Here is a 57,671-nt window from a genome sequence, read left to right on the forward strand (position 1 = left end):
CCTTTTTTCTTGCCTCACTCCTCTTCAGTACTGCCCTTCCGGACTCCCCTGAAGCGAGCGCGCATTCTACATCCTCATCCTAAACCGTCAACTCCTTTTTTATCCTTTTTGACTGTTTGATGGTTTTTTGGCCTAAACACCTTGAAAACTTAATTAAGATGTATATTTTTTGTAACAAATGAACTAAGTTGGTGTGTTATTGTCTCTATATATAGTTCAACAATTATTATTATAAGTAACGAGGTTATAGATGAAAAAGGTGCTTGGATCTATTTTGCTGTTATATACAGTACAAAGTTTTGCGGCAGAAGGAACCAGCCCCCCCGAAGATAATCAGTTGACAGCCGATTTTATTGAACAACAAGTTCAGCAAAATATGTCATTAGGCAGAGCGATCAAAAGTATTATGAGCCACTACCCGCAGGAAGTTGATGTTGTGGTGGGAACTGCTCTTGATTTATATCCGGCTAAATATAAAGAGATTATTCACGCCGCCATTGCGGCTCAGCCTGCATTAACTGAAGATGTGGTTCGAATCGCTCTATCCAAAGGAATTGCTAGTTGTGGCAATATTGTTTTAACCGCCATTAAAGCTGAACCAAGCTATGTTGATTTTGTAGCTAGCGCAGCCGCCCAATCCACGCCAGAAGAATTAAATGAAATTGTCCGAATTGCCGTGGTGACTGAGCCTGATTCAGCCGATGCTATTGTTAGCACCGTGGCCAGAGCACATCCCAATAAGTTAGTTGACATTATTACTTCTGCAATAGATGCCGTCCCCTTTGTCGGTGAATATATTGTTGATGCATTATTAGTCGCATTTCCAAATGATGCCGAAGATGTTGTTACTACCGCGGTAAGAGAATCCTCAGCACAGCGCAGTCAGGTAATAAAAATTATTGAAACAGCTAGAAATGCTGGTGTAAGTGATCAAGAGTTAACCCAATATGCAACTCAAGGCGGTGCATCCGTTGAAGAAATAGCTCAAGCCATTCACGACTGATTAATCGTTAATAAAATTCAGGCATAAAAAAACCGGGTATATACCCGGTTTTTTATATTTTGAATTGATTACTCAGCAGCAACTTCTTCAACAGTTTCAACTGCTTCAGTTACTGGGCGATCAACTAGTTCAACATAAGCCATTGGCGCTTTATCACCTGTACGGAAGCCACATTTCAATATACGAATGTAACCACCTGGGCGTTCCACATAACGTGGTCCAAGATCGTTGAACAATTTACCAACTACTTCTTTATCACGAGTACGAGCAAAGGCCAGACGGCGATTAGCCACACTGTCTTGCTTAGCAAGAGTGATAAGAGGTTCAATCACGCGACGAAGTTCTTTCGCTTTTGGCAAAGTAGTTTTAATTACTTCATGCTTTACCAAAGAGCTCGCCATATTGCGAAACATCGCTTGGCGATGGCTGCTATTGCGATTTAACTGTCGACCACTATGACGATGGCGCATAGTACTTTCCTTCTTATTAAATCAGTTTAACGTGAAACCTGATTAGTCTTTCTCAGCAATACTTTCAGGAGGCCAATTTTCTAGGCGCATACCCAATGAAAGTCCACGAGAAGCCAGTACATCTTTAATCTCAGTAAGAGATTTTTTACCCAAGTTAGGCGTTTTTAATAGCTCAACTTCGGTGCGTTGTACCAGGTCACCAATATACTGGATAGCTTCGGCTTTCAGACAGTTAGCAGAGCGTACTGTAAGTTCGAGATCATCAACTGGGCGAAGTAAAATCGGATCGAATTCCGGTTTTTCTTCTTTTTCCACAGGCTCAGATATATCACGAAGTTCTACAAATGCATCTAGCTGCTCTGCCAGAATGGTAGCCGCACGACGAATAGCTTCTTCTGGATCGATTGTGCCGTTAGTTTCCATATCAATGATTAATTTATCTAAATCTGTACGTTGTTCAACACGTGCAGATTCTACATTGTATGCAATACGGTCAACCGGACTAAAGGAAGCGTCAACAAGTAAACGACCAATTGGACGATCATCTTCTTCAGAGGAACGACGAATTGATGCTGGAACATAGCCACGACCCATTTCTACTTTAATGCGCATACTGATTTCAGCATCGCCTGTTAAAGTACAAATGACATGGTCAGGGTTAACGATCTCGACATCACCATCATGCTGGATATCTCCAGCCACAACCGCGCCTGAACCGGATTTAACCAAAGTCAGTGTCGCTTCGTTTTTACCTTCCAGGCGAACAGCTAAACCTTTTAGATTTAGCAGAATTTCAATAACGTCTTCCTGAACACCTTCTTTAGTACTGTACTCGTGTAAAACACCGTCGATTTCTACTTCAGTCACTGCACAACCTGGCATAGATGACAAAAGTATACGACGTAACGCATTACCAAGAGTGTGTCCAAAACCACGTTCTAAAGGTTCTAAAGTTACCTTTGCACGTGATTGAGATACGTTTTCTATTTCAACTAACCTTGGTTTTAGGAATTCAGTTACAGAACCTGACATTGTTTCCTCTCTTCTTTAAGCTTTACTTAGAGTAAAGTTCGACGATCAACTGTTCGTTAATTTCAGCAGATAAATCTTCACGTTCTGGTAAACGCTTGAAAACGCCTGCCATTTTTGTGCTATCTACTTCAATCCAAGTTGGTTTCTCACGTTGCTCTGCCAATTCTAAAGCAGCCACAATACGTGCCTGTTTTTTAGATTTTTCGCGTACAGACACAACGTCTTCCGCAGAAACGCTGTAAGAAGGTACGTTAACAACGCCGTCATTTACTACAATGGCTTTGTGGCTTACCAACTGACGAGCTTCAGCACGAGTGCTGGCAAAACCCATACGATAAACAACATTATCCAGACGCTGTTCAAGAAGTTGTAACAGATTTTCACCTGTATTACCTTTCAAACGAGCAGCTTCTTTGTAGTAGTTACGGAACTGCTTTTCCAATACGCCATACATACGACGTACTTTTTGCTTTTCGCGCAATTGCACACCGTAATCAGATAAGCGGCCACGACGGGCGCCATGCTGACCAGGTGCGGTATCAATTTTACATTTCGAGTCAATTGCCCGAACGCCACTTTTAAGGAACAAATCTGTTCCTTCGCGGCGGCTAAGTTTGAGTTTTGGACCCAAATATCTTGCCATGATCTTTCTCCAACTGTCCGGCGATTAAACTCGACGTTTTTTCGGTGGACGACAACCGTTGTGCGGTATAGGCGTCACATCGGTAATATTTGTGATTTTATAACCTGTAGCATTCAAAGCTCGGATCGCAGACTCACGGCCTGGACCTGGACCTTTAACGAATACTTCAAGGTTTTTCAAACCATACTCTTGAGCAGCAACGCCTGCGCGCTCTGCAGCAACCTGTGCAGCAAATGGGGTAGATTTACGTGAACCACGGAAACCAGAGCCACCAGATGTTGCCCAAGAAAGAGCATTACCCTGACGATCAGTAATTGTCACAATCGTGTTGTTGAAAGAAGCATGGATATGAGCCATACCATCAGCAACTTGACGTTTAGCGCGTTTACGCTTAATAGGTGTTTTAGCCATTATAACCCCCGCTTACTTTTTAATTGGCTTGCGAGGACCTTTACGGGTACGCGCATTAGTTTTAGTGCGCTGACCACGAAGAGGCAAGCTGCGACGGTGGCGAATACCACGGAAACAACCTAGGTCCATCAAACGTTTGATGTTCATGGAAACTTCACGACGCAGGTCACCTTCAACGGTGAACTTGGCTACTGCATCACGTAGTTTGTCTAATTGTGCTTCGTCAAGATCTTTAATCTTGGCGTTCTCTGCAACACCAGCTTCGACACAAATGCTTTTAGCACGCGTTTGGCCGATACCGTATATAGAAGTAATTGCTACTACGGTGTGCTTATGTTCCGGAATGTTAATGCCAGCAATACGGGCCACTAACAGTACTCCTCTATGTTCTTGTCGCCAGCCTAAAAAGCCCGATAGGATACTTACCTGACGACTAAATTGCAATATTTAGCTTAATAAATAAGCTGCCTGATTAGCCTTGCCTTTGCTTATGCTTAGGGTCTGAACTGCAAATTACTCGCACAACACCGTTGCGCTTGATGACTTTACAGTTACGGCAAATCTTTTTAACTGATGCACGAACTTTCATTACATCACTCCGTTAATGACCAAATCTTATCGGCCGTAGCTTTTAAGATTGGCTTTTTTAAGAACAGAATCATATTGATGTGACATCAAATGAGTCTGCACCTGAGCCATGAAATCCATGATAACTACGACGATAATCAATAATGATGTACCACCGAAATAGAATTGAACATTCCACGCTATCATCATGAATTCAGGAACCAAACAAATAAAGGTTATATAAAGCGCACCTGCCAATGTCAGGCGAGTCATTACTTTATCGATATACCTGGATGTCTGTTCGCCGGGACGAATACCGGGTACAAAAGCACCGGACTTCTTCAAGTTATCTGCTGTTTCACGTGGGTTAAACACCAACGCAGTATAGAAGAAACAGAAAAAGATAATCGCCGTCGCATACAACATCACATACAGAGGTTGCCCAGGAGACAACATTAAGGATACGTCCTGTAACCAGGACATAGACTCATTCTGACCAAACCAGCTGGCAATAGTACCAGGAAACAGAATAATACTGGATGCGAAAATCGGTGGAATAACCCCAGCCATATTTACTTTAAGCGGTAAATGGGTACTTTGCGCGGCAAAGACTTTACGCCCTTGTTGACGCTTGGCATAGTTAACCACTATGCGGCGCTGTCCGCGTTCCATAAACACTACAAAGTAAGTTACAGCTATAATAATTACACCAATAAGCAACAAGAACAGTAAGTTCAAATCACCTTGTCTTGCTTGTTCAACCGTTTTGCCTAAAGCTGCAGGCAAACCAGCAACAATACCGGTAAAGATCAGAATCGAGATACCGTTACCGATACCCCGCTCTGTAATTTGCTCACCTAACCACATCAAAAACATGGTACCGGTGACCAGGCTCACAACAGCCGTAAAGTAGAATCCAAAACCGGGATTTATTACCAAACCTGACACCATATTGGGTAAGGTCTTAGCAATGGCAATGGCCTGAAAGATCGATAATACCAAGGTAAAATACCGAGTGTATTGACTGATCTTGCGACGTCCCGCCTCACCTTCTTTTTTCAACTCAGCCATGCGTGGATGAACCACAGTCAACAGCTGCATAATGATTGATGCTGAAATATAAGGCATGATCCCCAATGCAAGAACTGATGCGCGCGAAAGTGCACCACCGGAGAACATGTTAAACATTTCTACGATAGTACCCTTTTGTTGCTCAAATAATTGAGCTAATACAGCAGCATCAATACCAGGAAGCGGTACGAATGAGCCGAGTCTCAATACGATGATCGCACCAAGTACGAACAACAACCGTGTTTTAAGTTCGGTCAATCCACCCTTTGCACCGGACGAATCCAATCCTGGTTTAGCCATTTAGCTTATTCCTCTACTTTACCGCCGGCAGCTTCGATTGCTTCACGAGCGCCTTTAGATACCTTTAAACCACTTACAGTAACCGCGCGAGAGATTTCACCGCTCAACATTACTTTAACGAACAAACGGTCTTTTTTGACCAAGCCTGCAGCTTTTAATGTTGCTAATGAAACCACTTCGCCTTCTACTTTGGCAATTTCAGTCAATGTAACTTGGTCAGAAACCAAAGATTTACGTGACGTAAAACCAAATTTAGGAAGACGACGCTGGATAGGCATTTGTCCACCTTCAAAACCTGGACGAACACTGCTGCCAGAACGAGATTTCTGACCTTTGTGACCACGTCCACCGGTTTTTCCGAGACCTGAACCTATACCGCGACCAACGCGTTTAGCTGATTTTTTTGCTCCTGGTGCAGGAGAAAGAGTATTTAAATACATCGATTATTCCTCCACTACCTGAACCATGTAATTAACACGGTTAATCATGCCACGAACAGCTGGTGTATCTTCCAGCTCGCGGACATGACCGATTTTACGTAAACCCAAACCTACCAACGTAGCTTTATGTTTAGGTAAACGACCAATAGAGCTTTTGATTTGCTTTACTTTAATCGTTTTAGCCATGTCTACTTACCCCAAAATCTTATCAACGGACAAACCGCGTTTTGCAGCGATTTGTTCTGGTGACTTCATTTCAACCAGTGCATTGATCGTTGCGCGAACAACGTTAATGGGGTTGGTTGAGCCGTAACATTTTGAAAGGACGTTCTGCACACCAGCGACTTCCAATACTGCACGCATCGCACCACCAGCAATAATACCGGTACCTTCAGATGCAGGCTGCATATAAACTTTGGAGCCTGAGTGGCGACCTTTGATCGGGTGCTGTAAGGTGTGTCCGTTAAGATCAACAGTAACCAGATTGCGACGTGCTTTTTCCATTGCTTTTTGAATAGCAGCAGGAACTTCACGCGCTTTACCGTAACCAAAACCCACACGGCCATTACCATCACCTACCACGGTCAAAGCAGTAAAACTAAAGATGCGACCACCTTTAACTACTTTAGACACACGATTGACGGCAATAAGCTTTTCTAACAGGTCACCCTGTTGTTGAACTTCTACTTTAGCCATGATAACTCCTAGAACTTGAGGCCAGCTTCACGAGCGGCATCAGCTAACGCTTTAACCCGACCGTGATACTTGAATCCGCTGCGATCGAAAGCCACATCTTTGATGCCTTTCTCGATAGCACGTTCTGCAATCGCTTTACCAACCGCTGCTGCTGCATCTGCATTTCCGGTCCCTTTCAGGCCTTTTTTAAGATCTGCTTCAACAGTAGATGCTGCTGCCAATACTTGTGAACCGCAAGGTGCGATTAACTGAGCATACATATGGCGCGGTGTGCGACAAACAGTCAAGCGATGCATTGCCAGTTCACTAATTTTTTTGCGTGCGCGAGTTGCGCGACGCAAGCGAGCCGATTTCTTATCCATCTCACCCACCTACTTTTTCTTAGCTTCTTTACGACGCACAGCTTCATCAGCATAACGCACACCTTTACCTTTATAAGGCTCTGGTGGACGATACCCACGAATATTAGCTGCTACCTGACCTACCAACTGCTTGTCAGCGCCTTTAACGACGACTTCAGTTTGACTAGGAGTTTCGACGCTAATGCCGTTTGGCACTTCAAACACGACAGGGTGTGAGAAACCTAAAGTCAGATTAAGTTTGGCACCTTGTGCTTGCGCACGATAACCAACACCTAATAACTGCAATTTTTTCTCAAACCCTTCGGCTACACCGGTAACCATGCTGTTTAACAATGAACGAGCGGTACCTGCTTGTGCCCAACCATCGGCTGCGCCTTCGCGAGGTTTAGCAACTAATGAACCTTCTTCATTAACTACTTCAACTGCATCATTGAATACACGGTTCAGTGAACCATTTTTACCTTTAACTGTAACTTCCTGACCAGCGATTGAAATTTCAACGCCTGCTGGAATAGTTACGGGTGCTTTTGCTACACGTGACATTGACTATCCCTCCGTTACGCTACATAGCCGATGATTTCACCGCCCATACCCGCTTTACGCGCAGCACGGTCAGTCATAACACCTTTAGATGTAGACACAATGGCGATACCCAAACCACCCATGACTTTTGGCAGCTCATCTTTTTTCTTATAGATGCGCAGGCCTGGACGACTTACACGTTCAATGTTTTCAATAACTTTTTTGCCATTGAAGTACTTTAAAGTTACTTCTAATTCAGGCTTAACGTCACCTTTAACATTGAAATCTGTCACATAACCTTCTTCTTTTAATACTTTGGCTAACGCCACACGTAATTTAGAAGACGGCATAACAACAGAAACTTTGTTAGCTAATTGTCCGTTACGAATGCGGGTAAACATATCCGCGATAGGATCTTGCATGCTCATATCTGCTACTCCTTACCAGCTGGCTTTTTTCAAGCCAGGGACTTCACCACGCATAGCTGCTTCACGTAGCTTAATGCGGCTCAGGCCAAACTTGCGTAGATAACCATGTGGACGACCAGTTATACGACAACGATTACGCTGACGGATAGGACTGGAATCACGTGGAAGTTGTTGCAGCTTAAGAACAGCATCCCAACGCTCTTCTTCAGAGGCGTTAACATCGCTGATAATTACTTTAAGCGCAGCGCGTTTTTCAGCATACTTTGCAATCAGCTTAGTACGCTTTACTTCGCGTGCTTTCATTGATTCTTTTGCCATAACCCTACAACCTTATTTCTTGAATGGGAAGTTAAAAGCGGCAAGAAGAGCACGACCTTCTTCATCAGTAGTAGCGCTGGTAGTGATAGTGATATCCATACCGCGTACTTTATCAACTTTATCAAAGTCGATTTCTGGGAAGATGATTTGCTCCCGAACGCCCATACTGTAATTTCCACGGCCATCGAATGATTTCGCATTCAAGCCACGGAAGTCACGGATACGTGGAATAGCAATGGAGATTAAACGCTCCAAAAACTCCCACATACGTTCGCCACGCAGGGTTACTTTACAGCCAATCGGATAACCTTCACGGATTTTAAAGCCCGCTACTGATTTACGTGCAACGGTTACAACAGGCTTTTGACCCGCAATCGCTTGCATGTCACCTGTGGCATTTTCCAATACCTTTTTGTCCGCTACAGCTTCACCTAAACCCATGTTTAAGGTGATTTTTTCAATCCGAGGGACTTGCATGACGCTTTTGTATCCGAACTGCTTCGCAAGTTCAGCTACAACGTTTTCTTTATAGAAATCATGCAGTTTCGCCATCGTTCACTCCAATTAAATTAAATCAGTTCACCGTTTGATTTGAAGAAACGTACTTTTTTACCATCTTCAAAACGGAAACCTACTCGATCTGCTTTACCTTCACGGTTAGCAATCGCGACATTTGATACATGAATAGAAGCTTCTTTTTCCACAATCCCACCAGCAACGTTTAATTGCGGGTTAGGCTTCTGGTGTTTTTTCACCACATTCACACCTTCTACGATCAGACGGTCAGACGCTGTCAGGACTTTCAGGACTTTACCTGTCTTTCCTTTGTCTTTGCCGGCCAATACGACGATTTCATCATCACGACGAATCTTTCTAGCCATAATCGTGACTCCTTATAGTACCTCTGGGGCCAATGAGACGATCTTCATGTATTTATCACCACGAAGCTCACGGGTTACCGGGCCAAAGATACGCGTACCAATTGGTTGCTTGTTTGCATTAAGCAACACTGCTGCGTTGTTATCAAAACGAATCGCTGATCCGTCTGGACGACGCACGCCCTTTCTAGTACGCACCACCACTGCAGTCAGTACGTCACCTTTTTTTACTTTACCGCGCGGAATTGCTTCCTTGACAGTAACTTTGATGATGTCACCGATACCTGCATAACGGCGATGCGAGCCACCAAGAACCTTAATACACTGAACCCTGCGAGCTCCCGAGTTATCGGCAACATCCAGGTTAGTTTGCATTTGGATCATGTTAGTGCTCCGCTTGTTAAGATCTTCATTTTTGCTCCCGCAAAATCTTGAAAATCAGTTTTCGCTGTTAAAAACGCCTGCTAACTTACGTTATTGGACGTTATTTATCTTATACCCCGATAAAATGGGCGCGAAATGATAACAGAAAAGAATCAGATAGGGTAGTTGATTTTAGAAAAAGATTTGAGGCTTAATTATGCTGCCTTAACCAAGGGTAAACAAAACATATTAAGTGGTTAAGTACGAAAGATAAAAGTAGGGAGAACCCTACTTTTATCAATCCATTGAGGCTACTTTAACAGATTAACGGTATAACCAGTAGGTGAATTTGTATCCGGCTCAAGTGTCACTATAAAGTTCGCTTCATCGCTAATATCTAATAATGTTGAACGATATAATAACGTGGCATCATCACTACTTTTTTCATACACCGCGACTATCTCATAAAAGCCATTAGGCAAACTGATTGTATCGTTTTCAGCAAACTGAAGGTTTTTAACTTTATACACTGCGGTTTCAACTGTTTCATCCTGGCGGACAAAATAGATATCCACGTCGCTAAAATCGCTCACTAAATTAGATACATTTAAATTGTGATCATAAATCTGTGGTAACGTACTTTCATCGAAGGCGATAGAAGTCATATTACCTTCACCATTGTGGAATAAAATCACGGTCTTGCTGTCACCCTGATTAAGAGTGATTAATTTATTAGATAATAAAGTCCCGGTGTCATCAGTTGCCGATAGTCGATAATCACCATAATCCACTATTTGAAAATCGGACAAACTATCCTTAGCGATCATTAAGGGATATTCCTGTGCATTTCCGGCCAACACGACAGATAGCGCATCGCTATCATTAAGGCTGTTATACACTCTAAACTGTGACGATGCCTGAATATCCGTATAGCTATTCACCGTGGTTGAATTATTCAGCAAATCTAGTACTAAATTGCTGCCCGTCGGTCCTGAACCTTCACGTATTACTGCCACGTATTCTGTTGAATAAGCCATATTAATTGGTGAACTTTGAAACAATACTTCATCCGAGCCAGCGGTCGTAATGTAAAACACATATTCATCCTCATCCCAATAATCACTGTCTTCATCAGGAGCCCAGTAAGTCGCGTGGGTTAATGATTGATACTGAGTGCTCGCAACCAAATGAGCACTAGAGAAGGGGGTGCCGGATTCAGCCATGTACAAATCATATCCCTGCCCACCGTTTACCATTGATGTCGCATAAAGATCGAATTGATCTTCATATTCCTGACGTTCTATATCAAAAGTCACTGTATTTACTTCTTGATAATCGCCGGTCAGCATAACCAGTTTTTTAATTCCCTTTTTTAGAGAAATGGTGTTACTAGTTAAATCGATACTTTGCCCATCAGAATCAACTCGCGACAAATCCATGTCAACATCTCCCGCGTCATAGGTATACACCGTAGTCGCATCACCGTAACTGCTACCACTGAGCGTTGAATCATTAATCGACAAATAGGTATAAGCGCTATTGGGTGAACCGTTATAAAACTGAATATAGGAATCAGAATAACTGCTTTGCTCATCATCCGAACCACCGCAAGCAGCAAGCATTAAGGCCATCGATACGCTGGCAATACTATAAAAAACCTTGGAACACTTCATTTGATATACAAACCCTTGTTAGATACGAAGGGTTATTAGAATCTACATTAAAAGAAATGTTTGCGGCTTTACCCAACATTTACATAGCTGACTCAATGCTGACGAAAGAATAACTTTGAGTTGCAAAACAATACATTTAATTACGTTATTTTTTTACATTCAGACGGTTTTGAACAATAACTATACAAAGGTAATTAATGTGTCACGGATATGGCCACCTCAAAAACGGAAAATGTTCCAGAACGGCAACGTGCTCCTCAATTTTTAAGAACCTGGCTGATAATATTAGCCAGTCTGCTTCTGGCAGCTGCCTATGCCTACTATCACTATCGGCTAAATCAGGAAAATTTCCTTAACACTAATTATTTTCGAGTGCTGTCTGAATCGGCATCACGCTCAAACGAAAATATTTTGCAATTGAAAGACCTACATAAATTTAATGAAAGCGAATCGATGATCCGTTCAATCTTTCCCAGCTATAGCAGAAGTGTTGGCTCGGCGGGGAACGACGCAACTACCGCGAGTGAACCTGACTCAATTAACCAGTATGACTATGAGTTTGATGGACAACTGTTCTGGATAAACGTGATTGGCAAAACTGACAAATTCGCCAGTGTAGCCGCAGAGGATATTCTGACCCATCCAACTAATGGCTTTATGCAGTATTTGTACGTCGACAAGAAAAACCGGGTCATTACCAGTACCGGTGACCAGTCGGTTTTATCGGTTGTAGACGTCAGTCATATCAGCCGGGCCATCGCCGAAAATCAGAATATTGACTGGATGGATTTAGCCTCCAGTAAAACGTCCTCAAACAGCAACGATAATCAAAGCTTGCCCGGTTACAGCCATTATATTGACCTAAAACTAACCTCAACTGACTATCGGTTATTTATTTATCCATTAAGGCTGGATAGTAAAATAAAACTACTCCATTCGGATGACAAAACAGATCATCTTTATTTAATCGGAGTATTGCCCAAGTCATTACTAAAGGCTCAGGACAATCAGCGCTGGAATTTGAGTCTTCTGTCAGTCGTACTAATTCTATTGTTGTTTATCTGGATGATGCTCAGGATGTTTATGCTTTCCAGCAACCAGCCTGTCGGAAATATCTTTTATCGGGCAACAATGTTTTGCAGCTATATGCTATTTGTGATGGTGATAGCCATATTGATTGCTTTTGGCGAAAAACATCTGGAGCAACAATATAAAGCAGACAAAGCAGAACAATGGATAGACAAACTGAATCAAAAAGTAACTAACGAACTTCAACAAATTTTTGCTGAGCTGGATCAGTATAGAGCCTATTATCGACAGTTATTAACCAGCAAAGTACGTGCTATGCAAGCGCCTGAGGATCAGAATATACGGCAATTGGAACAAGCCATTTTCCGCTTCCCATTGTCATCTGCCACTTCAGTAGAACAAAGCCGCATTCGCGCGTACAGCAATGAGCAAGGCAGTTTTATCTGGCCCGACGAACCGCAAGAGTTAGGTATTTCTTCGTTGCTGAAAAGCAAAAGCGGCTTAAGTCAAATTAATTTATTTGATCAGGGTGTGCAGCTTTCAGGTCAATCCAAATACGCAATGTGGTTTGATCCGGCGCAAATGCGTAGTCGTCCCGCCCATATCCTTAATGCCCTACTACTGGACAATCAGGGTAATCAGATACTGCCGATGTTTTATTCCATTGAAAGTAATAAAAAACCGGTAACCTACCACCTGTCCCACAGGGAATATTTCAAAAAAGTGCGTGACCAACAAGGGTGGCAAGCCAGCTTTGCGGATCAACAAATCCATAAAAACTTCTATCTACAGCGTCTGCGTAATATTGGTAGTGGTACACGCGGTACTACGCTGGCTTTGCCTCTAGGTAATGCTGATCAGGTCGATCAGCAGCAAAATTATATTCTGGCCGCAGATATTGCGCTGGCATCACTGACGATGTCGGAAATCGATGATAAGAATGACTTACTTGATATTACCTTTATGGTGGTTGACCGCGATTCTGGCGAAGTGCTGTTTCACCAGGATGATGATCGCACCTTAATTGAAAATTTATTTGAATTCGGACAGGGAACTGATGACATCAGTCATCGTATCCGAGCCGGGCTGGATGGTTCCAGAAAAGCGTCTCTGGAATGGGTAGACGGCTTTTATCACGGCATCGCAGGTAAGTTCAGCTTTAAAGCGACTCCCATACCCCAGTGGGCGCTAGTGGCGTTTATGCCAGATGAAAGTCTGGACACCTACATGACCAATCTGTTTTTGCTTAATACGATTAGCATGGCATCAATACTTATCTTTATTGCGCTGGCAATTATCCTGTTTCGCAAACTGGAGTGGACTTATAAAATCAAACACTTGCTAGGGATACCGCAAGTCATCGAGCGTCGTAAAATCATGGTCTTTAGCTCTATCTTTGTTAGCACTATCCACTTGGGCTTTTGGCTTGGTGCCGCCATAGATCGCAACCAACAATCAGTAGACGCGGAAACCTCTTCAGTTTATCTCATGGCGACCTACTGGCTCCCACTTGGTTTGGCGTTGGTATGTTTATTATGGGGTTATAAAGAATATCGGCACTTTTATCAGTTATCCCGCCAAGCTCAACGTTCCCCAATCAATCTTGCCCAGGGTGCCCAAACAATGTGCCTGTTGTTTTTGTTGTTAGGCTGTCTGATATATGGCTATTTGTCGCGTGTCGGAATGGCCTCCTCCAGCTCACTGCGTTGGTATTATACCCAAAATGTCTACCCGGCAAGACTGAATAAAGAACTCGATGAAATAACCAAAATTGCCCTGAGTCGCTATCCTAATTCGATCAGTCAATTTAAGGTTAACCCTCTTGAGTTGATGCCAATCAACCAGCAATGGCGAGACACCCTTAAAGAGGTGAAAACAACCAAAGCCTTTATTTCGCCAAATGATGTTGAACATATTAGCCAACTAATTAATACCACAGATGCCAGCAATTGGGTCAAACGCTATTTGCTGGTAGAGAAACCCCCAGTAACGGATTTTCAGCGACCCGGTTTGACCTTCAAATATCCTCTTTATTTAGGTGGCATGTTTTTGTTAATTTGCCTGATCTGGCTGAAGTTTAATCGGCGAATACTGGCGATCAGACTTTATGGATCTCCACAATTCCTGCGGCATATCTATCAAATAGCCAAACAACCTGAACGTCCACAAACATTTAAGCCGTCAGAAAATTTAATCATTAACTTGATTGAAGCTCCTCAGGAGGGCCATAGCCTGGCGATGTTATTGCAAATATGGCTCACACAACCAGACAAGCTACCCGAAGCGTTCCGGCAGCTATTCGAATGCTGTCCATTATTTACCGAAATTGCACAATCGGTTGACCAAGAAAAAGGAGACCGATTGCCTAATATGAAAGTACGCATTGATGACAGTATTGAACAATTGCATTTACAGATATGGGATATTGAAATTAGTCTCGAACATCCGGTCCATCGTGCCACACTGTTGAGGCTGGTTAACCATTGCAAATCCCTGCAAATAGGCGGGCACCTCGACAAAGTCACACTATATGGTGGCTTCCACAGTTTGCAGCGTCTGTGCCTGAAAGACAGTATGCTGAGCAATGAATGGCTCAACCGGCATCAGCTTGATCGTAGCGAATATTTTGCCTGGGCCGAATGCCTGATGGATTTTTCTGTCATCGTACCGGATGATCTTAAAACGCATCTTGATGCTGAATTTATCCGCAATGAAATAAATGCATTTCCAATGCTGGCCTTTATGCTAGATGACCTGCCAGTACAGACTCCCCCGTCGCGTGCGATTGCTTTTGACTTTATGCGCTGGATCACGTTACAAGACTGGCAGAAAACCCATAATGAATGGGCTTCTATCAATTTTATTCTGTTAAAAGCCGAAGCACTTTACCGTTTTAAATGGGAATCCTGTTCGGCAGCAGAAAAACTGGCATTGTATTATCTGGTTCAAAATAAAAGAATTAATCCGGCTAATGTCCAAATGCTGGAACATCTGGCATTAAACGGGCTCATTGTGGTGAAACGGGGCCGATTACGTATCGTTAATCAAAGTTTCGCCTACTTTGTCAAATACGCAGAGGACAAGGATACCTTGACCCAACTAGTCGACAACGGCGATAGCGGAAAATGGCGGGATTACCGGATGCCAATCACTTTGATGATATTGCTGATTATCGGCGGTATTGCATTAACTTCCGGCAATTCACTATATATGATTGTCGCTTCGGTGATGGGCGTATTGGGCACCATTGGTAGCCTCACCAATAGCGCCAGCCTGATCCGTAATAATCTGCAAAAATAATGATAAGTATTGTCTGAACTAAATCGCCCGTTGCCGCACTATTTCATATAAACAAACACCAGTGGCGACGGATACATTTAGACTCGATACTGAACCGGCCATAGGTAATTTAATCAATTCATCGCAATGTTCGCGCGTTAAACGCCGCATACCTTTACCTTCGGCGCCCATGACCAGTGCAATTGGACCATTCAATTTGGCCTGATAAATATCTTGTTGTGCTTCACCAGCGGTACCCACTACCCACACTCCGGCTTTTTGGATCTCGGTTAAAGTTCTGGCCAAATTAGTGACCTGTATCAACGGAATCACTTCTGCCGCACCACAAGCGACTTTACTAACCGTACCGGTAATTTTGGCAGACTTATCTTTAGGTACTATCACCGCATGCACACCAGCGGCATCAGCCGTACGCAAACAGGCGCCCAAATTATGTGGATCAGTCACCCCATCCAGTACCAATAAAAAGGGCACCGATTCACGTTCGATAATACGATCCAAGTCCTGTTCATTTAACTGCTTGCCCGGTTTAGCGCGGGCCACAATGCCCTGATGTTGCTCACCGTCGACTTTATCATCCAGGGTTTTACGCTGACAAAACTGCACTGCGATGCCAAAACGTCTAGCTTGATTGACTATTTTTGTCAGCCTTTCATCATCGCGGCCCTTAAGCACGAATAATTCAATCAATCTTTCCGGTTCACGCTCAATAACCGCTTGTAATGCATGTAGGCCATATAGCCATTCTTGTTGAGCCATTTATTTTTTCCTTGTGGATTTTCTAGCGGTCGATTTCTTTTTAGCTTTTTTAGCTTCTGGCTTAGCTGCTTTATTTTTTGCGGGTGATTTGCGTGACGATTTAGACGCGGATGCCTTTTTGCCGGTTGATCTTCTTGTGGTACCTGCTTTGGCGCCTTTAGCTCTGGATTTGTTGGCCTTAGACCCGGTATTTTCCAACACAAAGTCTATTTTCCGATCATCTAAATTGACTCCAGCTACTTTAACACGCAACTGATCGCCTAAACGATATACCTGACGGCTGTTCTCACCAATTAAATGCAATTTCACTTCATCAAAATGATAATAATCATTTTCCAATGCAGTAATATGCACCAGGCCATCAATACCAAATTCAGTTAAGCGTACAAAAAAACCAAAACTGGTCACAGACGCGATCACACCATCAAAAGTATCCCCGACATGATCTTGCATAAATTCACACTTAAGCCAGTCTGCCACGCTGCGGGTCGCATCATCGGCACGGCGTTCAGTCATCGAACATTGCTCACCCAATGCCTGCACTTCTTCGGAACTATATGCGTAACCACCCGTTTTATGTTTATGGCCGTTCTGCTTATCGATTATGGCTTTAATAGCCCGATGCACCACCAAATCTGGATAACGACGGATTGGAGAAGTAAAATGGGCATAGGCATCCAAGGCTAATCCAAAATGACCAATATTATCATGCTCATAAACCGCCTGTTTCATCGAGCGCAGTAACATGGTCTGGATTAATTCCTGATCTGGCCGCCCCTGAATTTTATCCACCACCTTGGTAAAATCCTGCGGGGCTGTCTTATCTTTAATATTGTGCTCGATACCGACTTCAGCCAAATAGGATAAAAAGGCCGTGAGACGGTCGGCATCAGGTTCATCATGGATCCGATACAATCCTTCGGCCTGATGTTTTTCCAGCATTTTGGCTGCACTCACATTAGCCAATATCATGCATTCTTCAATCAATTTGTGCGCATCATTGCGCACTACGGTCACGATATGGTCGATTTTTCTATTGGCGTTAAAAATAAATTTGTTTTCTTGGGTCTCGAACTCAATTGCACCGCGAGACTGGCGGGATTTTTTCAGGCTACGGTACAAATCATGCAAATTGCGAATATGCGGCACTTGCTCAGCATAGCGTTGATGTAATTCCGGATCGCCTTGCAAAATATCCCAAACCTTGGTGTAGGTAAGACGAGCCTTGGAATTCATTACCGCTTCATAGAATTCAAATTGTTCCAGCTTACCGGCTTTGCTGATTTGCATCTCACACACCATACACAAGCGGTCTACCTGCGGATTCAAAGAACACAAACCGTTGGACAACACTTCCGGTAACATGGGGATTACTTGTTCAGGGAAATACACCGAATTTCCGCGCTCTTGCGCTTCCGAGTCTAATGCGGTTTTAGGGCGTACATAATAACTCACATCAGCAATCGCCACCCATAACCGCCAACCACCAGCATCCCGAGGCTCACAATATACAGCATCATCAAAATCACGGGCATCTTCACCATCAATCGTCACCAACGGCATGTCACGCAGATCATGACGACCTTTTTTAGCTTGTTCCGGCACTTCGCTGGTGAGTCCGTTGATTTGTGCAGTAACGCCAGCAGGCCATTCATGCGGAATATCATGGGTACGTAACGCCATCTCGATTTCCATACCCGGTGCCATATGCTCTCCGAGTACTTCAACAATTTTACCGGTGGCACTAACACGTCGTCTGGGACGCTGCACAATTTCCACCACTACCACATTGCCCTGTCTGGCGCCGGCAATATGTTCAGGCGGGATGATAATTTCCTGACAGATACGACTATCATCTGGCGTGACGACACCAAAGCCATTTTCAAAAAAGTAACGTCCCACAATGGGTTCTGTGCGCGGTTCAATGACTCGTACAATGCGCGCTTCACGCTTACCTTTATGATCGCGCTCTGCTTCTTTGACCAACACAATATCGCCATGCAGCACCATGTTCATTTGTGGCGCTGCGATATACAGATCGGGTTTACCGTCTTCACGTTTAAGAAAACCGAAACCGTCGCGATGACCAATGACCCGGCCACGGATCAAATCCATCTTATCCACCAGACCATATTTTTTCTGACGATTAAACAATACCTGTCCTTCACGCTCCATGGCACGTAAACGCCGCTGAATGCCGATCCGGCTGTCTTCGTCTTTCAGGCCAAGGATCTCCCAGAACTCCATTAGCGATAAGGGGCGTTTGTGGTCGACAAGAAGCTGTAAAAGATATTCACGGCTGGCGACAGGATTGTCGTATTTCTGTTGTTCGCGTTTAAAATGTGGGTCGTCTGATTGCGACAAATTAAAAGTCCATTATTGAGATTTGAAGTTCTAGTATAACGGACTTAGCCAATGAATGAAGTGAGTATTTTTTTGACATCTCAATTTAATGCAGCCAGACAACTGATTGACTGTGATAGACCAATAAGCCAAAAATGAACCGCATCAGCATTGTCGATAGCGACCCGATCAAGTCCCTTAGCGTCAGCAATAATATCGTGGTTACGGATTTACGCATTCGATACATCAAATTCAACAGCTCATTAACCTTACCACCGGATATATTTTTAGAAAACGATATATCCACCAAATCTCGGAAAACACTAAGAATCTAAAGGTCTGCGTGCTTTTCTCACGGCTTTGGGATGCATTAATTTAGCCAACTCGGCTAAGCAGTTTTCAATTTTTTTATGGGTCGCTTTATCGTCTGTAATGGCGTTGTATAACCAATGATAAGCATCTTCGAAATCATACGGGCTGCCATAACCATCAATAAAAAGCTCGACTAATTCAATCTGGGCTTTTTGGTTACCTAGCGAAGCCGCTTCCCTTAATAATACCACCGCGTGCTCTTTATTGGTTTGTACTAACTTACCTTGTGCATAATATCGCCCAAGTTGTTCTAGCGCGGCAGGCATACCTTGTTCAGCTGCCGCATTCATATAGTGGATACCCCGCTCGGGATCGGCATCCACACAGACTCCCCAGGCCAACATATCGCCCCATAGAAATTGATAAGCGGGTACTTTTAAGGTTTGCGCTCTGGCCTCAATATCCTGAACCAATTGACAGCGATCTTCTACCACTCGGGCTAGATGAGTGTTGTGTTCGATCATATCCAACAACTCATCTTGGGAATAAAGCTGTACTGCTTTGATCTCTTCTGCCGCAGTAACCACACTGCTGAATAAGCATAATGTTGCAAAAACTAAATAGCGCATAATCTCTATTACCTTAAGTGTCCGCCTTTTTTATCGGCAGCAATAAAGATAATTACACCGCCAATCTAATGTAAATTGCAAATTAATGCCCGATTACCCTTTACACAGGTTACACTGGCGGTTCGATAATCTTTCCTACTCACCTCGATTGAGGCCAAGCTAAGGCTTATTTGTGGCACTAAAACCAACGATATACAAAGCGCGTATCGCATTGTCTGATTTAAATCGCGATTATTATGACACCCTAAACCTGACTATCGCACAACATCCATCCGAAACTCTGGAACGGATGATGGCAAGGATCGTCGCCTACTGCATTAATGCCGAAGAATACTTGCTGTTCACTAAAGGCTTAAGTGAAACAGAAGAACCAGACATATGGTTGCGTGAATATAACGACGATATCAAGTTATGGATCGATATTGGAGAGCCCACCGCAGAGCGGATGAAAAAAGCCTCGCGCAGTGCGTCAAAAGCGCTGGTTTACAGTTTCAACTCAAAATCACCCGTATGGTGGCAATCGATTCAAAATAAAGTTAACAACTTGGATATAAGTGTCTACCAATTATCTTGGGCCGGGATTCAGCAGTTAGCGCATTTGGTTGAACGGACGATGGATTTATCCGTAACCATTACCGGCGACTCGGCTTACATTGCGGCTGCCAAAGGCGAATGTGAAGTAAGTTGGCTGGTACTGCAAGATAGCCAATAACTGCAGATAAATACATCCTCAGGATTTAATGGAAAATTCGGCATTGTTCAACAACACTGTATGTCTGCTTATCCCACAAGATAGAATGCAATGTCACAAATGTTACGCCCATTATGCTCGTTACTTCAAAAATCCGCACAAATGGCCACGCTGGGGTTACTCGTTACATTACTGCTCAACGTAACAGGCTGTGCGGTTAAATTTGTATCAGATTATGATCCAGCGGTTAAAGAAGAGATTATCCGAGTAGCGAAAGAAGTGGATCAGTTTTGGGGAGCATTGCTCGATACGGATCGAGCTCAGCGTAGCTACGACAATTTTGCAGAACAGTATAATCAGATTGAAAGCGATATTCGTGCACTGGTGATGCGCAATGAGATTCGTTTAAACAATGCAGAATCAACCCGACAAGCCCAAATCGCATTGGAATTGTGGAGTGAGGATCGCGCCTTGCACAAGCAAAACAACAATTTCAGTGATTTTGAGGCTAAAAATCATCGTCGCCAATTTACCCGGTTATTTACCACCATGGCCAAAGCTGAAGAAGCCAAAAAAATGTCCTCGGTCACCAACTCCAACGGAGAAAATGAATGAGTTTCGATATAAATCAAGTTTTAAAAGACATGACAACTGCCGTTATCGGGTGTGTTGATGAGGGTGGAAATGCAATTAAAACTGAAGTTAACGCTATTTTAACTACGGAAAAACAAGCCTTGATGGATATTGCCGAAGCCAGATTGCGCGGTGAAATAGATGACGACGTCGTGAAACGAGAAATAACGCGAGAAAAAAAGGTGGTTGAAGCGGAGCTATTAACTATTGTGGTGATGACCAAAGCCACCGCGCAACGAGCAGTGAATGCCGCACTGGATGTATTTTTTGCCGCTTTACGCAATGCCATTTAACCGCTGACGAGCGTTAGTCGCGGCTAGTACTTCTGCTATAGCTCTTAATTTTGGCGTGCACCCCCCGTCCCAATGCTTTTATATTTTTCTCGAGTAAGTCAACACCATACAAAATGGCTACCACTAGCAGTGACAACTTGATCGCAGCGTGCAAATGCCCAATGGCGATAATGACGCCAATCGCGGCCAGAATCCAGATTGCAGCCGCAGAAGTCACACCAGCCACAGCGCCATCTTTGTTCATCATAACTCCCGCGCCTAAAAAGCCGATACCGGTAATAACCTGGCCAATAACCCTTGATGGATCGATATGATCGCTTGTTAACCAAAAGGTGCTGGCCAGAAATAAATAGGTGCCGATGGTAATTAACGCAGAAGTGCGTATTCCTACAGGTTTGCCACGGAGTTGCCGCTCAAAACCGATAATACCTCCACAAAAAATTGCCGTTAAAATAGACGGCCAATCATAGGGTGTAATATCAAAAATTTGCGTCATATCCATGAGTTAGATTATTAAATAATAGTTCACGAAGTCTATTACCCATATTTAAACAGGATTTCTGCAACAGCAAGCAAAATATACTTGTTACAAAAATAAAAAAGCCCCAAACGGGGCTTTAAAATGTAAGAGGCTCAACGCCTTATATCAATGTCTATTACATAGCATTAGTACTTTCAAAGATTTTATCGGCCGAAGCAGCGACAAAACCTTTGTAGTAATTGCCATCTGCCATTTTGTAACGCTGGGCGAACTCATAAAAACAGCTGGGAATTTCTACTGTTTTGTCGCTGAATTTGACCGGCATTTTATCCGCCATGGTCGAAGACTGGGCCAGACAGACATCGGCCCCGCCCTTAATTTCGCCACCAGAGGTATTCAACACAAAACCTGCCTCTTTCAGCGCAGCATTCACCTCGGTTAACTCGTTATAGCGAGTCAGGTAATTCACGCTGACAGTAAAGTGGTTGGCCCGGTAGCCCCAGGCTGACATCCACGCGGCATATTCCGATTCTGCTAATAACGCCTGATAATCTTCGCTGCTCACTTGCCAGTGGGTGCCGGAATACAGGAAATTATCCGCACTCGTCGCACCGGCGGGCACTTGCTCTACCATTTTATGTACAATAGCTTGTAACTCAGCTGAGCATTGTTCTAACAGTAACTCGCTAATAAATACTTTAGGCTTGGTATCATCAGGATGTTCAAAGTGTTTGGCTTTAAGCTTTTTTTGTTCAAAGTCATACTGACCTTTTTCTTCATAGCCTAACGCCAAAAAGTGGGCGGCTAACTTATCCAGATTGACTTTTTCCAGATTAAAGGTCCGCAGCGCAATATGATCGTTAATAATATCATCGCCCTGGCCGAGTAACTGATGCACTTTTTGTGCTGAAGGGGTAATGGCAATGTAATCCTGCCAAAGATTGTCAAATAGGGTATCAATATTGTTATGCATGGCTTCTCTCAAACATTTACTGACAAGATTATCAGTTGCTTAATCATACAAAAAAGCACCAGAACGATATTGATCTGGCGCAACCATAATTAAAACTTCAGACCTGGGCTTAAACTGCCAGGCATGGTGACTTTATCCAACTCGACTGAAGCTACCGGATAAGCGCAGTAATCGGCGGCATAATAGGCGCTAGCACGATGATTACCGCTTTCGCCGATACCACCAAAAGGAGCAGCACTACTGGCACCGGTGATAGGCCGGTTCCAGTTGACAATTCCGGCACGGATACGGCTAAAGAAATGCTGATACAGCTCTTCGCTGTCTGACAATAAACCAGCCGATAATCCGAAAGCGGTATTATTGGCTTCATCAATTGCCGCATCGAAATCGGTATAACGGATCACTTTAAGCAATGGTCCAAAATGTTCCTCATCCGGCATATCCGCCACAATATCGGTCACATCAATAATACCTGGTGTGACAAAACCGGTTTCCACGTCTTGATGTTGCATTTCGATTAAACTGGTCGCCCCCAGGTTTTGCAATTTTTGCTGGGCGGCAATCATCATTTTAGCCGCGTTAGCAGAAATCATCGCGCCCATAAAAGGTTGGGGTTCGGCGGCATAATCACCCACCTGAATATTGGCCGTCACTTCCAGCAAGCGCGCTAAAATAGCATCACCTTGCGGATTATTTTCGATAAATAAACGACGGGAACAGGTACAACGTTGGCCGGAGGTAACGAAGGCCGACTGCACAATATCGTGCACCACCGCATCAACATCACTGGCATCTTTAACGATAAGCGGGTTGTTACCGCCCATTTCCAGCGCCAGAATTTTGCCTGGATGCCCGGCAAATTGCTCATGTAAAATTTTACCGGTACGAGAACTGCCAGTGAAAAACAAACCGTCAATATTGGCACTGCCAGCCAGCGCTTTACCGGTTTCAACTTCACCTTGTACCAGATTCAGCACGCCATCAGGCAAACCGGCTTTTTGCCAAAGTTGTACGGTTTTCTCTGCCACTAATGGGGTTAAATCGCTAGGCTTAAAAACAATGGTATTACCGGCTAAGAGCGCCGGTACAATATGGCCGTTAGGTAAATGTCCGGGGAAGTTATATGGCCCAAATACCGCCACCACACCATGCGGTTTGTGACGAATAAAAGCCTTGCCAACGGGCATGGCATTTTCGACTGTACCGGTGCGCTCCTGATAGGCCCGCTCTGAGATGCCCACCTTACCGATCATGGCTGCCACTTCGGTGGCTGTTTCCCATAACGGTTTCCCAGTCTCTTGCGCGATAGTTAACGCCAATTCATCTTTATGTTGTGCCAACATCTCGGCAAAACGTTTTACAAACACTAAACGCTCGTCAAAACTAAACTCACTCCAGGCGACAAACGCGGCACGGGCGGCACTGATTGCCTGCTCAACTTGGGCGGGGCTAGCAGCTTTTGCCTGCCAAAGCGTATTTTTTCTAGCTGAATCCACCGACGTCATTTCATGACCGTCACCGGACACCCATTGACCACCTATATAATGTGTTGTCATTGCTTGAATTCCTTACAGTTTAATCGGTGCAAAACGCACCATATCGCCATCCTGCACATTAAGTGCCGTGGCCGCTGCTTCTGAAATGATGAGGTACTCATCTTGGACTAACGCGGGCACAGCCACCCCACGGAAGTCAGCGATTTGCGTATTAATGATAATTTTTACTTCGGCATGCTCTGGATGACCGATCTTCACTGCCAATTTCTGACTCGCCTGAGCGGTACGGATATGTTGGACGTGGGCTTCAACCGTTGGACCGGCATCAAAAATATCTACATATCCACGACAACTGAACCCTTCCGAGTGCAATAATTGTAAAGCCGGTCGCGTTTTTTCATGCACTTTGCCGATCACCGCCTGTGCTTCTTTGCTCAACAAGCTGACATAAATCGGATATTTGGGCATTAATTCGGCAATAAAACCTTTCTGACCAATGCCAGTAAGATAATCAACCGTCGGAAAATCCAGTGAGAAAAAATGCTCTTCCAACCATTGCCAAAAAGGCGAATTACCATTTTCATCGGAAACCCCACGCATTTCAGCAATTACCCGCTCTGAAAATCGCTGTGCATGTTCGGCAATAAATAGAAAACGGAATTTAGACAAAAATCGACCATTGTAACTTTTACGTGCCTGTTCACGTAAAAACAAGGTACAAATTTCCGACACACCGGTGTAGTCATTACAGCAGGTTAAAATATCGATAGGGTTGTAGATATTTAACTCTCTCGACGTATGCACTACTTTACCCATATGGTAATGATAAAATGCATCATCCAGTCCGACCGCAGCCTGAATACCACTAGTCCCAACTACTTCATTACTGTGGGTATCTTGCATCACAAACAGGTAGCTTTCCGGCCCCGGTTTCTCAACATGATGAGTAAAAGAGCGAATCGATTGTTCGATTTTTTTATGCAGTAATTGTTCATTCACCGGCAGTGAAGTGAAACCCACTCCGGATTCCACTGCACACTGGTACAACGCCTCAAAATCGCTAGCCTGAATTGGCCTGATTACCATCATTGCTGCTTGCTCCGACACACAAATATCATTCAGCATTTACAATGCTGGCAACTGCTCGTTCAAAACGCGCTAATCCTTGTTGAATATCTTCATCCGGAACAACCAATGATGGAGCAAAACGCACTACATTAGGTCCCGCAACTAAACACATTAGCTTTTGTTGAGTTGCCGCGACCAGAAAATCACGTGAGCGTCCCTGGTATTTTTCAGTCAACACTGCACCCAATAACAATCCTTTACCACGCACTTCACTAAACACCTGGTATTTTTGGTTTATCGCTTCCAAACCTTGACGAAACAGCTGTTCTTTGCGCGAGACGCCGCCAAGTACTTCGGGAGTATTTACCGTGTCAAAAGCGGCTTCGGCAACAGCACAAGCCAATGGATTACCACCATAAGTACTGCCATGTGTACCGACTTTCAGGCTGGCGGCAATGTCTTTTGTGGTAAGCATTGCTCCAATTGGGAAACCACCACCCAGTGCTTTAGCCGTTGACAGAATATCAGGTGTCACACCTAACCCCATATACGCGTACAAGTCACCGGTACGCCCTACACCAGATTGCACTTCATCAAATATCAATAACGCATTATGCTGATCGCACAATTCACGTACGCCTTTCACAAAATCGGCTGTGGGGCTGATAATCCCCCCCTCACCTTGCAAGGGCTCCATCATTACCGCACAGGTATTGTCGGAAATTAACGCTTTTAAACTGTCTAAATCATTATAAACAGCATGATCAATAGCACCGGGCTTTGGCCCAAAACCGTCAGAGTAAGCAGGCTGTCCACCGACCGTTACCGTAAAAAAGGTACGACCGTGAAAACCTTGTTTAAAGGCAATAATTTGGTTTTTGTGCTCACCATGATGTTCCAGCGCCCAGCGACGAGCCAGTTTTAACGCGGCTTCGTTGGCTTCGCCACCGGAATTGGCAAAGTAAACTCGTTCGGCAAACGTAGCATCAACCAGTTTTTTCGCTAAACGCAAGGCAGGCTCATTGGTAAAAACATTACTCAGGTGCCAAAGCTTGTCGCCCTGCTCTTTTAAAGCCGCTACCAAATTAGGATGACAATGCCCTAACACATTAACTGCAATACCACCGGCAAAATCAATATATTCGTTGTTGTCCTGATCCCATACTCTGGAGCCAAGTCCTCGAACCGGGATCATGGCTGCAGGGTTATAGTTAGGAACCATTACTTCATCAAATAACTCGCGAGTGACATTCATTATAACTACCTCAATCTGTTAGGTTGTCCATTCAGGATGGAAAAAATTGCCGACATTATTCCAGAAGAAAACACGCTTGTCTCCTACTAGATAATTTACAGTATCGCTTAAAAATAAAGGGATGCAGGTATAATTGCAGAATTTATGAATAACTATTAGTAATTATTTATTCTTTTTAAAGCAAATATACAGGAATAAATATATCACTTGCATAACTAAGCAGAAACTAAATTTAATCTTGTTGTTCCGCACTTTGATTAAGAGTTAAATCTAACTTGGACAGATTAGTCTGTTTGAGTAAGGCTAAAGAGCCTTTGGGCATGTTAAAGCAGCGCAAATAATCTTTTGCTTCTTCAGTATTAATTAATTTGAATTCTTTAAGGTTACGATATTTTGTGTATGCAGACGCCTGACTTAATACTTTTGCCATCGGTGACATTTCGCCAATGGGTAGTTGCTCGGCATACTCAGAAATAGCATGGCTAATATACACTCGTCGCATATCCATGCGTTTTATCATTTTACTTGAAAGTCCGGCACTGCGTTGCATAATTAGCTCACGCAAAAAATCAGCATTAGGTTTTAGCTCGCGAAGTGCGTCGTATTCCTGTTTCTTTTGATGATCTTGCGCTTCTTTCAATGCGTCACGAAGCACCAGTTCAAACAGGCGAAAATAGAGTCTGACCACCACAATACTTCCAAGGTTTTTAAACATCCCCAAGGTAAAAGCCATACCTTTGTCTTGTCCTACCAACTCAGCTATTTTGCTACAACTAATCGCTGTACCAATGGAGTTATCCCATAAACGTCCTTTAATCGACGGATAAGGATCGGTGATCTGTGGTAGCCAACGGCGCATCGCCATGGCGGGTATCACCATTTTTAAGTTTTCAATACCAATAAAACTCAATGCCATACGCAAACTTTCTACTGCAATACTCTTGCCCTTGCGATCGACACGACGGTATTTGGGCATATTAACCATTTTGATTAAGTCTTTAACTAACCAAGGCATAGTGGCAATGACCGGTTCAATCCGGCCGATTGAAGCGGCTTTAACACTGAGTATATCTAACACGTCCGGTAAGTTTTCATTAATACCCAATACTTTTCTATAGATCGTTTCTTCATCAAGTAACTCTGCGTCAAAACGAACCATTAATTCATCGTGGATATGTCCCAGCATCGAATCGAGCAGACTTTTTTTGGAACGATCATTCAATTCACGATCCCGTACCGCAATTTTCTCAATCCTCAGCAGCTCTCGTTTAGCCTTGTCTTCCGTCGATGAAGCGGCATCGGATAGCGCGTCATTTTCAGCATTGACGATATCTTTAATTTTACCAAGATCCATCATCATGGTATTGATGCGAAAATCGATGTCAGTAATGATGGGAATTGTACTACTCATATGAAGTTATATTATTTCTGATTTTTATCTTGTATCGGTATAAGTGACGAATCTTACAGTGAAATCTGTCAGATGTGGATAAAATTTATTAGTCTAATAACGCTAAACTTTTCTATATTTTTGCTATCTGTTTTAATTTCAGGAAGTTAGATAAAATCTGATGACCACTGGTAGTCATTACTGACTCAGGATGAAATTGCACCCCACACAACGGCATCTGTTTATGCTCTATTGCCATCACTGCCTCGGTTGAACCATCCTGATAGACCGTTCTGGCCGTGATAGTAAAGTCATCCGATATACTATCGGGCTGTAAAACTAGCGAATGATAACGGGTGGCAATAAAAGGATCCGGTACCCCTTCAAACAAAGCCGATTGACTGTGTTGCACTTGCGAGGTTTTACCATGTAAGACCTGATTGGCACGTACCACCTTAGCCCCAAACACCTGACCGATTGCCTGATACCCCAGACACACACCTAATATAGGAATGATACCGGCAAAATGCTTAATGGCAGCCAAGCTAATGCCCGCCTCATCAGGAGTACAGGGCCCCGGTGAAATGACTAGATAGTCGGGAGCCAATGCTTCGATTTGGGGCAATGATAGGCCATCATTGCGATACACCTCAACCTGTTGCCCCAATTCACCAAAGTAGCGCGCCAGATTATGGGTAAAGGAATCGTAATTATCGATTAACAACAGCATAAGGGCTTCATCGTCATTAAGAACCGCTACAATTTATGGTCGTGGAATAAATCCCACTGATTGATAGACTTTACTTAATGTTTGCGCGGCTCTTTCACTAGCGGCTTCCGCGCCTACTCGCATTATACGATTTAACTCATCACGATTGTTACGCAAATCCTGATAGCGTTGCTGAATTGGCTCAATTAACGCCACTACTGCATCCGCGACATCACCTTTTAAATGTCCGTACATTTTGCCTTCATATTCTGGCACCAAATCAGCCACAGGTTTATTCAATGCACCGGAAAGTAATGTCAGTAAATTAGATACACCGGCTTTTTCTTTCGGATCAAAATAAATACGTGCCTGTTCATCTGAATCCGTTACCGCACGTTTTATCTTTTTGGCGATTTTCTTCGGTTCTTCCAGTAATCCAATAAAATTATTTGGATTATCATCTGATTTAGACATTTTCTTGGCCGGATCCTGCAAACTCATAATCCGCGCACCAAATTCCGGTATGTAGGGCTCTGGGATGGCAAATACATCACCGTACAAATTGTTCATGCGACTGGCCACATCCCGCGCCAACTCCAAATGCTGCTTTTGATCTTCACCAACAGGGACCTGATTGGCTTGATAAATTAAAATATCCGCTGCCATAAGGGCTGGGTAGGTAAATAATCCGGCATTAATATTAGAGACATTCTTAGCTGATTTATCTTTGAATTGAGTCATGCGGTTCAATTCACCCATTTGGGTGTAGCAGTTTAATATCCAGGCAAGCTGTGCATGCTCCGGCACATGAGACTGCATAAAGACGGTACTTTGTTCTGGATCAATGCCGCAAGCAATATATAAAGCCAACCCATCTAAACAGGCTTCATGTAATATTTTAGGATCCTGACGCACCGTAATCGCATGTAAATCAACCAGCATATATAAGCAGTCGTAGTCTGGTTGCATGGCAACCCACTGTTTAAGCGCTCCCATATAATTTCCAATGGTAAGTTGTCCAGATGGCTGACAGCCGCTTAAAACGATAGGTTTACTCATGAGAAATACTTCTTCTATTGGGGTTGGCAATAAACTTACCAAACAATTAAATAATTAACTTGCAGATGCCAATTTTGCACGCATTTCAGCAATGACTTGCGCATAATCTGCCTGTTCAAAAATAGCAGAACCGGCAACAAAGGTATCTACTCCGGCTTCCGCGATGGCGCGAATATTATCGACTTTTACGCCTCCGTCAATTTCTATCCGAATTTGCTTGCCGCTGGCTGTAATTATTTGCTTAAGGTGGCGGACTTTATCCAATATAGACGGGATAAAAGACTGTCCACCAAAACCTGGATTAACTGACATCAATAAAACGTGGTCGAGTCTATCCATTACATGATCCAAACAATTAAGGGAGGTGGCGGGATTAATTGCTAATCCAGCTTTACAGCCATGCTCCTTAATGAGTTGCAAACTTCGATCAACATGTTGGGAAGCTTCGGGATGAAAACTAATCCAATCGGCTCCCGCTTCAGCAAAGGCACTGATCATGGCGTCGACTGGCTGCACCATTAAATGCACATCGATAGGGGCGGTAACACCATGCTGGCGCAGCGCTTTGCATATCATCGGACCAAAAGTCAGGTTGGGTACGTAATGGTTATCCATGACATCAAAATGAATAATATCCGCACCTGCCGATAAGACATCATCAACCTCTTGGCCTAAGCGGGCGAAGTTGGCGGAAAGAATAGAGGGTGCAATAAAAAATGATGACATAAATAAACCAGCAAAATTAAAGTCTTACTTTAACTAAATTTAACCTGCTAAAAAAGCTTTGTAATTTGCACCATTAACACACATTAGGATCATACTGGTGCAAAATAGATAGAACAGGCAATTTCCCAATCACTTAAATTTGTGCCATAAAAAACTTGATACATTCTATTTATTGTATATATATCAATAAATTAAGTGTTAATTGATAAAATTTATTTGACCAATAAACATTCAGGTATTGAATTTGCTCTATCTTGGTTAATAACAATAAAGGAGACACAACATGATGAAAAAACTCAACTTAGTTCTATTAGCTGCACCATTATTAGCCGTTTCAAGCATGGCCAGTGCTGAATTTTCTACTAACTTTGGTGTGACCAGCAACTACTTATGGCGTGGTGTAACACAAAGTTCAGATGCCCCTTCTGTATCTGGTGGTTTAGATGTGACTTCTGAGTCAGGTTTATATGCCGGTACCTGGATTGGCACCATTGACTGGGGACAAGGCGGTGGTTACGAAAATGACTACTACTTTGGCTATAGCGGCGAATCTGACGGTTTTGGTTACGATGTAGGTTATATCTACTATGCCTATCCAGAACAAGAATATGATGATTCCAACTTTGGCGAACTTTATTTTAACGGTACGTTAGGCGCGTTTGGATTTGGCGTGGCTTACACTGTTAACAGCGATGCCGATGACGATGTTCCATTCGGCAAAGGCGATCTGTATTACAGTGTTAGCTATGGTTTTGAATTAGCGGATGATTATGGTCTGGGCTTTACCTTAGGTCACTATGACTTTGATGTTCCCAGTTCTGCTGGCGATGTGGATTATACACATGTACAAGTTGACTTAACCAAAGGTGATTTTACGTTCAGCGTATCTAAAGCCACTGAAGATTCTGGCGACGACGATATGAAAATCGCAGTAAGCTGGGGCGCAAGCTTCTAATAAGCCAACTGCGCTAGTTAAGTGAATATATCTATCAATCGGCACGGGTTTTAATTAACCCGATAATAATAAAGTTCTGTTATATAACAGCAATAAGCCGATTATAGATTGTTTAACTTGATATTTTTATGTGCGTTTTAAGAATTTACGATAAACCGACTCTTTTTATCGACAAAGCTTATTGTTGATTATTTGAACTAGGTTATACTAGCTGCATGGTTATAAATGCAGATCTTTTATTATGCTAAAAAAAATAAAAATGCCTATTGTCATTGCCGCTTTAATGCTGGTTGTGTCGGTAAGCTTTTCTAGCATATCTGCCCATAAACAATTAGCATCATGCCTATGCACTGACAACGTGCAATTTAATAACCGACTGCCACAAAGTCACCCGGCTAATCGCTGCGCAACTCAGCAATCTACCGTTAGCTGGTCCTCATGGTTATTTGGTAGTGGCAATTCAAGACAGTTTCACTATCTCGATTTATTAGAATTATTGTCCCGCAGCTCCGATATTGTTGAACAAACACCACATCAATCGTGAAAAAATGGTGGCGAGTTATAAAAAGTGTTGCCGCTAGCGCTGTTGGTGTACAAAGCGAAGCAAACCGTCGATATGATTTCGAACAAAAATCAATAGTGCCTTATATTGTCGTCGGCGTGATTTTTGTGATGTTATTTATTGCCTCTATTATTACTATTATCAAACTTTCTCTCACTTAATTTATGCCCCTTGGTTAGGCAATAAACGGTCATTCAGCCTGATACATTGCCAGCAATTCACCTACTTTTTTTCTGGTTTTTCCATTTTGACTGATAGTTCTGTTAACCAATAAAGGCGTCAGAGAGGCATGCTGATATAGCTGACGAGTCATTTCGGTATCATGATTACTTAACAATACATGGATACCTTTACGTTGTGCGGTCTGTTGACATAACTGCGCTAGTTTTTTTTGATCATCTAACCCAAAACCGTTACCGGCATAACCGGTGAAGTTTGCAACACCATTAGGGCTAATGGGTGCATAGGGGGGATCGCAGTAGATTACTGAACCTTTCCGTGCCCGACCAAACACTTTGGTATAAGACTCACAAATAAACGTGGCATGCTGTGCCTTATTGGCAAAAAAATACATTTCGCGCTCAGGAAAGTAAGGCTTTTTATAACGACCAAAAGGCACATTAAATCCGCCAGAAAGGTTGTAACGACATAAGCCGTTATAGCCATGGCGATTTAAATATAAGAACAATAGTGAGCGATGATAACTGTCTGTACTGAGATTAAATTCTGCGCGTAACGCATAGTAAGCGTCAGCCTGATTATTCGATGGTACAAAATATTTCTGTGCATCACCAATCAATTGGTCGGGCTGATGTTTGAGATGGTTATAAAGATTAATCAGATCGGGATTAATGTCATTCAACAAATATTGGTCATAATCTGTATTCAGAAAAACCGAGCCGGCTCCAACAAAGGGTTCAATCAATTTTCGACCTTTGGGTAATAGCTGCCGAATGGCGCCCATCAATGTGTATTTACCGCCTGCCCACTTTAAAAATGCACGGCTACTATTATTCTTCATTGTTAAACTACTGACTGACCCCGATTTAAGTTTGCGATTGTACCCGAAACAAATGGGTCTGTTGATCTTTTAGTTGGCGCTAATTTCTTGATGAACTTGCTGTGCCGATTTGGCAAAAGGTTCTTCTTTTCGCACGGATTCGGGCAACTGCTCTGCGGCCAGCCGCGCTTGTTCAATAGTGTGGAAAAATTGATTCAACACGACCACGTACCATGTCCCACCGTAACGCTGAGTCTGATAAATCCAAACCTTGCCCTCAAATTGATTATCCCGAATATATTCATCGAGGACTGAACGGCTACTCATACCTGATAATTGCAGATAAAAGCCATCGTCACTATGACTTAACAAAAGTGCTTCATTAAAAGAATAGGTTGATGTTTGCTCTTCAGTGATGACGTCACGTTGAGGAAGCTGTTCCACACTAACGATATCTTCTACCGGATAATCAATGGCCCCTTTTTCTTCACTCTGGGCCATTTCATCGGACTCTGTAAGTTCCGTGTTATCCGACACCCCCTCAACCAGCAGCTCATTATCTGGATTATCTGCGTTATCTGCGTTATCTGCGTTATCTGCGTTATCTGCGTTATCTGCGTTATCTGCGTTATCTGCGTTATCTGCGTTATCTGCCAGAATTTTATCCCGATTTGATTCCAGTTTCGCAACCGCATTGGGCCAATCAGTCACTAAAAGTTGCTCACTATCTTCGGCGTCAGGTACGCTATCAGAGGGTAAAGTATTCTCATCACTATTTGACGTTGCTGGAGGTTGGCTTTGCTCGATCTGTTCAGTTAACGACGGTTGAATGGCAACTGGTTGGGGAGCCGGTTCGAAAAACATCGAGTAGACGTCATTTATCAATACTTCGGTCTGTTTCCCATATTGCCATTCCATTAATCCCACAAAACAGCCTAAAAACACCATCGTAATTAACATTTTCGCCCACCAAAAACTTAAAATTGGGCGCTTGTAAATGACTTTATTGCGCTGCTGGATGCGCATTTCAAATTGCTGTCGCTTCTCGCGGATCAAGGCTTCCAGCTCCGACTCGGTATGCAGAATTTGTTGCCGATTTGCCGGTAATGAATGATGACTAAGCAGTACCGGCTGATCACTATGATTGGTAGGCAACCACGACTTGGCCTGCTCTGCCCACTCATGCTCGGCAAACAATAGAATATTCATATGATGACGTTGGCGGGCAAAACGATTTTGCAGCACCAAATCCCATAATTCGAGTAAAACCGGTTTAGGAAGGCAATCGGCCTGAGTCACCGCGATTAAGATAAATTGTTCTTGATTACCCAAGGCACGAGGCAAAATTTCGGTAAGAGGGCGTGAGTAGTCAATACGTAACTTACCCACTAACTGCTCAACAATGCGCTGCCGGTATTGAGCAATGGTTAACTTATTCGCAGCCCCTAGATAACCAATATTAGCAATATCACTTTTCTTAGCCAGATAAGATTCAACAAAATCACGCTCAATACTAACCCCTTGGCCACTCACAAAAATCAATTGCGACGAATAGGTCACTAAATGATCCAGTCGGTTGTGTAGGTCGGTATAACCATTTAGGTCAATATGATCTTGCATGTTAAAGCCCGTATCCAGCCTGTTTAAAGTACTTCACCACTAATAGTGATCAGTTTAGGATAGCTTTCAATGTCTCTTCTGTCAGTTCGGTGACGACCGCTTTACCAATCCCTTGGGGAATGATAAAGCGTATTTTTCCTGCTTTAACTTTTTTATCGCGCTGCATATGCGCCATAAATGCGGAAAAATTCATTGCTGCTGGCGCAAGTAAAGGCAAATCAAATTGCTGCAATAGCTGTTGTATGCGCCAAACTTCTGACTCTGATAACCATCCTGTGTGTTTTGCAGCCAATGCAGCAAGATTCATACCAGTAGCGACCGCCTCGCCATGCAACCAATTCCCATAACCTTGTTCCGCCTCGATAGCATGCCCAAAGGTATGTCCCAGATTAAGTAAAGCACGGAGTCCTTGCTCAGTTTCGTCCAATGCCACCACTTCGGCTTTAATTTCACAGCTACGCTGAATGGCATGTGCCAGCGCATCAACGTCTTTGTGCTTAAGTCGCTGAGCGTTCTGTTCCAGCCACTGGAAAAACTCAGCGTCATAAATAATTCCGTATTTAATCACCTCAGCCATTCCTGCAGCAAATTCACGATCGGGCAAGGTTTTCAGCGTAGAAATATCAATGAGCACCGCTTGTGGCTGATAAAATGCGCCGATCATATTTTTACCTAACGGATGATTAACCGCCGTCTTGCCCCCTACGGAGGAGTCGACTTGTGCCAACAGTGTGGTCGGTATTTGAATAAAAGGGATGCCACGCTGATAACATGCGGCTGCAAAACCGGTAATATCACCAATCACGCCGCCTCCTAAAGCGATAAGGGTCGTATCACGAGCTGCGCCAATGGTGAGTAACTGACTCATAATTTGCTCAAAACTACTTAAGGTTTTGTATTGCTCACCATCAGGTAACACAATCCAGTGACAATCGAGATTAGCCAACAATCCTTCAATGAGATCACCATACAATGGTTGAATGGTTTGATTAGTCACTACGACGACTTTACTGGTGGTTAAGTGTTGAGTCAGCGTATTAGGGTGTTGAAGCAAGTCGGAGTCGATATGGATAGGGTAGCTACGCTCACCCAAATCTACCGTTAAAATAGTCATGAGCGAAGCACCTCTATCGGGAGAATAGTTTACTGATTAATTTTTTCTATAATTTGATTAGCAACCGCACGGGCACTTTGATCATCGGTTTGTACCACATAATCTGCCACTTCTTCATATAGTGGGTTACGCTGTTCCGCTAAATCAATTAATACCTGTTCGGGATCGTCCGTTTGCAACAAGGGGCGTCTTTTATCACGCTGGGTGCGGGCAACTTGTTTCTCGATGGTGGTTTGTAAATAAACTACAATACCTCGAGCAGACAAACGGTTACGAATGCCTTTACTGATGATAGAACCACCACCGGTAGCTAATACGATACCTTGTTTGTCAGTGAGATCGGTGATGACACCTTCTTCTCTGATACGGAATCCTTCTTCACCTTCCAAATCAAAAACCCAAGCAATATCGGCACCAGTGCGGCGTTCGATTTCCTGATCAGAGTCATAAAATTCAAGATGAAGTTCGTCTGCGAGATGTCTGCCAATCGTGCTTTTACCTGCACCCATTGGTCCGACTAGAAAGATATTACGTTTTTCGGCCATATTCGTTTATGTACACAACTCTTAATTAATTAGTGATAGTCCAAACCCAAGTCGTTTTCAGGGGCGGGATTATCTCAGCTAAAACAGGATTTATGCAAGCATTGATGACTTTAGAGAGGAGCAAAGCACGAAATAGCCTGGATATTGATGAAATTTCCATCAATATCCAGACAGGTAATTGAATATTACAGCGAGTCAGTGATTATTTTTGGGGTAACAAATATCAGTAATTCACGTTTTTCGTTGATATTTTGGTTTTTCTTAAATAAATGCCCCAGTAACGGAATATCACCTAATACTGGTACTTTAGTGGTGGTATTTGTGGCATTACGCTGGAAAATACCACCCAATACAATGGTTTCACCATTTTCGACCAATACTTGGGTACTGATTTCCTGAGTATCAATTGCCACTGCCGGTCCTGTCGACGTTTCTACTGTGTCACCGCGCGTATCCTGAGTGATAACTAAATCCAGAATAATCCGATTATCCGGTGTAATATGCGGCGTCACTTTTAAACTTAATACCGCTTTTTTAAACTCAACGGATGTAGCACCACTTGATGTCGCTTGCACGTAAGGTATTTCGGTACCTTGTTCAATATAAGCATCATGCTGATTGGCCACGGTCAGTCGTGGACTGGCAATAATTTCGCCCTTATTTTCTTGCTCCATGGCGGACAACTCTAAATCCAGAATTGTACCGTCAGCTAAGCGAGCAATATTAATTCCAAACCGTCCGGCCGCTCCTGTGACTGGTAAATTAACGTTCAATCTATCAGTCAGCGACGGAATGGTGCCTCCGCCAATAGTCTGCGCTCCTTCCAATGAACCGGAATAGCCATCTGAACCTTGCTGATCGCTAACCCCCCAACGCACACCTAGTTCATCAGTCACATTGTCCCGTACCGTTACCATACGAGACTCGATTAACACTTGTTTAACCGGAATATCCAAGGCATTGATCATGGTTCGGGCTTGTTCGATAGAATCGGCGGTATCTTTAATAAGCACAATATTAGTCCGCTCATCCACTGACACCGTCCCACGAGAACTCAATATACCACCTTCGGTAGACTTAAGAATGGTGGCAATATCAGCCGCTTTAGCATAATTAATTTGGACATTGGCAGAAATCAATGGTGCCAGTTCGGCCACCTGCTGTTTGGATTGCAATTGCTGAGCTTCACGAGCTGCCAGTTCTTCTGCCGGGGCAATTAATAAGATGTTACCTTGCAGACGTTTATCCAAACCTTTAATTTTCAGAATCATGCCTAACGCCTGATCCCAGGGTACATCGGTTAAACTAATTGTTACGTTACCCGTAACCGAATCGGTGGTTACCAAGTTAAAGCCATTTACCTGAGCAATAATCTGTAATACCTGGCGTACCGGCACATCCTGAAAATCCAACGAAATAGGCGCACCTTCGTACTCAGACTGGACATTACCATTACTATCCGCCACAACCTCAGCCACAGGCTCAATTTCGATCATCAGACTGTTGTCAGTCACCTGCTGTAAAAAAGCGTAATTACCTTCAATATCAAACTCTACTCGAGCACCGGTTTCATCCTGAAAGGTTTCCAATTGCGACACATTGGTACCAAAATCCAGTACATCCAAGGTATACAGGTGCTCCTTAGCCACTTCAACACCCGGTAAACTCACTTTCAATTTACCATCCTGTTTAGCGACGTGAGCGCCAGATTCGGGCTTGTCAAAGGTAAACACCGCGCTTGCTCCACCACTTTCAGTGCGGTGAAAACTAACATCGATTAATTTATTCTCTAAAACGGATGCCGCCACCTCTGCCGGATCAACCAATTTAACATCGCCTGACTCGTCCTGAGCCATCGCTTGATAGGCTATTAAAGACAAAACCAATAAAGACATCCAAGTCCAAACTCGGTTAGATCTGTTTAATTTTTTATTAAAAATGTACCGCTCAGACATTATTTTTCTCTCCTGCCGTTGAAGACCGGGTCAGTTTGGCTTCTTTAGTTTGCCAACAACCAGTGCCATCTGGCAGCATTTCAGTGATGAAAACTGCACCATGTGTTATTGATGTAACGCGCCCAAAGAACAAGCCAAGATGATCCCCGACTTTAACTTTATGCAGACTGCCGTTATTGGTTTGTATCAACGCCCATTTATCGCCTTTGGCGGTGAATGACCCACGAATTTCCAGGGCATCAATACCAAAACGTTCCAGAGGTTGTTTTTTACGTTTGAAGTCCGGCTGCAAACAATTTTTTTGCATTGTTTCCGGCACTTCGGTCACTTCCGAGCTTAAACGCTGAAACGGACTACGTTTATCTTGCGCCTGATATTCAAAAACCGGCATACGTTTAAATTCAGGATAAGGCTCAACTGTAACTGATGTATTTGCTTTAATTTCATCAACATGCAATTGCAAATCGGAAATATCAGGCTGACAAGCAGCTAACAGCGACGCACTGCAGACGAGTAACCACTTTTTCATTTCGCGGCTCCTCCTGTGGTTGCGGTTCGATATGTCTTGGCTTGAAGGGTTAATTTCAAAACATCGCCATCTTGCTTAATCGAAAAATCATGTACCGTTACAATACGAGGCAATGCCGCGACATTGGAAACGAATCGTCCAAATTCGTGATAGGTACCTTCCACTTCCATCTGAATGGGCAATTCGGTGTAAAATTCTTTAGGAATTTCCGGCTGCCAATTAAGCAACTTAAATTTTAACCCCGCAGAGGTACCAACATAAGTAATATCATCCAACAATCCTGGCGTTTCATCACTGGTAGGCAGGGATTTAAGCATCGAGGAAAAGTCTTGCTGCAATTGTGTCAATTGTTCCTGATAGGCTTGTAAATTGGCTGCAATACGATATTTAGCTTCGTAATTACGTTGCAATTCAATCTCGTTGGCTTGCTCCTTTTCCCATACTGGTAATTTATCGTCAATCAACAAGTAATAAGACAACACACCAATTAGGATAGCTTCAACCAGAGCTACGACAAATTTTACTTCAAAAGGCCAACTCGCAATCTGTTCAAAATCAAGATCGTTCATTTCCTTTAGTTTAGCGAAATCAAATTTCATTTTTTGCCCTCCTCCGCAACGACTATTTCAGGAGAAACGCTGTGACTGATGTAAAAAGTCAGTTTGAAGTCGCTGACAGCACCACTATTACTGGTATTTGACACAATAGAAGATAAATCTTCACGATCAAAAACCGTTGAGTTTTGCAACTGACGCATGAATTCAGCCAGTCGGTTATTTGACTCACTTTGTCCTTCCAGCTCAATTTTATTTTTAGTCCGCACAAAACTTTTGAATGACACACCGGCCGGAACCAAATTGGCCAACTCATTAAGAATATGCGGTGCCACATTACGGCTGGCTTGTAATTGTTCAATGAGTGCCATTTGCTGTTCGATGGCATTTTTACGGGCTTTAATATCTTTTATTTCTGCTATCTGTTTATCCAGTCCATTGATCTCATTTTGCAGATAGTTATTTCTAAAGCGTTGATTATCAATCAGGCTATCCACTCCAACGCCGACAAACCAAAACAATCCAACTACCACAATAGCCACCAGACCTAATATGCCTAAATAGTCTTTTTTCTGTTTCTGGCGCAATCCTTCACGCCATGGTAATAAGTTTATATGTGCCATGGTGCAAATCCTCTGCTGGCCAAACCGGCAGCTAATGCCAATTGAGGGGCAAATTTTTCAACTCCCTGCTTAGTGGCTTTTTCACTCACCGTCATTTGAGCGAAGGGATTGAAAACATCAACTTGCATGGCTAATTCTGCACTCAATTCTTCAGCCACACCTGCAAGTGCGGCCCCACCTCCACTAATTAAAATCCGTTTAGGCTGTTCATGACGGGTGGTAGACACATACATTTGAATCGCACGACCAATTTGCTGACTCAAATTACTGATAAAAGGCGGCAATACGTCCTGGCGCCAAGTAGATGGTAATTCCTCGTTTAACAATTGTTGCTCTGCCTCTTGCTTGTCCAGTGCGTGAATGATGGCAATGTCCTGCAGTAACGCGTCCACCCCAAAATTATGCTCTTTGGTATAAGCAACCCGCTCGTCATCAAAGACACTGATTAGTAACTGGCTAAAACCGATATTAATACAGCATAAAGGAGCCGCCTGACCGTCTTCATCCACCTCAAATGCGCCAAATTCTTTTATGGCATTACCTAAAGCGTATCCTTCAACATCAACTACTTTTGGCTCAAACTCGACTTCTCTTAACAGGGTTACTCTTGAATCAACCATATCGCGGTGTGCTGCACTAAGCAGCACATCGACCTTTTCAGAATGAGCGGCACTTGGACCGAGCTCTTCAAAGTCAACGTAAACTTCATCAAGGGGATAAGGGATTAAACTATCGGCTTCAATTTCTATCTGGCTTTCCAATTCAATATCGCTTTGGTCAGGATCCATAAACACCACTTTGGAAATAACAGTAGAACCGGATACCGCCACTGCTACATCTTTTGATTTTATTTTAAGCGCCAGTTTTACTTTACGAATGGCATTACTTACCGCATCAAAATCTTTTATATCCCGATCGACAAATGCATTACCAACAATCGCCTCACAAGCAAAATCCTGTACACTACAATGCTCTCCATCCTTGCCTAACAGCACGGCTTTAACATAACGCGTACCAATATCCAGACCTAAAATCTGTGGTACTTTCTTACTAAAAAGATCTTTTAACACTATGATGTCCCACGGCCGATTAGCTTAACTTATTACCATTATTAACTATTTTTCCTTTAAAAAGGGTTCTAATAAAGGTACATAGGTATAAAATATAAATCATTTCAACAAATTTGCGCTGTTATCATCTATTTTGTGAAGTATCTCAAACCCTTAATAATCATATTGTTGGTATCTGTATTACTAGGTATAGCGACTATCGCTTCGTTCTACATTTACCTGAAACCTCAATTGCCTAGTGTCGACGTTTTAAAAGATGTCCACTTGCAAACTCCTATGAAAATTTATTCACAGGATGGCAAGCTGATCTCCCAATTTGGGGTAAAACGGCGAATTCCCCTATCAATTGAACAAATTCCACCGCAATTAATCAATGCTGTATTAGCCACCGAGGATAGTCGATTCTATGATCATCCGGGTATTGATATTATCGGCGTTTTCCGCGCAGCCGTTAATTTGATTACCACCGGTGAGAAAGGCCAAGGGGCCAGTACCATTACCATGCAATTAGCTCGGGGGTTTTTCTTAACCCGGGAAAAAGCTTATATCCGTAAAATTAAAGAAATCTTTATCGCCTGGCATATTGAACAAGTACTGACCAAGAATGAAATTCTTGAGTTGTATATGAATAAAATCGAACTGGGCCATCGTGCCTTCGGTTTTGGCGCCGCCGCACAAGTGTATTACGGCAAAGAGGTAAATGAACTCAATCTGGCACAAATCGCCACGCTAGCCGGATTACCTCAAGCCCCGTCAGTACTTAATCCTATCAGTCGCCCCGAGCGTTCTTTAGCCCGGCGTCGCATTGTCCTGTTACGTATGCTGGATGAAAACTATATTAATCAACAACAATTCGATCAGGCATTACAACAGCCGGTTACCGCTAAGTTACATGGCGCTGAAATCGAATTGCATGCACCTTATATTGCCGACATGGCCTATAACGAGATGATTGAGCGCTATGGTAAAGAAGAAGCCGAAACCCGTGGTTTTAGCGTTTACCTCACCACCCCGTCTGATTTGCAACGGGATGCGCAGCAAGCCGTAGTCAGAAACCTGCATGATTATGATGAACGCCATGGTTATCGCGGCCCAATTCGTCAATTATGGCAAGAACCTGAAGCTCCCCAAGCTGCTGAAACAGAAAATAGTGATACATTCCAGGATGACTCTGCTAACCATGATTCGTTGTTAGCCAATACCACACTGGCCCAGCCCAGCAATGCCTGGTCGGAAGAGCAGATGCTGCAAGCACTTAATTCACAAATAACTTATGCGCCATTAGAGCCGGCGATTGTCACTCATACCGAAGAGCGCTCAATTCAGGTCTTTAATGCCCAAGGGCAATATTTGGATATTGATTGGGACGGTATTGCTTGGGCTCGTCCTTTTATTAATGATTCTAGACAGGGGCCCGACCCGCAAGTCGCCACTGACATAGTTAGCACCGGCGCACTAGTTTATATCCGTAAACGGGACGATGATTCTGGTCAATGGCAACTGAGCCAAATCCCAGATGTCAGTGGTGCCTTTGTGGCGCTTAATCCTGAAAATGGCGCTATTCAAGCATTAGTTGGTGGGTACAGCTTTTATCAAAGCCAGTTTAACCGCGCGACGCAAGCAAAACGGCAGGTTGGTTCGAACATCAAACCATTCGTTTATTCAGCCGCTTTAGATGCCGGTTACACCTTAGCCAGTGTGATCAATGACGCCCCGATCAATCAGTCTGACCGTGATTCGGGCACCGCCTGGCGTCCTCAAAATTCTGATCATACCTACGATGGCCCCATTCGCATGCGGGTCGGCTTGGGTAAATCAAAAAACATGGTATCGATTCGATTACTGCGCGGGGTAGGACTGGACAATGTGATTCAACATCTTGCCCGCTTTGGTTTTAATCCCAAAGAATTGCCTCACGATGAAACCTTGGCAATTGGTTCTGCATCGTTAACACCGATGGAGGTTGCCACTGGTTTTGCCATTATCAACAATGGGGGGTTTGCGGTAAAACCTTATCTGATAGAGCGAATTGAAGATTTACAGCAGCAGAAAGTCTGGAATGCCAATCCCATGGTGGCCTGTCGCAGCTGCCGTAATAAACCTCTGGATAGCTTGCCAGCTGAAACATTGCCAGAAGGAATTGAAGCTCCGCAAGTCAAATTAGCACCGCAAGTACTGGATTCACAAAATGCCTTTCTGGTCACCGAAATGATGCGCACCGGTTTACGCGCCAATGGTAGTTGGACCTATAAAACCTATTGGCAAGGTACCGGCTGGCGAGCACGCAACATTTTACAGCGCGAAGATATCGCCGGTAAAACCGGAACGACAAATGATGCCAAAGATACCTGGTTTAGTGGTTTTACTCCCGATTTAGTTGCCACTGCCTGGGTTGGCTTCGATGATATGAGTCGCTCATTGGGTCGCACCAGTCCTAACCAATACCTGTTAAACAAAAACCCTGAAAAATATAACTGGTTAGGTAACGCCATGGTCGGTGGTGAAGATGGGGCCCGTGCTGCTCAACCTGCATGGATCCGTTTTATGCAAAAAGCCTTACAAAACGTACCTGAACGTCCCTTTTATATTCCTGAAGATATTGTCACCGTGCGTATTGACCGTACCACCGGTAAATTAACCCAGCGTACTGACCATACATCACGTTTTGAATACTTTAAAAAAGGCACTGAACCCACTCAATATGTGCGTGAGGACGAACTGGTTGACCCTTATTTAGAGCAACAAGGTCAAACGCAGCAAGAACCGGAAGATATTTTTTAACGAGTAAATGTAAGGTGTGTTCAATCGTCCAGATAAATAAAGCTTATTGATGCTAAAAAATATCCATGGTTCTTTCAATAAACCAATAGCTGGACAACACACCGACACTAAGCGGCACATATCGCATAGAAATTAGCGAATTATTTGCAAAATATTTTTTCCCTATTTTGCAAATCATCAAAATACAAATGACAAACAGGAGTTGGCCCAACTCAATCCCTACGTTGAAGAAAAAGAGTGAGATCGGGATTGAGTCTTCACCTATCCCAATATCATTTAACGCGGTCGCAAAACCGAATCCGTGTAACAAACCAAATCCAAATGCAGCTAGCCAGGGCCAGCGATGAATAGTCCCGACTTTTCCTTTTTGAGCCTGAATAACTTCTGCTGCGAGAAATGCAATAGATAGTGCAATAGACGCTTCTACCGGTGCTGTCGGGAGATGAACCCAACCTAATGTTGTACCTATTAGTGTAATTGAGTGTGCAATGGTAAAAGCGGTAATCGCCCCTAACAATTGTCTGCGACTTTTAATTATCAGAATAAGGCAAAAAACAAATAAAAGGTGGTCAATGCCCGCAAGTATATGGGTAACGCCAAAACCTAAGTAAGTTTTAGCTGCAATCCAGCCGTGTCGTTTAATTGGAATGTGAGCATAAGGTGCTGACCCTAATATGCGTAATGTCAGTCCTTCGCCAACTAAAGGCTCGTATTGAAGTAGCGCATCCGTTAGGCTCGCTTCAAGATTTTCAATATAAATTGTTTTACCAAGCAACCCACCATCACACTGACTTCGCCAAGTTTGAACTGCTGCACCTTTAACTTTTGTTGTACGCACCATTCCGGTGATATGGCATTCATGCGGAAGAATAACATTGAGATTCAAACGCATATCTCCTTGAGCCGGGGTTTTCCAAAGGAAATCATAAGTTGTCGATGTGATTTCACGAACATCAAGATAGGCAGGGCGAACTTCATGGGCTGAGACGGTAGAAGCGAAACCAGTGAAATAAATTAACACTGCCAATAACGAGTACGCCCTCACGTTCATTACTCCGTATTCCCAGAAAAGCGATGCGAATCAGTTGACGATATACTCCCTTGCATGGTCGATGTCGGCCAATCAACTTCTACCGAATAACGTTGACGAATTCGCGCTAAATAGTTCTTGGCGGCTTCCTCTCTTTTTGCTTCTATCCAGTCTACTTTCAGTTTGTCTTTGATTTCACTAAATTCAGGATCGATAGACGGTTCGCGTTGCGTAATAAATACGAGGTGAATACCCAAAGGTGAAGATACCGGACCAAACCATTTACCTTCCACACCAGCAAAAATACTTGATGCAAAGTTTTCTCCAAATAACGAGCTAATGCGTTGCTTGGATAAATGTGACAATTTTGCCGGTATCACTGATGGATCGCCCATTGATTCAGGCTTGGCACCGGCTTGCAGGTTTAACAAACCTTGCTGCGCATCTGAGATGGCTTGCTCTCCTCTGAGATCCTGACTAATCAGAACGTGACGAAAAGATATTCGCGCGGGAAACCGATATTCCAACCGTCGTACTTTAAACCAGTCTAACAATTGAGCATCACTAGGGTCTTCACTGGAAGCGGTATCTTGCGCAAGAAAAGTTAACTTTTGCTTCATTCGTCTTCGAACTATCGTGTCATCTTCATCAAGACCAATTGCGATTGCTTCTCGATAAAATACCTCTTCGTTGACGAAGTCATCCACTAACGCACGTAACTCTTGTTTTGATGGTAAACGACCGGCGACGAGACGATATTGATTAGATATTTGTTCTATTTGACCTTGAGTAACGACTATTTGTTGTGTTGCGCCTGATTTTTTCGCTCCGTTGATAAACAAGTTGAGTATAAATAATAACAACGCTATGAGCATAAATTGTAAAATGGGCTCTCGCAGCATTTTCGCAATAATACCACCAGCACGATTGCGATTATTCATCGGCAGGCTCAAACCAAATGGGTGACGTATAAGCGCGTTCCTGCACTGTTTTAGCAACATTAGGATTAGGTTCACTATTTGCGCGTATTGCATCCCATGTAGACCAACGACATGTTGGGTTTTCTAATACACGGGCATAGTAAAATGCTCTTTGCGCAGCATCGAATTCAGGATCCAGCCACTGTGCACGTAATTCAGCATCACCTACTCCTTGAGTCATTTCGCAGGTCTGGGTATTAACTGCTGCGCCATTATCCGCACAACGGTGGGTTTCGGGATTGATCGATCCATTATCGGAACAGGCAACATCGTAAACTTTTTCATGAGATTGCCCCTCACTATCCAGCCAGCCCTTAATAATTTGCACACGTTGTAACGGGGCGGAATTAACATCACGAATAGCCATCACCACAAAATTGAGGGGCGTGTTGGTTACATTGACGATTTCTCCCCCCATAGGTACGCCGTTGGCGTAAAGTCGTGCCAGTCCTTCAGCCGTGGTTAAATCATCTGCATTCAGGTTTTTCCCGGCGAACAGTCGAACTTTTATTCTTGGCCCTGTCGTACTAAAGGTTTCTTTGCGACGCATAGCCGAAAACAATGACTCACGGGTATTCGATTCCGCCCAAACACCAGCCAGACCAGCTGAGCCCCATGCCAACGTTAAACGCGAAGGTCTGCCATCCGCATAGTATTCATTCCAGTCTTTAAATTCCGGGCCGGGAACTGAACCTCTTTTTGCAGGTGTTCCGTCGAGTACACCGGCCTTAGAAAAATAATTATCCTCTTCATAGGGCCCGGCTGAATCATGACCATCGCTCCCCGAAACGAAACCCAATTTATAGGGATTTACACCCGTCGTATTTTCAATCTCCAAACCGCGTTTAAGCGCATCTCTCACATAGCCGCCTGCAAATTTAGTGATAGGTTTCAAGGACCCAATATAAGAGGTCATAAGTTCAAACCCGGCAAACTCATCGTTGGGAGAAAGTAATGGCATCGTCTCCGATTGCCCCTTCACTTGCGACACTTCTACTAAAGGTTCATTTCGAGCGCGCAATTGAGCGTATGCCTCATCAATTGGCTGACCATTCCACATGGTTCTTTCAAACATGGTGCCGTCAGAAGCATTGGAGTTATGTGGTATAGCCAATGAATCGATTCCCTGAGCACGCAGTTTATCCAACCAACGCCACAAGTCTTCAGGATTTTGCGAATCCAGAGCAGTGTATGGCAGTTCTGGTACCTTATTATTGGCAAAGATAACATTACGGTGCAGATTTCGCTTACCGGGTAATGAGGTAAATTCGTATCCCACAAAGGTAGTGAATACACCGGGATTATTGTGCCGTTCAGCACTATCAATCTCGTCCTGCCATGCGGACTTCGTCACACGCGTATCACTGAACTCCGGCAAAACTTGACTTTCAAGCATACTATTAACAAAACGAGAAAAAGCACCTAGTACTTCTTTACGATTAGTGGAAAAAAGGTCCTTGGCATAAGGCACCTTGGAATATTCTGTACCCGGCGTCGCAATTTCAGCTAACACGCCAAGGTATTCGGCATGATCAGTCACCGCAAGAAAATCGAGAGGTGGAGAGTGCAATTTAAGGTCATAACCTAAAGGATGTTTGATGGTTTTTCCTTTAGCGTAGTTGTAAGCGTCATCCGGTGAGGTACGCACATTGAACAAGTATGCATCATATGAATGACGGGTATGGATATGAAGATCACCAAAATAGGCGTTACGTATGGGGTTGACGGCAACGGTCTTTTTTTGCGCCATCTGATTACTAGCAGGTGCGCTTGACGCAACAACGGTCTCTGATGTCGACTCAGAGTCACAAGCAGATACAATAACGCAGCTAACTATTAGGAGCGTAATGGTTCGAAGTGTGGCCATTGTTGAACGCGAATCAGCTTTTATTTTGCATATAAAAAGTGGCTTCATCATTTTATGTCCTGATTCATAAGAGATATTGGATGTCACAGTTAAAACAAATATAAAAAGGTGGGAGCGCTCCCACCTTCCGGATCCCCCTAGCTAAAACGTATATTTAGCACTGACTTCAAAGGTACGACCTAGTGGATTAGCCATCCACGGATCGTAACCAAACTCCTCTTGCGCTGGCGGTGGATCACGATCCAATATATTAGCGGCAGTGGCGCTGATAGAAAGCTCATCATTAACTTCTACGAGATAGGTGAAGTTAACCGTCACCCAATTTTCACCGTTTTCGCCGTACTGAATATCAGGTCGTTCGTCAGTAACTGCAGAAACATAGTTTATACCTAGTCGGAAATTCTGATAATCCAGTTGATAATTGATCCCCAAATTGGCCCGCCACTCGGGTGCAGCCTGTGCAAAAGTTGCAAAGTTTAAGGTGCCTAGTCTATCGTCGCCGGTAGAAACAACTACCCCATCCAATTCAGTAGAACCCGTTTTTAACTCTGTCACTTTGGTCGCGGTTAAATCCAGTTTCAAAATGCCAGTGTCAAACGGCATCTCATACTTTGCTTGAATATCAAAACCATTGGTCATTTGGCCCGGACCATTACCGTAGCGGGTCGAGATGGCTGAAAACGCGCCAATGGCGCTCATTCCCACCGTACAGCCGTTGCTAAAGGTCACACGATTTAACAAAGGTTGTTCATTTGCGTCACAAGTCGTAATTGTGCCACCTTCACCGTTAAAAACCAGACTGGCAACTTGATTAGGATCCGCGACTTCACCAATTTGATCTTTTGTCTCAATATCAAAGTAATCAACGATGAGTTGAAAATCGTGATCCTCTGAAAAACCTCGGCTTTGCCAAATAGCACCGACATTCCACGATGTGGCGGTTTCTGGCTTAAGGTTCTCATCCGTAATAAATTGTGCTGCTAGCCAATTATTTGCTGCAACCGTATACGTTCTAGCCCCCACACTTACCGCCCCAGGTATTACGCCAACAGGTGGAGTTTGATAATTGGTTCCGTAAGAACCACGGAAGATTAGTGAATCGGTTGCCCGCCATTTACCGGCAAATTTATACACTGTAGCCCCTAAGCCTCCTGAAAATTCTTCATTACGCACTGCGGCCTGAAAGTCCACTGTATCGGTGACAGGTAACTGAAACTCGGCAAATAAGGAATATTGTTCACGTTCAGCGGCGTCAGCTGGATCCGGCGCAAAAAGCACATAGGGACCAGGGCCATCGGGTGTACATCCTCGGAAATCGGGATCGGTTGTCGATACCGGATTAGCTTCAAGGTTGGGTGATCCTTCACCATTTGCACTAGTGTAACCATCTGGCCAGGCGCAAGGTGTACTACCATCCATGAAAGGACTGTCAACTTTTTCTCGGCTAGAGAAATTTCGGTATTGTAGGCCTGTTGCCCACTTAATTTCGCCACCCGGCAATTCAATGCCTGAACCTCCATTAAAAACTAAATCGAAAGTGAGGCTATTACTAACGGTTTCTATCGCGCGTTGGTCAAAGAGCCAACGAGTTAATTCTTCGTTGTTTTCACTGCCGGAGATATAGTTAGGATTACTTAAATTTTGCATCGGGTTTTTAGCAAAAGAACTGGAGAAAGGATTCCACCACATACAACCATTTTGACCTGCCGCAGACGGATTTTGTGTACCAAATCGGCTAGGATCCAGATCAACGGCGCTACAGTTTGGTCCGCCAAAACCATAAAGCGCTTCTTGTAAACGGTAACCAATCGTATCGGCGTGAGTACTGGATGAGATTGCCTGATTAAACGTCAGCGCCATATCAAACCCGATATCTTTAGCCCGCCCTGCCCAGTCACCCAATTCTCCGTTGAGCACAGCAGATACCCGCCAAACCTTATTCTGGATATCATCGGCGACCCCATAACCATCACCACCAGAAATAAAATCATTGCCGCCGTGAGCTAATAATCGGTAGGTGAGAGGAGTAAAACCTGCTGCTGATGAAAGCCCGTTATTGGCAGCAAACTCAGCCGCATAAGGATTACTAATAGGAATATAAAACTGATCAAGCAGAGTGGGCGAAAGTGCTGGCCCCCTTATTACCGGTTGTGCCGGAGATCCCATAACTTGTGGCACTGTGACTTGTCCGTAAGATGCATCAAAATGAAAATCAATACTGTCGGTCACTTCAGCATTGAGCTGGGCATAACCTCGGAAAATATCCTGATTTTCGACCAATCGATAGAATTGAATATAATTGTAGGCACAAGTATAGGCATTGTCATAGCGCCCCCCTACCGCGGCACAAGACTCAGGCGTGAAATCGGACGCAAATCCCACAGGGGCGCCCCATTCACCATTGGCTGTCGCATCAGGAACTGACGGTAACGGCCCTCTGGCTGTCCAACCGGCGAGATTGGTTAGTGTTGACCAGGGAGCAGGATTATATCCTTCTTTGGTTGAATCGAGTGAAGCTTTAGAAAAATCTCTATCTAAGGTACTGAGACGGGAACGATGTTCATACTCCGCAGACCACATAAAATTAACTTTATCCTCGCCGAAGCCACCCAATAAGCCGATTGAATAATCACCATCAGACGAGTCAATCAATTTGTATTGTGCATTGGCTTCAAAACCAACAAATTCTTTACGGGTAATAAAATTAACCACACCACCGGTTGCATCCGCGCCATAGATAACGGCAGCACCATCTTTGAGTACTTCAGTGTGGCTCAACGCAATCGAAGGAATATTAGAGGTATTCAGGTTCATTCTGCGGCCATTGAGCAAAATAAGGGTTTTATCTGAGCCTAGGCCACGTAGATTGTAATTAACCGAACCGGTCAGTGCGGGGCCACCAAAGTAATAGGATTCCCCTGTGGTAGGCCCAGAAATAGTCAAGCTTTTAGCAAATTCCAGCGCCGATGGTGAACCTTGCTTTTCAAGATCCGCCTGATTGTAAACTTCAACGGGAAGGGCTGCATCGAGCGGGGTTCCCTTTATATAGGATCCCGTGACAATGATTAGCTCTACATCTTTCGTATCGGTCTTTGTCTCACTATCTGCTTCTTGACCCCAGCTGCAAGGAGTGGTTAAAGCAATGCCTATTAATATTGCAAGGCGGGTTTTATTACACCGTTCAATCTCCATCGTTTCCCCCTAATTATTGTTATAATTTTGTTAAGTTAATTAACATGAGAGTGAGTATTATTCCTTGTGATAATTTTGTCAATCAGATTTGCACAAACTTTGTGCAACATTGAAAGGCGGAATATCCAATGAAGTGTGGGCCAATTAACTTGAATTAAGAGCATCAAGCATGAGGGATTATCAAAATAGCGTGGTAAAGGCATTACGCCCTGGAACCTGGGAGTCCAGCTTTAATTGGAAAGAAAAGAAAAAGTATGAGTGGAAACGAGTTAACCCGTTAGGTCTTTTTAACAGCTATCGAGTTAACAAATAACTCGATAGCGTGCCGAAGTATGAATACAACACTTATTTTATTCTGCCTGTTGTGATGCCAACGCTTTTTCAACAAATTTAGTAGTTTGTTCATCACCGCGTATAAACATTTTTTGTTTTGACACATCGACAATTTGATCAATATGAATTGCCACATTTTCTGCAGTTTGTTGTTCCGGAGGCAAGTAAATACCGTCCGTTTCAAAAATTTGTGTGGCCGCATATCCACCCGCACCAGCACACAATATCAATCGAGAAGGCGATTCATCGCTAGCTAAATAGACCAGTCCAGCAGAAACACTCTCGACTGTGAGCACTTCACTGGCTTGCTGATCTATTAATCCATCCATCATTCGGGTGGCAGCACATGGCGATATCGCATTCACTTTGATACCGTACTTCTTCCCCTCAATGTCCAACACATTCATTAGACCGACGACGCCCATTTTTGCGGCACCGTAATTAGATTGTCCAAAATTGCCATACAGCCCGGAAGACGATGTTGTCATAATGATTGTGCCCTGTTGCTGTTCGCGCATGGTAGGCCACACTGCTTTAGAACAATTCGCAGCACCCATTAAATGCACATCCACCACCAACTTAAAATCATCAAGGCTCATATTGGCAAAACTTTTATCCCGTAAAATCCCGGCATTGTTAACCAAAATATCGATCCTTCCCCATTGGGCTAACGTATCAGAAACCATTTGATTGACTTCTTCAATGCTGGTGACATTAGCGCCATTAGATATGGCTTCACCACCAGCGGCCTTAATTTCCTTTACGACTTGTTCCGCGGCAGACAAGTCTCCACCTTCGCCACTGACACTACCGCCTAAATCATTGACAACCACTTTTGCTCCACGTGCCGCTAAGGCTAAAGCATGAGAGCGACCAAGACCGTTACCAGCTCCTGTAACAATAGCGACTTTTCCTTCAAATCTAATGTTCATACTGCAACCTTTATCGTTGTTCCCCCTTCACTATTGAGCGAGGAATTTAATTTCACTTGCCTATGGCAATCTCAGCCGATGTCTTCCTGTGATTACTGTTTTTCGACAATCACCTAGGTCGTTTTTCAATCAAACATTCTTCAATTTAGTTGTACTCGATACTGAATTTAAAAATATTGTGACAACATTTTATATTATCACACAGTATAATGTTAATTATTGCAATAGTTTATGTTGACATTTATTATAGTTTTGTTAAAAGTGTTACAGCTTTGTTGCTTTTAGTTGTAAGCCAAACACAGTGAACAACGCATGTACTTGCAGATGCTTTCGGGTTTCTTCGGGTTCAGGCCCACGACGGGATAGAGGAGAACTAACAATGATAAGTCTTACCAAGAATAAAAAAGCGAAATTAAGCTTATTGGTGCTTTCTATGGGATTGAGTACACACTCAATTGCACAGGAAGAAGAAGTTGAATCCAAAAAGCCGAAAGAACATACCTTAGAAACCATTGAAGTCACTGCAGAACGACGTGTAGAAAATATTCAAAAATCGCCGCTCGCTGCGTCAGTAATACAGGGTGATGAAATCAGCAAATTGGGGATTACGAAAGTAGATCAGCTACAATTTGCCATGCCCTCAGTGGTCGTCAATAACTTTGGCCAAGGCGTTGATTTTAATATCCGCGGTATTGGTAAGGCCGAGCACAATACACAAACAACTACCGGGGTTATAACCTATCGCGATGGTGTTGCAACCTTTCCTGGCTATTATACCGCTGAGCCTTACTATGACATCGCCAGAGTAGAAGTCTTACGTGGCCCGCAAGGAACATTCGCAGGCCAGAATGCAACCGGGGGGGCCGTATTTGTAAATTCGAACAATCCTGAAATTGGTGGCACTTATTCCGGTTATCTGCTCGGACAAGTCGGCAATTATCGTGACGTTGCTACACAAGGAGCGTTGAATATTCCAATTAGTGACACGTTCGCTGCTCGTATAGCGTTTAATACGGAAAACCGTGACAGTTTCTACGATATAGAAGGCCCTTACACCGGTGATGATGGTATTAGTATGCAAAGTGGAAGACTCAGTTTGCTTTGGGAACCCAGCGATTCACTATCAGTACTATTTAAATCTGACTACAATTATCAGGATTTGAGTGCTTATCCCACTGACCCTGTCAATTCGCCAAATGATATGTTTGAAACCACGGCGAACGCAGACTTGGCGGCCCGAGATAAATTTTCACGTTCAGTACTAAAAATTGATTATACCTTTGCCGGCGGTACCATTCTGCGCTCAGTTTCGGGCTATCAATCTGGTAAAAGCCTGTTTAAAGCCGATCTTGATGGCACGAGTGTTGGTATCAGGACTTTTCGAGATGAAGTAGAAGAGCGAATTTTCTCGCAAGAGCTTAACCTGATTTCACCGGATAATGACGGCTTTAACTGGATCCTTGGTGCGTACTTTCAAAATGATGATATTACATTCCCACCAGGTCAGTTCGTAACAGGGTTACCTGAGGGTAATCCGGCTACCGAATACCGACTGGAAGGCGAAAACCCCAAAGAAACCAGAGCCGTTTTTGGTCAGGTCACCCTAGATTTATCTGAAGGTCTAGAATTGCAAGTAGGATTAAGACATTCAAGAAGCAATACCGAAAACCAAATTGATATCGTTCAATATGGCCTTCCTCTAGAGAGTTACCAAAAAGCGGAATACTCCAAGACCACAGGTAAAGTATCGTTAAACTGGGATGTTAATACCGACCACTTTCTATATGCCTTTGCGGCAACGGGCTACAGACCTGGTGGACTTAACGTTAATGTAGGGCTCGGTTTGCCTGAACCTTTTGATCAAGAAGAAGTCACCAGTTATGAATTCGGTTGGAAAGCGTCATGGCTCGACGATCACTTGCGTACTCAATTGACCGGCTTCCATAATGACTATGATAATTTCCAGGTCAGAATTGGTTATCCGGATATTCCTACCTTCGCATTTCAGCTGAATACACCTGAAACCACCAAGATAACCGGTATGGAAGCGCAACTTCAGGGCGTATTTGGGGATTTCTCAATTAATGCAGGTATGTCGATAATGCGCAGCAAATTAGGCGAATTTTATGCGACAGATCCACGTGTTCCTGCACCGGGTACGACTTGTGACCCAATAAGTGGACCAGAAACCATCTCATGTATTGCTTTAGAAGGGCGTGACCAGACCTATGCGCCTGACGTTACTTTCAACTTTTCCATGCAGTATGAGTTTATGTTGGATAAAGGAACACTCACTCCTAGATTAAACTTCGGCCATGTATCCGAACAGTGGGCAACTTTATTCCAGAATGAAGCACTGGGAGATCGAATCGAAAGTCGAAATATAATGGGTGGTCAAGTTGCCTGGCAATATCAAGACTGGACAGTGACCCTGTACGCCACCAACTTGACAGATAGACGCTATGTTTCCGCTATCAATTCTGGCCTGCGACTGGCCGGCTTACCACGTCAGTATGGTTTGCGCGTGATGAAAACATTTTTCTAGTTAACGACGCACATTGCAGCCAATTCAGCTGAATTGGCTGCGTATCCTTTTATTTTTATTCAGATAGAGCCATGCAATCATATTCACTTACCGTAGATAAGTTCCTTGACCATGCTGCTAAGTGGCTAGGAACACAAGAAGTTGTTTCTGTCCATCATGGAACAGAAGTGACGCGTATTAACTATGCTCAATTGAGACAACGCAGTAATCAGTTTTCAGGGGCACTGCGGGCAATTGGCCTTAACTTTGGAGACAGGATTGGAACACTGGCCTGGAATACCCAGCACCATATGGAAATGTACTACGCCACGATGGGAATTGGATTGATATGTCACACGCTTAATCCTCGCTTTAGTGCTAGTCATCTTGCCACTATTATCAATGAGGCTGAGAACCGTGCGCTAGCAGTTTCGGCCAATCTATTGCCCTTATTACAAGAACTACTGCTACTCTGCCCATGTATCGAACATGTCATTCTGATGGATGAAGATGATGTTGAACTCGCCGCTATCAATACACAAAGTGTGAGTGTTTGGCGTTATGAAGAGCTGTTAAGTAATAAAGGTCAACCTGTTGAATGGGGTGAATTCGATGAAAACACCCCCGCGGGGCTATGTTATACGTCGGGTACAACCGGCAAACCCAAAGGCGTACTTTATACACATCGCTCAAACTATTTACATACACTTTGCACCTTACAAACCGGCGGTATCGCGTTGAGAAGTAACGACGTTCTGCTGGTTGCCGTACCAATGTTTCATGCCAATGGCTGGGGTTTACCCTTTTCTGCCCCGGCAATTGGTTCAAAAATGGTTTTGCCTGGTCGCAATGCAGATGGCGCAAGTTTAGCGACATTAATGCGTAATGAACGCGTAACAGTAGCAGCTGCAGTACAAACAGTATGGTTAGGACTAGTTGAACATCTCGATGAATGTGGCGGTGAGTTACCTGATCTGGAGCGTATTTTGATAGGTGGATCAAAATGTCCTGACGCATTAATCAAACGTATTGAAGATCGCCTTGGCGCACGTGTTCAAACCAGTTGGGGAATGACTGAGCTTTCCCCTCTAGGCACGGTGACAGCACTATTCGAGTCCAATACAGACTCTCGTACTGCAGGCCGGCCCCTTATGGGAATTGATCTAAAACTCACAGATGCTCAGGGCAATACTTTAGAAGATCAACGCGGTGTGGTTGGACACTTAAAAGCAAAAGGCGCGAGCGTGGTAGATCGCTATTATCAAGCCGAGCATGACTCACTAGATGAGCAAGGCTATTTTGATACAGGTGATTTGGCGATGATCGATGAACGAGGTCACTTGAGTATTTGTGGCCGTTCAAAGGATCTGATTAAATCAGGTGGGGAATGGATAAACCCTGCAGAAATAGAAGATATTATTGGCCAAATTGACTCTGTTGGACAAGTTGCAGTCATCGGAAAGCCGGATGAAAAGTGGGGAGAGCGGCCGATACTCATCGTTGAAGCCAATGCTGGTGAAGTGATTGACTCGAGTACTTTATTGAATCAATTACGTGGAAAAATACCTGACTGGTGGATACCCAAAGACGTTATAATGATTGATACTATGCCATTAGCAGCAACCGGCAAAATAGACAAACTTTGGTTAAAAGGTAATTACAAAAGTTTAAATCTTTCATCGATTTAGCCAAGTTGACTGTCTGATTGTTAGTATTTAGGATTAAGCCATATCTCCGTCGATCATAATAAGTTGGATAACAACATGACACAGGAATCACCAAGGCGCTCAAGGCGCAGTAAAGCTGAGCAACGAGCTGAAAGTATAGAGCTAATCCTTGATGAAGCAGAATACCTGTTTTCCAAAAATGGACTTTATGGTGTCACACTGCGAGATGTCGCCAAACGCGTTGGTATACATACAACATTAGTGCACTATTACTTCAAGGATAAGCAAAATTTATTTGAAGAAGTATTTTCCCGTCGCGCAGGTGTCACCAGTAGTCGCCGTATGGCTGCGTTGCAACAATATGAAGTTGAGGCCGGTGATAATCCAACCGTGGAAGGGGCGTTGCACGCATTTCTCGATACCGACTTAGACCTGTATTACGACGGTGGTGAAAACTGGATGAATTACGCCGCCTTTTGCGCGCGGGTCAGTAATACGCCTGAAGGTGCCGAACTAATGGATAAACATTTTGATCCCGTCGTTCTTAAGTTAATTGGGATTTTGAAAAAGGCTTTACCAGATTATTCAGATGAAGATATTTTCTGGGGGTATCATTTTGTCACCAGTTCGCTAATGAGTACGTTAGCCAGAACTGGCCGTATCGATCGGTTATCTGATGGCGTATGCCATTCAGATGATTTCCCTGCCGTTAAAAAACGGATAGCCAAGTTTATGTCAGCGGGATTTTTGGCTCTGAAAGAGTAAAAGGGAATCGTCTGGCGATCCCCTGATAGGTCAAAGTCATATTTAGTCGATACTATTAATTAATGTCGACTGAAAAAATCCCAAAATACTTCAGCCACATTAAGCGAGGTCGCCCCATAGGTAATATGAGGTGCCTCTAACTCGCAATAACTTACAGATACACTACATCCCGTATATTCTCGACACCAACTGGTACCAGAAGAAAAGGTTTCAACATAAGAACTTGGATAACCACTACAACTATTTCGCGATGCGTAAATGGCCATCGTATCCGCGGTGCTAAGCATATATTCACCGGCTACATCAGATGATCCACCAATAGGCTGGGTGGTATCGTTTCTACCGTGCATGTACAAGATAGGCCTTACATAAGCAGGATTACAATTTTCCCAGGATTCAGACAACGCAGCGGAGGTAGTTGCATAGGCGTCGAATTCTTCTGGTGCCTCACAAAGAACCCGATGCCCCATATAAGATCCATTTGATAAGCCTGTTAAATAGTTTTTATTAATATTTAGTTTTGCAGCGACATCATTTTTCACGGCCACCAACAACGCAACATCGTCCCAATTCTGTGAAGATGGCGTCCCACAGCAACCAGGAGAGATATAAGAGTCAGAGCCATTAAAGCCTTTGGCTAACCAACCTCCTCCTTTTGCAGGACCACCTCGCGGATAAGCGACCGCAAAGTTTTCAATATCACTTAACTCATACATTCCTGATAGATTACGCTGATTTTCTGGCGTATGT

57 protein-coding genes (1 of these 57 running past the window's edge) are annotated in these 57,671 nt (G+C 43.6%); 12 read left to right on the top strand and 45 right to left on the bottom strand.

Translation table 11 applies throughout. The annotated features are described in order from the left end of the window. Positions 1 to 250 precede the first annotated feature (250 nt). On the top strand, positions 251 to 1,003 hold the full coding sequence (locus tag ACTD55_RS10810) for a hypothetical protein (protein ID WP_438864349.1): 753 nt from the start codon (positions 251 to 253) through the stop codon (positions 1,001 to 1,003). A gap of 68 nt (positions 1,004 to 1,071) precedes the next feature. Here ACTD55_RS10810 and rplQ read toward each other — a convergent pair whose 3' ends face one another. The 18 genes from rplQ to ACTD55_RS10900 all read right to left on the bottom strand — a co-directional run bounded on the left by rplQ (position 1,072) and on the right by ACTD55_RS10900 (position 11,177). Beyond that, a complete protein-coding gene (rplQ, locus tag ACTD55_RS10815; RefSeq protein ID WP_438864350.1) occupies positions 1,072 to 1,473 on the bottom strand; it encodes a 50S ribosomal protein L17 in 402 nt (133 codons plus the stop codon). Positions 1,474 to 1,515: 42 nt separating this feature from the next. Then, positions 1,516 to 2,505, bottom strand: coding sequence for a DNA-directed RNA polymerase subunit alpha (locus ACTD55_RS10820; protein ID WP_416307118.1), 990 nt, complete (start codon positions 2,503 to 2,505; stop codon positions 1,516 to 1,518). A gap of 22 nt (positions 2,506 to 2,527) precedes the next feature. Further along, on the bottom strand, positions 2,528 to 3,148 hold the full coding sequence (gene rpsD / locus ACTD55_RS10825; protein WP_438864351.1) for a 30S ribosomal protein S4: 621 nt from the start codon (positions 3,146 to 3,148) through the stop codon (positions 2,528 to 2,530). A 24-nt stretch (positions 3,149 to 3,172) separates the two neighbouring features. Further along, positions 3,173 to 3,559: a 30S ribosomal protein S11 gene (gene rpsK / locus ACTD55_RS10830; RefSeq protein ID WP_416307116.1), complete on the bottom strand. Its 387-nt coding sequence runs from the start codon at positions 3,557 to 3,559 to the stop codon at positions 3,173 to 3,175. A 12-nt stretch (positions 3,560 to 3,571) separates the two neighbouring features. Continuing rightward, a complete protein-coding gene (gene rpsM, locus ACTD55_RS10835; RefSeq protein WP_416307115.1) occupies positions 3,572 to 3,928 on the bottom strand; it encodes a 30S ribosomal protein S13 in 357 nt (118 codons plus the stop codon). Between the two features lie 103 nt (positions 3,929 to 4,031). Further along, positions 4,032 to 4,148, bottom strand: a complete 117-nt coding sequence (gene rpmJ, locus ACTD55_RS10840; RefSeq protein WP_012519217.1) for a 50S ribosomal protein L36 — start codon at positions 4,146 to 4,148, stop codon at positions 4,032 to 4,034. Positions 4,149 to 4,174: 26 nt separating this feature from the next. After that, positions 4,175 to 5,497 carry a preprotein translocase subunit SecY gene (gene secY / locus ACTD55_RS10845; RefSeq protein WP_438864352.1) on the bottom strand — a complete coding sequence of 441 codons (1,323 nt, stop codon included), beginning with the start codon at positions 5,495 to 5,497 and terminating at the stop codon, positions 4,175 to 4,177. Between the two features lie 5 nt (positions 5,498 to 5,502). Further along, on the bottom strand, positions 5,503 to 5,937 hold the full coding sequence (rplO, locus tag ACTD55_RS10850) for a 50S ribosomal protein L15 (protein WP_438864353.1): 435 nt from the start codon (positions 5,935 to 5,937) through the stop codon (positions 5,503 to 5,505). Positions 5,938 to 5,940: 3 nt separating this feature from the next. After that, on the bottom strand, positions 5,941 to 6,123 hold the full coding sequence (gene rpmD, locus ACTD55_RS10855; protein WP_416307112.1) for a 50S ribosomal protein L30: 183 nt from the start codon (positions 6,121 to 6,123) through the stop codon (positions 5,941 to 5,943). 6 nt (positions 6,124 to 6,129) lie between these two features. Next, on the bottom strand, positions 6,130 to 6,633 hold the full coding sequence (gene rpsE, locus ACTD55_RS10860) for a 30S ribosomal protein S5 (RefSeq protein WP_416307111.1): 504 nt from the start codon (positions 6,631 to 6,633) through the stop codon (positions 6,130 to 6,132). Between the two features lie 8 nt (positions 6,634 to 6,641). Continuing rightward, positions 6,642 to 6,995, bottom strand: a complete 354-nt coding sequence (gene rplR, locus ACTD55_RS10865; protein WP_438864354.1) for a 50S ribosomal protein L18 — start codon at positions 6,993 to 6,995, stop codon at positions 6,642 to 6,644. A 9-nt stretch (positions 6,996 to 7,004) separates the two neighbouring features. Continuing rightward, a complete protein-coding gene (gene rplF, locus ACTD55_RS10870; protein ID WP_438864355.1) occupies positions 7,005 to 7,538 on the bottom strand; it encodes a 50S ribosomal protein L6 in 534 nt (177 codons plus the stop codon). A 14-nt stretch (positions 7,539 to 7,552) separates the two neighbouring features. Beyond that, on the bottom strand, positions 7,553 to 7,945 hold the full coding sequence (gene rpsH / locus ACTD55_RS10875) for a 30S ribosomal protein S8 (protein WP_438864356.1): 393 nt from the start codon (positions 7,943 to 7,945) through the stop codon (positions 7,553 to 7,555). Positions 7,946 to 7,957: 12 nt separating this feature from the next. Then, entirely contained in the window at positions 7,958 to 8,263 is a 306-nt protein-coding gene (rpsN, locus tag ACTD55_RS10880) for a 30S ribosomal protein S14 (protein ID WP_438864357.1), read from the bottom strand. A gap of 12 nt (positions 8,264 to 8,275) precedes the next feature. Further along, positions 8,276 to 8,815: a 50S ribosomal protein L5 gene (rplE, locus tag ACTD55_RS10885; RefSeq protein WP_438864358.1), complete on the bottom strand. Its 540-nt coding sequence runs from the start codon at positions 8,813 to 8,815 to the stop codon at positions 8,276 to 8,278. 17 nt (positions 8,816 to 8,832) lie between these two features. Then, on the bottom strand, positions 8,833 to 9,144 hold the full coding sequence (rplX, locus tag ACTD55_RS10890; RefSeq protein WP_416307105.1) for a 50S ribosomal protein L24: 312 nt from the start codon (positions 9,142 to 9,144) through the stop codon (positions 8,833 to 8,835). Between the two features lie 12 nt (positions 9,145 to 9,156). Continuing rightward, positions 9,157 to 9,525: a 50S ribosomal protein L14 gene (rplN, locus tag ACTD55_RS10895; protein ID WP_416307104.1), complete on the bottom strand. Its 369-nt coding sequence runs from the start codon at positions 9,523 to 9,525 to the stop codon at positions 9,157 to 9,159. A gap of 290 nt (positions 9,526 to 9,815) precedes the next feature. Continuing rightward, positions 9,816 to 11,177: a DUF4397 domain-containing protein gene (locus ACTD55_RS10900; RefSeq protein WP_438864359.1), complete on the bottom strand. Its 1,362-nt coding sequence runs from the start codon at positions 11,175 to 11,177 to the stop codon at positions 9,816 to 9,818. Between the two features lie 210 nt (positions 11,178 to 11,387). On the opposite strand from ACTD55_RS10900, the gene ACTD55_RS10905 reads away from it, so the two are divergent. Next, positions 11,388 to 15,506 carry a hypothetical protein gene (locus ACTD55_RS10905; protein ID WP_438864360.1) on the top strand — a complete coding sequence of 1,373 codons (4,119 nt, stop codon included), beginning with the start codon at positions 11,388 to 11,390 and terminating at the stop codon, positions 15,504 to 15,506. A gap of 18 nt (positions 15,507 to 15,524) precedes the next feature. Here the strand turns inward: ACTD55_RS10905 and rlmB are convergent, their stop codons facing one another. From rlmB to ACTD55_RS10920, 3 genes are all read right to left on the bottom strand, one after another. Continuing rightward, positions 15,525 to 16,265 (bottom strand): 23S rRNA (guanosine(2251)-2'-O)-methyltransferase RlmB, encoded by a 741-nt coding sequence (rlmB, locus tag ACTD55_RS10910; protein ID WP_438864361.1) that lies wholly within the window; start codon positions 16,263 to 16,265, stop codon positions 15,525 to 15,527. Further along, entirely contained in the window at positions 16,266 to 18,629 is a 2,364-nt protein-coding gene (gene rnr, locus ACTD55_RS10915; RefSeq protein ID WP_438864362.1) for a ribonuclease R, read from the bottom strand. A 302-nt stretch (positions 18,630 to 18,931) separates the two neighbouring features. Then, on the bottom strand, positions 18,932 to 19,549 hold the full coding sequence (locus ACTD55_RS10920) for a tetratricopeptide repeat protein (protein ID WP_438864363.1): 618 nt from the start codon (positions 19,547 to 19,549) through the stop codon (positions 18,932 to 18,934). A 172-nt stretch (positions 19,550 to 19,721) separates the two neighbouring features. Here ACTD55_RS10920 and ACTD55_RS10925 point away from each other — a divergent pair, with 172 nt between their 5' ends. The 3 genes from ACTD55_RS10925 to ACTD55_RS10935 all read left to right on the top strand — a co-directional run bounded on the left by ACTD55_RS10925 (position 19,722) and on the right by ACTD55_RS10935 (position 21,166). Then, a complete protein-coding gene (locus ACTD55_RS10925) occupies positions 19,722 to 20,261 on the top strand; it encodes a YaeQ family protein (protein ID WP_438864364.1) in 540 nt (179 codons plus the stop codon). Between the two features lie 90 nt (positions 20,262 to 20,351). Continuing rightward, complete coding sequence (locus ACTD55_RS10930; protein WP_438864365.1) at positions 20,352 to 20,855, top strand: hypothetical protein; 504 nt, start codon at positions 20,352 to 20,354, stop codon at positions 20,853 to 20,855. Beyond that, complete coding sequence (locus tag ACTD55_RS10935) at positions 20,852 to 21,166, top strand: hypothetical protein (RefSeq protein WP_438864366.1); 315 nt, start codon at positions 20,852 to 20,854, stop codon at positions 21,164 to 21,166. The genes ACTD55_RS10930 and ACTD55_RS10935 overlap by 4 nt, the downstream gene beginning before the upstream one ends. A 13-nt stretch (positions 21,167 to 21,179) precedes the next feature. Here the strand turns inward: ACTD55_RS10935 and ACTD55_RS10940 are convergent, their stop codons facing one another. The 9 genes from ACTD55_RS10940 to rpe all read right to left on the bottom strand — a co-directional run bounded on the left by ACTD55_RS10940 (position 21,180) and on the right by rpe (position 30,323). Further along, positions 21,180 to 21,668 (bottom strand): MgtC/SapB family protein, encoded by a 489-nt coding sequence (locus tag ACTD55_RS10940; protein WP_438864367.1) that lies wholly within the window; start codon positions 21,666 to 21,668, stop codon positions 21,180 to 21,182. Positions 21,669 to 21,822: 154 nt separating this feature from the next. Then, the gene (locus ACTD55_RS10945; protein ID WP_438864368.1) at positions 21,823 to 22,620 is read right to left on the bottom strand and encodes a DUF1338 domain-containing protein; all 798 of its coding nucleotides are present in this window, start codon (positions 22,618 to 22,620) and stop codon (positions 21,823 to 21,825) included. An 89-nt stretch (positions 22,621 to 22,709) separates the two neighbouring features. After that, positions 22,710 to 24,176, bottom strand: a complete 1,467-nt coding sequence (gene astD / locus ACTD55_RS10950) for a succinylglutamate-semialdehyde dehydrogenase (protein WP_438864369.1) — start codon at positions 24,174 to 24,176, stop codon at positions 22,710 to 22,712. A 12-nt stretch (positions 24,177 to 24,188) separates the two neighbouring features. Beyond that, a complete protein-coding gene (gene astA / locus ACTD55_RS10955; RefSeq protein WP_438864459.1) occupies positions 24,189 to 25,205 on the bottom strand; it encodes an arginine N-succinyltransferase in 1,017 nt (338 codons plus the stop codon). A 25-nt stretch (positions 25,206 to 25,230) separates the two neighbouring features. After that, complete coding sequence (locus tag ACTD55_RS10960) at positions 25,231 to 26,439, bottom strand: aspartate aminotransferase family protein (RefSeq protein WP_438864370.1); 1,209 nt, start codon at positions 26,437 to 26,439, stop codon at positions 25,231 to 25,233. Between the two features lie 232 nt (positions 26,440 to 26,671). Next, positions 26,672 to 27,850, bottom strand: a complete 1,179-nt coding sequence (locus ACTD55_RS10965) for an HDOD domain-containing protein (protein WP_438864371.1) — start codon at positions 27,848 to 27,850, stop codon at positions 26,672 to 26,674. Between the two features lie 112 nt (positions 27,851 to 27,962). Continuing rightward, the gene (locus ACTD55_RS10970) at positions 27,963 to 28,559 is read right to left on the bottom strand and encodes an anthranilate synthase component II (protein ID WP_438864372.1); all 597 of its coding nucleotides are present in this window, start codon (positions 28,557 to 28,559) and stop codon (positions 27,963 to 27,965) included. 33 nt (positions 28,560 to 28,592) lie between these two features. After that, positions 28,593 to 29,597, bottom strand: coding sequence for a tryptophan--tRNA ligase (trpS, locus tag ACTD55_RS10975; RefSeq protein WP_438864373.1), 1,005 nt, complete (start codon positions 29,595 to 29,597; stop codon positions 28,593 to 28,595). Positions 29,598 to 29,651: 54 nt separating this feature from the next. Further along, on the bottom strand, positions 29,652 to 30,323 hold the full coding sequence (gene rpe, locus ACTD55_RS10980; RefSeq protein ID WP_438864374.1) for a ribulose-phosphate 3-epimerase: 672 nt from the start codon (positions 30,321 to 30,323) through the stop codon (positions 29,652 to 29,654). 283 nt (positions 30,324 to 30,606) lie between these two features. Here rpe and ACTD55_RS10985 point away from each other — a divergent pair, with 283 nt between their 5' ends. The 3 genes from ACTD55_RS10985 (at position 30,607) to ACTD55_RS10995 (ending at position 32,001) form a co-directional block, all read left to right on the top strand. Beyond that, entirely contained in the window at positions 30,607 to 31,278 is a 672-nt protein-coding gene (locus ACTD55_RS10985; RefSeq protein ID WP_438864375.1) for a TorF family putative porin, read from the top strand. 241 nt (positions 31,279 to 31,519) lie between these two features. Continuing rightward, positions 31,520 to 31,822, top strand: coding sequence for a hypothetical protein (locus ACTD55_RS10990; RefSeq protein WP_438864376.1), 303 nt, complete (start codon positions 31,520 to 31,522; stop codon positions 31,820 to 31,822). After that, positions 31,819 to 32,001, top strand: a complete 183-nt coding sequence (locus ACTD55_RS10995) for a DUF2970 domain-containing protein (protein ID WP_438864377.1) — start codon at positions 31,819 to 31,821, stop codon at positions 31,999 to 32,001. The genes ACTD55_RS10990 and ACTD55_RS10995 overlap by 4 nt, the downstream gene beginning before the upstream one ends. A gap of 29 nt (positions 32,002 to 32,030) precedes the next feature. Here ACTD55_RS10995 and ACTD55_RS11000 read toward each other — a convergent pair whose 3' ends face one another. The 9 genes from ACTD55_RS11000 to pilM form a co-directional block, all read right to left on the bottom strand. After that, a complete protein-coding gene (locus ACTD55_RS11000) occupies positions 32,031 to 32,861 on the bottom strand; it encodes a Dam family site-specific DNA-(adenine-N6)-methyltransferase (protein WP_438864378.1) in 831 nt (276 codons plus the stop codon). Positions 32,862 to 32,930: 69 nt separating this feature from the next. Further along, positions 32,931 to 34,460 carry an SPOR domain-containing protein gene (locus ACTD55_RS11005; RefSeq protein WP_438864379.1) on the bottom strand — a complete coding sequence of 510 codons (1,530 nt, stop codon included), beginning with the start codon at positions 34,458 to 34,460 and terminating at the stop codon, positions 32,931 to 32,933. A gap of 49 nt (positions 34,461 to 34,509) precedes the next feature. Then, positions 34,510 to 35,574 carry a 3-dehydroquinate synthase gene (aroB, locus tag ACTD55_RS11010; protein WP_438864380.1) on the bottom strand — a complete coding sequence of 355 codons (1,065 nt, stop codon included), beginning with the start codon at positions 35,572 to 35,574 and terminating at the stop codon, positions 34,510 to 34,512. A 29-nt stretch (positions 35,575 to 35,603) separates the two neighbouring features. Continuing rightward, positions 35,604 to 36,119, bottom strand: coding sequence for a shikimate kinase AroK (gene aroK / locus ACTD55_RS11015; RefSeq protein WP_416307068.1), 516 nt, complete (start codon positions 36,117 to 36,119; stop codon positions 35,604 to 35,606). A 185-nt stretch (positions 36,120 to 36,304) separates the two neighbouring features. Beyond that, entirely contained in the window at positions 36,305 to 38,074 is a 1,770-nt protein-coding gene (locus ACTD55_RS11020) for a type IV pilus secretin PilQ (RefSeq protein ID WP_438864381.1), read from the bottom strand. Then, positions 38,067 to 38,603 (bottom strand): pilus assembly protein PilP, encoded by a 537-nt coding sequence (locus tag ACTD55_RS11025; protein WP_438864382.1) that lies wholly within the window; start codon positions 38,601 to 38,603, stop codon positions 38,067 to 38,069. Before ACTD55_RS11025 ends, ACTD55_RS11020 begins: the two co-directional genes overlap by 8 nt. Further along, positions 38,600 to 39,202 (bottom strand): type 4a pilus biogenesis protein PilO, encoded by a 603-nt coding sequence (locus ACTD55_RS11030; protein ID WP_438864383.1) that lies wholly within the window; start codon positions 39,200 to 39,202, stop codon positions 38,600 to 38,602. Before ACTD55_RS11030 ends, ACTD55_RS11025 begins: the two co-directional genes overlap by 4 nt. Continuing rightward, the gene (locus ACTD55_RS11035) at positions 39,199 to 39,780 is read right to left on the bottom strand and encodes a PilN domain-containing protein (RefSeq protein ID WP_438864384.1); all 582 of its coding nucleotides are present in this window, start codon (positions 39,778 to 39,780) and stop codon (positions 39,199 to 39,201) included. Before ACTD55_RS11035 ends, ACTD55_RS11030 begins: the two co-directional genes overlap by 4 nt. After that, positions 39,768 to 40,850 (bottom strand): type IV pilus assembly protein PilM, encoded by a 1,083-nt coding sequence (gene pilM, locus ACTD55_RS11040; protein ID WP_438864385.1) that lies wholly within the window; start codon positions 40,848 to 40,850, stop codon positions 39,768 to 39,770. The genes ACTD55_RS11035 and pilM overlap by 13 nt, the downstream gene beginning before the upstream one ends. Before the next feature lie 135 nt (positions 40,851 to 40,985). On the opposite strand from pilM, the gene ACTD55_RS11045 reads away from it, so the two are divergent. Further along, positions 40,986 to 43,631, top strand: coding sequence for a penicillin-binding protein 1A (locus ACTD55_RS11045; RefSeq protein WP_438864386.1), 2,646 nt, complete (start codon positions 40,986 to 40,988; stop codon positions 43,629 to 43,631). A gap of 52 nt (positions 43,632 to 43,683) precedes the next feature. Here the strand turns inward: ACTD55_RS11045 and ACTD55_RS11050 are convergent, their stop codons facing one another. From ACTD55_RS11050 to ACTD55_RS11070, 5 genes are all read right to left on the bottom strand, one after another. Next, on the bottom strand, positions 43,684 to 44,652 hold the full coding sequence (locus tag ACTD55_RS11050; RefSeq protein ID WP_438864460.1) for a HupE/UreJ family protein: 969 nt from the start codon (positions 44,650 to 44,652) through the stop codon (positions 43,684 to 43,686). A 29-nt stretch (positions 44,653 to 44,681) separates the two neighbouring features. Further along, on the bottom strand, positions 44,682 to 45,602 hold the full coding sequence (locus ACTD55_RS11055; RefSeq protein ID WP_438864387.1) for a peptidyl-prolyl cis-trans isomerase: 921 nt from the start codon (positions 45,600 to 45,602) through the stop codon (positions 44,682 to 44,684). Beyond that, positions 45,595 to 47,391 carry a DUF3604 domain-containing protein gene (locus tag ACTD55_RS11060; RefSeq protein ID WP_438864388.1) on the bottom strand — a complete coding sequence of 599 codons (1,797 nt, stop codon included), beginning with the start codon at positions 47,389 to 47,391 and terminating at the stop codon, positions 45,595 to 45,597. Before ACTD55_RS11060 ends, ACTD55_RS11055 begins: the two co-directional genes overlap by 8 nt. A 258-nt stretch (positions 47,392 to 47,649) precedes the next feature. Continuing rightward, the gene (locus ACTD55_RS11065) at positions 47,650 to 50,700 is read right to left on the bottom strand and encodes a TonB-dependent receptor domain-containing protein (protein WP_438864389.1); all 3,051 of its coding nucleotides are present in this window, start codon (positions 50,698 to 50,700) and stop codon (positions 47,650 to 47,652) included. Positions 50,701 to 51,050: 350 nt separating this feature from the next. Beyond that, positions 51,051 to 51,965, bottom strand: a complete 915-nt coding sequence (locus ACTD55_RS11070) for an SDR family NAD(P)-dependent oxidoreductase (RefSeq protein WP_438864390.1) — start codon at positions 51,963 to 51,965, stop codon at positions 51,051 to 51,053. A gap of 379 nt (positions 51,966 to 52,344) precedes the next feature. On the opposite strand from ACTD55_RS11070, the gene ACTD55_RS11075 reads away from it, so the two are divergent. The 3 genes from ACTD55_RS11075 (at position 52,345) to ACTD55_RS11085 (ending at position 56,921) form a co-directional block, all read left to right on the top strand. After that, positions 52,345 to 54,510 (top strand): TonB-dependent receptor, encoded by a 2,166-nt coding sequence (locus ACTD55_RS11075; RefSeq protein ID WP_438864391.1) that lies wholly within the window; start codon positions 52,345 to 52,347, stop codon positions 54,508 to 54,510. A gap of 71 nt (positions 54,511 to 54,581) precedes the next feature. After that, the gene (locus tag ACTD55_RS11080; RefSeq protein WP_438864392.1) at positions 54,582 to 56,177 is read left to right on the top strand and encodes an AMP-binding protein; all 1,596 of its coding nucleotides are present in this window, start codon (positions 54,582 to 54,584) and stop codon (positions 56,175 to 56,177) included. 75 nt (positions 56,178 to 56,252) lie between these two features. Further along, positions 56,253 to 56,921, top strand: a complete 669-nt coding sequence (locus ACTD55_RS11085; RefSeq protein ID WP_438864393.1) for a TetR/AcrR family transcriptional regulator — start codon at positions 56,253 to 56,255, stop codon at positions 56,919 to 56,921. Between the two features lie 59 nt (positions 56,922 to 56,980). On the opposite strand, the gene ACTD55_RS11090 is transcribed toward ACTD55_RS11085, so the two are convergent. After that, on the bottom strand, positions 56,981 to 57,671 hold the 3' portion of the coding sequence (locus ACTD55_RS11090; protein ID WP_438864394.1) for an alpha/beta hydrolase family esterase. Its footprint extends 218 nt past the window's final position; only the last 691 of its 909 coding nucleotides appear in the window; its start codon lies off the right edge, out of view; the stop codon is at positions 56,981 to 56,983.

The sequence above is a fragment of the Neptunicella sp. genome (genome assembly GCF_048268085.1).
GTDB lineage: Bacteria > Pseudomonadota > Gammaproteobacteria > Enterobacterales > Alteromonadaceae > Neptunicella.

What these genes read in the sequence shown, in the direction of transcription:
- ACTD55_RS10820 (WP_416307118.1), bottom strand. Translation starts at nt 2,505, where the DNA reads ATGTCAGGTTCTGTAACTGAATTCCTAAAACCAAGGTTAGTTGAAATA.
- rpsN (WP_438864357.1), bottom strand. Translation starts at nt 8,263, where the DNA reads ATGGCAAAAGAATCAATGAAAGCACGCGAAGTAAAGCGTACTAAGCTG.
- ACTD55_RS11020 (WP_438864381.1), bottom strand. Translation starts at nt 38,074, where the DNA reads ATGTCTGAGCGGTACATTTTTAATAAAAAATTAAACAGATCTAACCGA.
- secY (WP_438864352.1), bottom strand. Translation starts at nt 5,497, where the DNA reads ATGGCTAAACCAGGATTGGATTCGTCCGGTGCAAAGGGTGGATTGACC.
- rplX (WP_416307105.1), bottom strand. Translation starts at nt 9,144, where the DNA reads ATGGCTAGAAAGATTCGTCGTGATGATGAAATCGTCGTATTGGCCGGC.
- ACTD55_RS11035 (WP_438864384.1), bottom strand. Translation starts at nt 39,780, where the DNA reads ATGGCACATATAAACTTATTACCATGGCGTGAAGGATTGCGCCAGAAA.
- rpmD (WP_416307112.1), bottom strand. Translation starts at nt 6,123, where the DNA reads ATGGCTAAAACGATTAAAGTAAAGCAAATCAAAAGCTCTATTGGTCGT.
- rplN (WP_416307104.1), bottom strand. Translation starts at nt 9,525, where the DNA reads ATGATCCAAATGCAAACTAACCTGGATGTTGCCGATAACTCGGGAGCT.
- astA (WP_438864459.1), bottom strand. Translation starts at nt 25,205, where the DNA reads ATGATGGTAATCAGGCCAATTCAGGCTAGCGATTTTGAGGCGTTGTAC.
- ACTD55_RS11080 (WP_438864392.1), top strand. Translation starts at nt 54,582, where the DNA reads ATGCAATCATATTCACTTACCGTAGATAAGTTCCTTGACCATGCTGCT.
- ACTD55_RS11000 (WP_438864378.1), bottom strand. Translation starts at nt 32,861, where the DNA reads ATGAAGAATAATAGTAGCCGTGCATTTTTAAAGTGGGCAGGCGGTAAA.
- ACTD55_RS10935 (WP_438864366.1), top strand. Translation starts at nt 20,852, where the DNA reads ATGAGTTTCGATATAAATCAAGTTTTAAAAGACATGACAACTGCCGTT.
- rpsD (WP_438864351.1), bottom strand. Translation starts at nt 3,148, where the DNA reads ATGGCAAGATATTTGGGTCCAAAACTCAAACTTAGCCGCCGCGAAGGA.
- rpsK (WP_416307116.1), bottom strand. Translation starts at nt 3,559, where the DNA reads ATGGCTAAAACACCTATTAAGCGTAAACGCGCTAAACGTCAAGTTGCT.
- rplF (WP_438864355.1), bottom strand. Translation starts at nt 7,538, where the DNA reads ATGTCACGTGTAGCAAAAGCACCCGTAACTATTCCAGCAGGCGTTGAA.
- rpe (WP_438864374.1), bottom strand. Translation starts at nt 30,323, where the DNA reads ATGTCATCATTTTTTATTGCACCCTCTATTCTTTCCGCCAACTTCGCC.
- ACTD55_RS11005 (WP_438864379.1), bottom strand. Translation starts at nt 34,460, where the DNA reads ATGCAAGATCATATTGACCTAAATGGTTATACCGACCTACACAACCGA.
- rpsH (WP_438864356.1), bottom strand. Translation starts at nt 7,945, where the DNA reads ATGAGCATGCAAGATCCTATCGCGGATATGTTTACCCGCATTCGTAAC.
- ACTD55_RS11055 (WP_438864387.1), bottom strand. Translation starts at nt 45,602, where the DNA reads ATGAATAATCGCAATCGTGCTGGTGGTATTATTGCGAAAATGCTGCGA.
- rplR (WP_438864354.1), bottom strand. Translation starts at nt 6,995, where the DNA reads ATGGATAAGAAATCGGCTCGCTTGCGTCGCGCAACTCGCGCACGCAAA.
- ACTD55_RS10940 (WP_438864367.1), bottom strand. Translation starts at nt 21,668, where the DNA reads ATGGATATGACGCAAATTTTTGATATTACACCCTATGATTGGCCGTCT.
- ACTD55_RS10810 (WP_438864349.1), top strand. Translation starts at nt 251, where the DNA reads ATGAAAAAGGTGCTTGGATCTATTTTGCTGTTATATACAGTACAAAGT.
- rplE (WP_438864358.1), bottom strand. Translation starts at nt 8,815, where the DNA reads ATGGCGAAACTGCATGATTTCTATAAAGAAAACGTTGTAGCTGAACTT.
- ACTD55_RS10965 (WP_438864371.1), bottom strand. Translation starts at nt 27,850, where the DNA reads ATGAGTAGTACAATTCCCATCATTACTGACATCGATTTTCGCATCAAT.
- rlmB (WP_438864361.1), bottom strand. Translation starts at nt 16,265, where the DNA reads ATGGCTCAACAAGAATGGCTATATGGCCTACATGCATTACAAGCGGTT.
- rpmJ (WP_012519217.1), bottom strand. Translation starts at nt 4,148, where the DNA reads ATGAAAGTTCGTGCATCAGTTAAAAAGATTTGCCGTAACTGTAAAGTC.
- ACTD55_RS11075 (WP_438864391.1), top strand. Translation starts at nt 52,345, where the DNA reads ATGATAAGTCTTACCAAGAATAAAAAAGCGAAATTAAGCTTATTGGTG.
- trpS (WP_438864373.1), bottom strand. Translation starts at nt 29,597, where the DNA reads ATGAGTAAACCTATCGTTTTAAGCGGCTGTCAGCCATCTGGACAACTT.
- aroB (WP_438864380.1), bottom strand. Translation starts at nt 35,574, where the DNA reads ATGACTATTTTAACGGTAGATTTGGGTGAGCGTAGCTACCCTATCCAT.
- astD (WP_438864369.1), bottom strand. Translation starts at nt 24,176, where the DNA reads ATGACAACACATTATATAGGTGGTCAATGGGTGTCCGGTGACGGTCAT.
- ACTD55_RS10990 (WP_438864376.1), top strand. Translation starts at nt 31,520, where the DNA reads ATGCTAAAAAAAATAAAAATGCCTATTGTCATTGCCGCTTTAATGCTG.
- ACTD55_RS11025 (WP_438864382.1), bottom strand. Translation starts at nt 38,603, where the DNA reads ATGAAAAAGTGGTTACTCGTCTGCAGTGCGTCGCTGTTAGCTGCTTGT.
- ACTD55_RS10905 (WP_438864360.1), top strand. Translation starts at nt 11,388, where the DNA reads ATGGCCACCTCAAAAACGGAAAATGTTCCAGAACGGCAACGTGCTCCT.
- aroK (WP_416307068.1), bottom strand. Translation starts at nt 36,119, where the DNA reads ATGGCCGAAAAACGTAATATCTTTCTAGTCGGACCAATGGGTGCAGGT.
- ACTD55_RS11065 (WP_438864389.1), bottom strand. Translation starts at nt 50,700, where the DNA reads ATGGAGATTGAACGGTGTAATAAAACCCGCCTTGCAATATTAATAGGC.
- ACTD55_RS10930 (WP_438864365.1), top strand. Translation starts at nt 20,352, where the DNA reads ATGTCACAAATGTTACGCCCATTATGCTCGTTACTTCAAAAATCCGCA.
- ACTD55_RS10900 (WP_438864359.1), bottom strand. Translation starts at nt 11,177, where the DNA reads ATGAAGTGTTCCAAGGTTTTTTATAGTATTGCCAGCGTATCGATGGCC.
- rplO (WP_438864353.1), bottom strand. Translation starts at nt 5,937, where the DNA reads ATGTATTTAAATACTCTTTCTCCTGCACCAGGAGCAAAAAAATCAGCT.
- rpsE (WP_416307111.1), bottom strand. Translation starts at nt 6,633, where the DNA reads ATGGCTAAAGTAGAAGTTCAACAACAGGGTGACCTGTTAGAAAAGCTT.
- ACTD55_RS10970 (WP_438864372.1), bottom strand. Translation starts at nt 28,559, where the DNA reads ATGCTGTTGTTAATCGATAATTACGATTCCTTTACCCATAATCTGGCG.
- ACTD55_RS10960 (WP_438864370.1), bottom strand. Translation starts at nt 26,439, where the DNA reads ATGAATGTCACTCGCGAGTTATTTGATGAAGTAATGGTTCCTAACTAT.
- ACTD55_RS11060 (WP_438864388.1), bottom strand. Translation starts at nt 47,391, where the DNA reads ATGGCGCAAAAAAAGACCGTTGCCGTCAACCCCATACGTAACGCCTAT.
- ACTD55_RS11030 (WP_438864383.1), bottom strand. Translation starts at nt 39,202, where the DNA reads ATGAAATTTGATTTCGCTAAACTAAAGGAAATGAACGATCTTGATTTT.
- ACTD55_RS10985 (WP_438864375.1), top strand. Translation starts at nt 30,607, where the DNA reads ATGATGAAAAAACTCAACTTAGTTCTATTAGCTGCACCATTATTAGCC.
- ACTD55_RS10945 (WP_438864368.1), bottom strand. Translation starts at nt 22,620, where the DNA reads ATGCATAACAATATTGATACCCTATTTGACAATCTTTGGCAGGATTAC.
- ACTD55_RS11070 (WP_438864390.1), bottom strand. Translation starts at nt 51,965, where the DNA reads ATGAACATTAGATTTGAAGGAAAAGTCGCTATTGTTACAGGAGCTGGT.
- rplQ (WP_438864350.1), bottom strand. Translation starts at nt 1,473, where the DNA reads ATGCGCCATCGTCATAGTGGTCGACAGTTAAATCGCAATAGCAGCCAT.
- ACTD55_RS11085 (WP_438864393.1), top strand. Translation starts at nt 56,253, where the DNA reads ATGACACAGGAATCACCAAGGCGCTCAAGGCGCAGTAAAGCTGAGCAA.
- ACTD55_RS10920 (WP_438864363.1), bottom strand. Translation starts at nt 19,549, where the DNA reads ATGCGCTATTTAGTTTTTGCAACATTATGCTTATTCAGCAGTGTGGTT.